General features: G+C 60.2%; 46 protein-coding genes and 1 CRISPR repeat array (2 of these 47 running past the window's edge). Of the genes, 36 read left to right on the top strand and 10 right to left on the bottom strand.

Going from position 1 to position 57,671, the window contains the following annotated elements; genetic code table 11:
• The 10 genes from IDH44_RS07560 to IDH44_RS07515 all read left to right on the top strand — a co-directional run.
• Nucleotides 1-61, top strand: partial view of an ABC transporter permease gene (locus IDH44_RS07560; RefSeq protein ID WP_190916364.1) — the 3' end only. Its footprint begins 887 nt before the window's first position; the window shows 61 of its 948 coding nt (coding positions 888-948); the start codon falls outside the window, past its left edge; the stop codon is at nt 59-61.
• Nucleotides 62-63: 2 nt separating this feature from the next.
• Complete coding sequence (locus IDH44_RS07555) at nt 64-942, top strand: carbohydrate ABC transporter permease (protein WP_190916362.1); 879 nt, start codon at nt 64-66, stop codon at nt 940-942.
• Between the two features lie 50 nt (nt 943-992).
• The gene (locus IDH44_RS07550) at nt 993-2,564 is read left to right on the top strand and encodes an extracellular solute-binding protein (protein WP_190916249.1); all 1,572 of its coding nucleotides are present in this window, start codon (nt 993-995) and stop codon (nt 2,562-2,564) included.
• A 200-nt stretch (nt 2,565-2,764) separates the two neighbouring features.
• A complete protein-coding gene (locus tag IDH44_RS27110; RefSeq protein WP_190916247.1) occupies nt 2,765-4,546 on the top strand; it encodes a cache domain-containing sensor histidine kinase in 1,782 nt (593 codons plus the stop codon).
• Nucleotides 4,543-6,261, top strand: a complete 1,719-nt coding sequence (locus tag IDH44_RS07540) for a response regulator transcription factor (RefSeq protein ID WP_190916245.1) — start codon at nt 4,543-4,545, stop codon at nt 6,259-6,261. Before IDH44_RS27110 ends, IDH44_RS07540 begins: the two co-directional genes overlap by 4 nt.
• Before the next feature lie 112 nt (nt 6,262-6,373).
• Nucleotides 6,374-7,267, top strand: coding sequence for a carbohydrate ABC transporter permease (locus IDH44_RS07535; protein WP_190916243.1), 894 nt, complete (start codon nt 6,374-6,376; stop codon nt 7,265-7,267).
• Complete coding sequence (locus IDH44_RS07530) at nt 7,249-8,133, top strand: carbohydrate ABC transporter permease (protein WP_223869455.1); 885 nt, start codon at nt 7,249-7,251, stop codon at nt 8,131-8,133. Before IDH44_RS07535 ends, IDH44_RS07530 begins: the two co-directional genes overlap by 19 nt.
• Before the next feature lie 125 nt (nt 8,134-8,258).
• Nucleotides 8,259-9,605 carry an ABC transporter substrate-binding protein gene (locus IDH44_RS07525; RefSeq protein WP_190916241.1) on the top strand — a complete coding sequence of 449 codons (1,347 nt, stop codon included), beginning with the start codon at nt 8,259-8,261 and terminating at the stop codon, nt 9,603-9,605.
• 103 nt (nt 9,606-9,708) lie between these two features.
• A complete protein-coding gene (locus tag IDH44_RS07520; protein WP_190916239.1) occupies nt 9,709-11,532 on the top strand; it encodes an FAD-dependent oxidoreductase in 1,824 nt (607 codons plus the stop codon).
• Nucleotides 11,533-11,698: 166 nt separating this feature from the next.
• Nucleotides 11,699-12,613: an Rpn family recombination-promoting nuclease/putative transposase gene (locus IDH44_RS07515; RefSeq protein ID WP_190916237.1), complete on the top strand. Its 915-nt coding sequence runs from the start codon at nt 11,699-11,701 to the stop codon at nt 12,611-12,613.
• A gap of 509 nt (nt 12,614-13,122) precedes the next feature.
• Here IDH44_RS07515 and IDH44_RS07510 read toward each other — a convergent pair.
• The 6 genes from IDH44_RS07510 to IDH44_RS07485 all read right to left on the bottom strand — a co-directional run bounded on the left by IDH44_RS07510 (nt 13,123) and on the right by IDH44_RS07485 (nt 17,141).
• Nucleotides 13,123-13,452: a LytTR family DNA-binding domain-containing protein gene (locus IDH44_RS07510; RefSeq protein ID WP_190916235.1), complete on the bottom strand. Its 330-nt coding sequence runs from the start codon at nt 13,450-13,452 to the stop codon at nt 13,123-13,125.
• Between the two features lie 20 nt (nt 13,453-13,472).
• Entirely contained in the window at nt 13,473-13,601 is a 129-nt protein-coding gene (locus tag IDH44_RS07505) for a cyclic lactone autoinducer peptide (RefSeq protein WP_190916233.1), read from the bottom strand.
• The gene (locus tag IDH44_RS27355; protein ID WP_397326750.1) at nt 13,594-14,049 is read right to left on the bottom strand and encodes an accessory gene regulator B family protein; all 456 of its coding nucleotides are present in this window, start codon (nt 14,047-14,049) and stop codon (nt 13,594-13,596) included. Before IDH44_RS27355 ends, IDH44_RS07505 begins: the two co-directional genes overlap by 8 nt.
• A gap of 55 nt (nt 14,050-14,104) precedes the next feature.
• Entirely contained in the window at nt 14,105-14,803 is a 699-nt protein-coding gene (locus IDH44_RS07495) for a hypothetical protein (protein ID WP_190916229.1), read from the bottom strand.
• 226 nt (nt 14,804-15,029) lie between these two features.
• Nucleotides 15,030-16,310 (bottom strand): mannitol-1-phosphate 5-dehydrogenase, encoded by a 1,281-nt coding sequence (locus tag IDH44_RS07490; RefSeq protein WP_223869454.1) that lies wholly within the window; start codon nt 16,308-16,310, stop codon nt 15,030-15,032.
• A gap of 159 nt (nt 16,311-16,469) precedes the next feature.
• Nucleotides 16,470-17,141, bottom strand: coding sequence for an HAD family hydrolase (locus IDH44_RS07485; protein ID WP_190916227.1), 672 nt, complete (start codon nt 17,139-17,141; stop codon nt 16,470-16,472).
• Nucleotides 17,142-17,412: 271 nt separating this feature from the next.
• Here IDH44_RS07485 and IDH44_RS07480 point away from each other — a divergent pair, with 271 nt between their 5' ends.
• Together IDH44_RS07480 and IDH44_RS07475 are read left to right on the top strand one after the other, a co-directional pair.
• Nucleotides 17,413-18,417: a zinc-dependent alcohol dehydrogenase family protein gene (locus tag IDH44_RS07480; protein ID WP_190916225.1), complete on the top strand. Its 1,005-nt coding sequence runs from the start codon at nt 17,413-17,415 to the stop codon at nt 18,415-18,417.
• 22 nt (nt 18,418-18,439) lie between these two features.
• Entirely contained in the window at nt 18,440-19,000 is a 561-nt protein-coding gene (locus IDH44_RS07475; RefSeq protein WP_190916223.1) for a DUF1273 domain-containing protein, read from the top strand.
• A 56-nt stretch (nt 19,001-19,056) separates the two neighbouring features.
• On the opposite strand, the gene IDH44_RS07470 is transcribed toward IDH44_RS07475, so the two are convergent.
• Nucleotides 19,057-20,106 (bottom strand): cell wall hydrolase, encoded by a 1,050-nt coding sequence (locus IDH44_RS07470; protein WP_190916221.1) that lies wholly within the window; start codon nt 20,104-20,106, stop codon nt 19,057-19,059.
• Nucleotides 20,107-20,439: 333 nt separating this feature from the next.
• Between IDH44_RS07470 and IDH44_RS07465 the strand changes: the two genes are divergently transcribed.
• From IDH44_RS07465 to IDH44_RS07370, 20 genes are all read left to right on the top strand, one after another.
• Complete coding sequence (locus tag IDH44_RS07465; protein ID WP_190916219.1) at nt 20,440-21,270, top strand: helix-turn-helix domain-containing protein; 831 nt, start codon at nt 20,440-20,442, stop codon at nt 21,268-21,270.
• Between the two features lie 62 nt (nt 21,271-21,332).
• A complete protein-coding gene (locus tag IDH44_RS07460; RefSeq protein ID WP_190916217.1) occupies nt 21,333-23,555 on the top strand; it encodes an AraC family transcriptional regulator in 2,223 nt (740 codons plus the stop codon).
• A gap of 189 nt (nt 23,556-23,744) precedes the next feature.
• On the top strand, nt 23,745-24,713 hold the full coding sequence (locus IDH44_RS07455; protein ID WP_190916215.1) for an ABC transporter permease: 969 nt from the start codon (nt 23,745-23,747) through the stop codon (nt 24,711-24,713).
• A complete protein-coding gene (locus IDH44_RS07450; protein WP_190916213.1) occupies nt 24,710-25,603 on the top strand; it encodes a carbohydrate ABC transporter permease in 894 nt (297 codons plus the stop codon). Before IDH44_RS07455 ends, IDH44_RS07450 begins: the two co-directional genes overlap by 4 nt.
• Nucleotides 25,604-25,650: 47 nt before the next feature.
• Nucleotides 25,651-27,258: a type 2 periplasmic-binding domain-containing protein gene (locus IDH44_RS07445; protein ID WP_190916211.1), complete on the top strand. Its 1,608-nt coding sequence runs from the start codon at nt 25,651-25,653 to the stop codon at nt 27,256-27,258.
• 148 nt (nt 27,259-27,406) lie between these two features.
• Complete coding sequence (locus tag IDH44_RS07440) at nt 27,407-29,563, top strand: alpha-galactosidase (protein ID WP_190916209.1); 2,157 nt, start codon at nt 27,407-27,409, stop codon at nt 29,561-29,563.
• Between the two features lie 188 nt (nt 29,564-29,751).
• Nucleotides 29,752-30,577: direct repeats of the CRISPR family, unit length 32 nt; unit sequence GTCGCATCCTATGTGGATGCGTGGATTGAAAC.
• Between the two features lie 120 nt (nt 30,578-30,697).
• Entirely contained in the window at nt 30,698-31,219 is a 522-nt protein-coding gene (locus tag IDH44_RS07435; RefSeq protein ID WP_190916207.1) for a YcxB family protein, read from the top strand.
• Between the two features lie 78 nt (nt 31,220-31,297).
• Nucleotides 31,298-32,110 carry a helix-turn-helix transcriptional regulator gene (locus tag IDH44_RS07430; protein ID WP_190916205.1) on the top strand — a complete coding sequence of 271 codons (813 nt, stop codon included), beginning with the start codon at nt 31,298-31,300 and terminating at the stop codon, nt 32,108-32,110.
• A gap of 103 nt (nt 32,111-32,213) precedes the next feature.
• Nucleotides 32,214-33,521 (top strand): NtaA/DmoA family FMN-dependent monooxygenase, encoded by a 1,308-nt coding sequence (locus IDH44_RS07425; RefSeq protein ID WP_190916203.1) that lies wholly within the window; start codon nt 32,214-32,216, stop codon nt 33,519-33,521.
• Between the two features lie 34 nt (nt 33,522-33,555).
• Entirely contained in the window at nt 33,556-34,605 is a 1,050-nt protein-coding gene (locus IDH44_RS07420; protein ID WP_190916356.1) for an NAD(P)/FAD-dependent oxidoreductase, read from the top strand.
• A gap of 27 nt (nt 34,606-34,632) precedes the next feature.
• Nucleotides 34,633-35,676, top strand: coding sequence for an ABC transporter substrate-binding protein (locus IDH44_RS07415; RefSeq protein ID WP_190916201.1), 1,044 nt, complete (start codon nt 34,633-34,635; stop codon nt 35,674-35,676).
• A 264-nt stretch (nt 35,677-35,940) separates the two neighbouring features.
• The gene (locus IDH44_RS07410) at nt 35,941-38,226 is read left to right on the top strand and encodes a helix-turn-helix domain-containing protein (RefSeq protein ID WP_190916199.1); all 2,286 of its coding nucleotides are present in this window, start codon (nt 35,941-35,943) and stop codon (nt 38,224-38,226) included.
• Between the two features lie 199 nt (nt 38,227-38,425).
• Nucleotides 38,426-39,406: an ABC transporter permease gene (locus IDH44_RS07405; RefSeq protein WP_190916197.1), complete on the top strand. Its 981-nt coding sequence runs from the start codon at nt 38,426-38,428 to the stop codon at nt 39,404-39,406.
• Nucleotides 39,407-39,434: 28 nt separating this feature from the next.
• The gene (locus tag IDH44_RS07400; RefSeq protein ID WP_190916195.1) at nt 39,435-40,316 is read left to right on the top strand and encodes a carbohydrate ABC transporter permease; all 882 of its coding nucleotides are present in this window, start codon (nt 39,435-39,437) and stop codon (nt 40,314-40,316) included.
• Between the two features lie 45 nt (nt 40,317-40,361).
• Nucleotides 40,362-41,927: an extracellular solute-binding protein gene (locus IDH44_RS07395; protein ID WP_190916193.1), complete on the top strand. Its 1,566-nt coding sequence runs from the start codon at nt 40,362-40,364 to the stop codon at nt 41,925-41,927.
• Nucleotides 41,928-41,954: 27 nt separating this feature from the next.
• Complete coding sequence (locus IDH44_RS07390) at nt 41,955-43,115, top strand: oligogalacturonate lyase family protein (protein ID WP_190916191.1); 1,161 nt, start codon at nt 41,955-41,957, stop codon at nt 43,113-43,115.
• 32 nt (nt 43,116-43,147) lie between these two features.
• Complete coding sequence (locus IDH44_RS07385; protein WP_190916189.1) at nt 43,148-45,952, top strand: glycoside hydrolase family 30 protein; 2,805 nt, start codon at nt 43,148-43,150, stop codon at nt 45,950-45,952.
• Between the two features lie 223 nt (nt 45,953-46,175).
• Complete coding sequence (locus IDH44_RS07380; RefSeq protein WP_190916188.1) at nt 46,176-46,802, top strand: fumarylacetoacetate hydrolase family protein; 627 nt, start codon at nt 46,176-46,178, stop codon at nt 46,800-46,802.
• A gap of 52 nt (nt 46,803-46,854) precedes the next feature.
• Nucleotides 46,855-47,565 (top strand): deoxyribose-phosphate aldolase, encoded by a 711-nt coding sequence (deoC, locus tag IDH44_RS07375; RefSeq protein ID WP_190916186.1) that lies wholly within the window; start codon nt 46,855-46,857, stop codon nt 47,563-47,565.
• Between the two features lie 53 nt (nt 47,566-47,618).
• Nucleotides 47,619-49,001 carry an MFS transporter gene (locus tag IDH44_RS07370; protein WP_190916184.1) on the top strand — a complete coding sequence of 461 codons (1,383 nt, stop codon included), beginning with the start codon at nt 47,619-47,621 and terminating at the stop codon, nt 48,999-49,001.
• 54 nt (nt 49,002-49,055) lie between these two features.
• Here the strand turns inward: IDH44_RS07370 and IDH44_RS07365 are convergent, their stop codons facing one another.
• The 3 genes from IDH44_RS07365 to IDH44_RS07355 all read right to left on the bottom strand — a co-directional run bounded on the left by IDH44_RS07365 (nt 49,056) and on the right by IDH44_RS07355 (nt 53,716).
• The gene (locus IDH44_RS07365; protein ID WP_190916182.1) at nt 49,056-49,277 is read right to left on the bottom strand and encodes a hypothetical protein; all 222 of its coding nucleotides are present in this window, start codon (nt 49,275-49,277) and stop codon (nt 49,056-49,058) included.
• A 679-nt stretch (nt 49,278-49,956) separates the two neighbouring features.
• Entirely contained in the window at nt 49,957-51,027 is a 1,071-nt protein-coding gene (locus tag IDH44_RS07360) for a lactonase family protein (RefSeq protein WP_190916180.1), read from the bottom strand.
• A gap of 76 nt (nt 51,028-51,103) precedes the next feature.
• Nucleotides 51,104-53,716: a LuxR C-terminal-related transcriptional regulator gene (locus tag IDH44_RS07355; protein WP_190916178.1), complete on the bottom strand. Its 2,613-nt coding sequence runs from the start codon at nt 53,714-53,716 to the stop codon at nt 51,104-51,106.
• 109 nt (nt 53,717-53,825) lie between these two features.
• Between IDH44_RS07355 and IDH44_RS07350 the strand changes: the two genes are divergently transcribed.
• The 4 genes from IDH44_RS07350 to IDH44_RS07335 all read left to right on the top strand — a co-directional run.
• On the top strand, nt 53,826-54,710 hold the full coding sequence (locus IDH44_RS07350) for a helix-turn-helix transcriptional regulator (protein ID WP_190916176.1): 885 nt from the start codon (nt 53,826-53,828) through the stop codon (nt 54,708-54,710).
• A gap of 123 nt (nt 54,711-54,833) precedes the next feature.
• Nucleotides 54,834-55,601 carry an SDR family oxidoreductase gene (locus IDH44_RS07345; RefSeq protein WP_190916175.1) on the top strand — a complete coding sequence of 256 codons (768 nt, stop codon included), beginning with the start codon at nt 54,834-54,836 and terminating at the stop codon, nt 55,599-55,601.
• On the top strand, nt 55,598-56,875 hold the full coding sequence (locus IDH44_RS07340) for a nickel-dependent lactate racemase family protein (protein ID WP_190916173.1): 1,278 nt from the start codon (nt 55,598-55,600) through the stop codon (nt 56,873-56,875). The genes IDH44_RS07345 and IDH44_RS07340 overlap by 4 nt, the downstream gene beginning before the upstream one ends.
• Nucleotides 56,872-57,671: the 5' portion of a gluconokinase gene (locus tag IDH44_RS07335; RefSeq protein WP_190916171.1), read on the top strand. 760 nt of this gene lie beyond the right edge of the window; the window shows 800 of its 1,560 coding nt (coding positions 1-800); it begins with the start codon at nt 56,872-56,874; its stop codon lies off the right edge, out of view. Before IDH44_RS07340 ends, IDH44_RS07335 begins: the two co-directional genes overlap by 4 nt.

Below are 57,671 nucleotides of genomic sequence, written 5' to 3'. Positions count from 1 at the left end.
CCTTCTGGTCGTCGCAGCCAACCGGCTGGCCAAGTTGTGGGACGAGGAAGGAGTGTATTGAATATGGGAGCCCGGCACCAGACATGGGGGAGCAGAACATTTGATATTTTCAATCATCTCTTCCTGAGTATTATTGCGTTGCTGATGCTTTTGCCGTTGCTCTATGTCATTGCAGGCTCTTTTGCATCGGATGCGGAGTTGTCCGTTAAGCAAATCGTGTTGATTCCGACAGAACCTACGCTGGATTCGTACCGCTATATCTTATCATCGGGCATTATTTTTCGCAGTCTCCTAAACTCGATCTTCATTACGGTTATTGCGACAGCGATCAATATGTTGTCGACGGCGATTATGGCTTACCCGTTATCGCGTGTGACCCTGATGGGCCGAGGCTGGATTATGAAAATGGTTGTGTTTACGCTGTTGTTCCAAGGAGGGTTGATTCCCAACTATTTATTGGTCAGAGAGCTGGGATTGCTTGATTCCTATTGGTCCTTGTGGTTACCCGGAGCAATTGCGGCCTTTAATCTGATCTTGTTGAAAAACTTCTTTCAACAGCTTCCGGACGGGATTGAAGAGGCGGCGAAAATCGACGGTTGCAACGATATGCAAATTTTGATCCGAATTGCGCTGCCCTTATCGATGCCTTCTATCGCGGCGTTGACTTTGTTCTATGCAGTTGGAAACTGGAACAGCTATTTTCCGGCGCTGATGTACATCGGGGATTCGTTGAAATGGCCGATTCAGGTATGGTTGCGTCAAATCGTCATTCTGTCGCAAGCCGGCTTTGACGTAAACGCCAACATGGAGGATTATGTGCAGCCGCCCGAGACGACCAAGCTCGCTGTGATTTGCGTGGCCACGATCCCGATTTTAATGGTCTATCCCTTCCTGCAAAAATATTTTGCCAAAGGGATGCTGCTGGGCTCGGTAAAAGGATGATTGGACATGAAACAAAGACAAAAAGGGGTGTATGGGAGTTGAAGATGTACGTGGGAAAAGCAATGAAGCACAAACGGGTCACGTTAGCGATCGTATTGCTCTTGGTGTTAATGGTATTGGCGGCATGCAGTTCGTCAAATGCTCCCTCTGACGCTGATGGAACAAATGCAACTGTGGATGAGGGCGGTGCACCGGAAAAATCCGCAGGCGAAGATGCCGTGAAAGAAGAGGATCTGGAGCCGCTTCCGATTTCGTTTATGATTCCGCTTTATGACGCACAGCCGCATCGACTGGAAGGCAATCCTGCCGTAGAGAACTACGAGTCGCTATTGAACATCGATTTGAGTATCGATTATGTGCCGAGCGCAAATTACGAAGATAAGCTGAGCCTGACGCTGGCCGGCGGCGAAATGCCGGATGTGTTGATGGTTCCGGCCCGGTCTCTGAAAAGCACCGTCTTCATCAATGCGGCTCGAAATGACGTTTTTTGGGATTTGACGGATGAATGGGAAAAATATCCGAATATGAAAAGCATTTTTAATCAAACGATGCTGGCCAATATTTCGGTGGACGGCCGCCAATACGGCATTGCCATTCCCCGTCCTACCGCTCGCGTAGGCATGCTGTACAGGGAGGACTTATTCGAGAAGCATGCTATCAAAGTGCCGGACACGTTGGAGGAATTCTATGAAGCGGCCAAACTGCTGAAGGAAAAAGAGCCGGATATTATACCGTTCTCTTTCGTTGATCAACTGGGCGAAACGCCTTGGAATGGTATTGATCTGCTGACGGTGTCGGAAGGCGGCTTCAGCATCTGGGGAGAGGTGGACGGAGGTTTACAGCCTTACTATGAGACGGAGCCTCATTTAACAGTGTTGAATACGCTCCGCACGATGTATTCGGAGCAATTAATCAATCGTGATTTTGCCATTGTACAGGGCGCACAGAAGAAAAATCTGATTAAAACCGGAAAAGCGGCCATGTATTTCACAGCCTATGATGATTTGATGGGCATTTCCGATGATCTCGCTCAGGTTATGCCTGACGCAAAGCTTGCGCTCAAGCCGGCTTTTAAAGAATTAACCAATGCAACAAGCGGCCACAACGGCGTATTCGCGCTGCCGAAATCAACGGTGACGACCGAGGAGAAGCGCGATGCGATTCTTTCTTATTTTGAACGTGCATTGGATGATGAGATTCGTCGAGCACGAGGATACGGAATCGAAGGCGAAACCTACGAACTCGTTGACGGCATTCCGACATTCATCAGCGAAGAGATTCGGACCGAATATACCACTCATGTAAGGGCGCTGTCCAACACGTTCATCAATCCGACAGTTACGCGTTTGCCGACGGATACGCCGCTCCAGACTCAAGTAAAGGATGCTTTTGAAAAATATGCCGAACTTGCAGTTCCCAATGCCATTGATCCGTTTGTCTCGGAAACGTATACGGAGCGCGGCGGTGAACTGGATAAAATCTTGTATGATGCGCGCGTGAAGTTTATTATGGGCGAGCTGGATGAAGCGGGATATGCTTCGGAAATCAAAAAATGGCGTTCCCAAGGCGGAGAGCGCATAATTGAGGAATATTCCGAAGCGTTCAGACGGATGAAAAAATGATTTCAAAAAGGGCGTCCTGGCCAAGGCCAGGACGCCCTTTTTATGTTGTACCCCTTATTCTAACCGCCTCCCGACGATTCGAAGAAGGGGGATTTCTCAGCAAAATTCGGCTTATCCTCAGCGATTGCCTCCATTTGGCCGCGTGCTTGCGCCCGGCGCGAAGCGGGGCTATACTCGGTACGTGAAGAGGAGGGCCTCCCGTGACCAACAAGCTCAATCCGTTGCGTTCGATCCGCGGCAAGCTGGTGCTGTCGCTGCTGGTGCTCGTGATCGTGCCGACCTTGCTCATATTCTGGAACTACGCGCATACGTCCCGAAAAGTGGTCGCCGAGGAGGTCAACAGCGCCAATCAGGAGCTGGCAGACCGGGCCGCCGAGGCGATCGACGACGTCGCGACGCGCATGATCAGAGCGCTCTTTTTGCTGGAGACGGACTTCGAGGATTACTACGTCACCGGCCCGGCGGACTGGACGGCGAACTACGCCGACTATGCCAAGGTGCATCTGCTGCAGCGCCGGATGGCCTCGATTCGGGATCTGCTGCTCGACAGCAGCGCCTTCCTGATCTATACCGACCGGCACGGGCTGGCGGTGTCGACGTTCTACTCCTTCGACATGCTGGCCAATTACGCCATTCTCGTGGAGCAGGACTGGTACCGCGAGGGCGAGCGGGGCGGCGGCTTCCCGCAGTGGCAATTCCCGTACCGGCTCGTTCCGGGGATGGGTAGCACCGAGGTCGGGCGCAGCGAAGGGTACCTGGCGCTCTCCCGCTCGCTGCGCGATGAGACCGAGCTCGGGGTGGCGCTGATCGGCATCCCGATCCAGGCGGTGTTCGCGCATCGGACGCCGCCGCAGGACGGGGAGCTGCCGTCGCAGCTGCTCTGGGACGGCGAGCATGCGCTGCTCGATGCGCAGGGCCGCACGGCGCTCGCCCTCAGCGCGTCGGAAGCGGCCGAGCTGCGCAGGCCGGGCGGCGCGATCAAGCGGCTCACCCGGGATGGACAGACCTATATGGCCAATGTCTCGCCGGTCGAGGAGATCGGCGCCTCCGTCGTCAGTCTCGTGCCGGAGGAGCAATTCCTCGAGCAGCTCACGGCCAAGCAGAGCCAGTCGCTGTTGTGGATTGTGGTCGTCTTTCTTGTCAGCGCGCTCGTATTTGCGCTCTTCCTGTTGCGCTTCACGCGGCCCATCTATGCGATGCTGCGTTCGATGCGCAAGGTCGGAGCGGGCGACTTCAAGACGGCGGTTGCGGTCAGCGGCCAGGACGAGATGGCCTTGCTCGGCCGCAACTTCAATCAGATGGTGAGCCGGCTGGACGAGCTGCTGCGCCGGCTGGAGGAGGAGCGGCAGCTCAAGGAAGAGGCGCATTTTCAATCGTTGCAAGCCCAGATCAATCCGCACTTCCTGTTCAATACGCTCAACTCGATCAAGCTGATGGCGATGCTCTCCAATACGAACCGCAACGTCAGCGATATGATCACCGCGCTGGGCAAGCTGCTCGAATTCTCCATGAAGATGCATCAGCGCTTCGTCACGCTCGGGCAGGAGATCGAATATCTGGAGCTGTACATGGCGCTGCAGAAGATCCGTTATCCGGATCAGATCGCACTCGATATCGAGGTCGATCCGGCCTTGCGACGGCTGTATATGCTCAAGTTCACACTGCAGCCGCTCGTAGAGAACAGCATCGTTCACGGTGGCCGTATGCCGCTCGCCATCACGGTGCGCGCCGCCGCGTCGGAAGGCGTGCTGCGCATCGCCATTCGCGATGACGGCGTCGGCGTGCCGGAGGAGCGGCTGCCGGAGATACGCGAGCGACTCGTGCTGGAGCAGACCAAGTACAGCGGGATCGGCCTCTCCAATGTCGACCGCCGCATCAAGCTGTACTTCGGACCGGCGTACGGCATCACACTGTCCAATATTGCGGCGGGCGGGCTGGAGGTGGCGGCCGTCTTTCCGCTATGGGAGGAGCCTCGGGAATGAACGAATCAGAAAAGAACAAATCGGCAAAACACGAAACGGTTGCGAAGGAGACGGTACTGGACGACTCGACGACGAATGTACTCATCGTCGACGACGAAATTTTGGTGCGGCTGTCCTTGAAGACGTTGATTCCCTGGGAGGCGCACGGCTTCCGGATCGCCGGCGAGGCGCAGAATGGCCGCGAGGCGCTGCGCCTCATGGAGAGCGCCCCCTGTCAGATCGTCCTGACCGACATCCGCATGCCGGAGCTGGACGGCCTGTCGCTGATCGCGGAGATTCGCAGCCGCTGGCCGCAGACCAAGTGCGTGATTCTCTCCAATCACAACGACTTCGACTACGTGCAGCAGGCGCTGCGGCTGGGCGCGGTCGATTATGTGCTCAAGCTCGCCTGGGTGCCGGAGGAGCTGCTGGCGATGTGCCGGCGACTGCAAGACGAGGTGCGGCAGGAGGCGCTTCAACTGGCGGCGCAGGACGAGGTGGCCTTCCGCCTCGATCGGCTCGATCGCGAGACCAAGGACCGGCTGCTGCTCAATCTGCTCACCAAGCAGGCGAGCCGCCTCGAGATCGAGCGTGCGGCAGAGGGGGTAGAGCTGGCATTCGATACCCGGCGCTTCAAGGTGGCGCTCGTATCGATCGACGCGTATGAGGCGGTACTGGGGGAGAATCGCTTCAAGAGCGAGCAGTTGCTCAATTACACGGTGGCGAATGTGCTGGGTGAGATTCTGAACGGGCACGGCGGCGGCGAGCTGGTGGAGATCAGCGGCGGCCGCTTCGCGATCGTCGCCTCGCGGATTCTCCCTGAGCTGCTGGAGCAGCTGCGCGAGGCGACGGGCGCGTATGTCCGCATCTCGATCAGCTGCGGCGTCTCGGCGGCCTGCAGCGGCCTCGGTACGCTGCAGGCCGGTTTCGAACAGGCGCAGCGCGCGCTCGAGCGGCGTTTTTTTCGCGGGGAAGGGGCCGTGGTCCGAGCGGACGAAGCCGGGGCGGAGGCGCGCGATCCGGCGCGCCCGGAGCAGGGCGACGACGCAATCGGCGCGCAGTCGCTGCGAGAATTCGGGATTGTCGACGAGACGCGCTGGCAGGCCTTGCTGGCCGCAGGGGAGGAAGCGGCGGTCGTGCGCGAGTGGGCGCGCTGCTGCGATCGCTGGCAGGTGCTGGAGGCTGCGGGGGCAGAGGCGGTGCGCGAGGAGCTGCTGCGTCTGCTCTACCTGTTTGGCGACCGGGTGCTGGAGCCGGCGGGCAAGACGATCTACACCGTGCCGGAGCATGAGGGGCGCTATCCCTTCGACGTGATCCGCAATGCGCAGACGCTGGCGGAGATCCGTGGCTGGCTCGGCCAGTGGCTCGCGCTGGCGCTGCGGTATGCGCAGGAGGCTTCAGGCACGCGGTATCGGCCGGAGATTCAGCGCGTGCTGGAGATGATCCATCAGGAATACGGCAGGCCGCTCAAGGTGTCGGATATGGCCAGGCGCGCCGGCTTTGCGGAGAATTATTTGAGCGTGCTGTTCCGCAAGGAGACCGGCCAAAAAATCGTCGATTACCTGACGGCGGTGCGCATGGAGAAGGCCCGCGAGCTGCTGCGCGACCCCGTCTACAAAATCTACGAAATCGCGGAGCTCGTCGGCTACCGCGACGCCAATCATTTCAGCAAATACTTCAAAAAAATCGAAGGGGTGTTTCCCCTCGAATTCCGTAAAATGGCGCAGCGAAAGTAAGGCAGAGGCAATCGCGCGCTCATTTCTTATAATATGACGGCTTCTCCTTAGTTTTTCACCTTCCGCCCGCTCGCGGCTGCCCGTATACTGGCTCCAAGAGGTGATCAGGGCGATGAAGTGGACCGAAAAAAACCGGGAAAATCTGGCCGGTTATCTGTTTATTATGCCGAGTGTGCTCGGGTTCGCCTTTTTCATTCTGCTGCCGCTGCTCTTCAGCCTGGCGCTGGTGTTCACCGAATGGGATTACCTGCGCGGGCTGGACGGGCTGTCGTTCAGCGGATTGGCGAACCTGCGCGAGGCGCTGCAGGACGAGCTGGTGTACAAGTCGCTCAAAAACAACGTGCTGTTCTCCGTCGTGAGCGTGCCGGCGGCGATGCTGATCGGCCTCGTCTTCGCGACGGCGCTCAACAAATTCGTCTACCTGAAAAGTCTGCTGCGGACGCTGATCTTCCTGCCGTACATGAGCTCGCTGGTCGCGATCTCCGTCGTCTGGCGCGTACTGTACCACTCCTCGGAAGGGCCGATCAATGCCTTCCTGCGCGCGCTCGGCCTCGCCGATCCGCCGGGCTGGCTGGCGAGCCCGGACTGGGCCTTGCCGGCGATCATCATCATGACCGTGTGGACCTACATCGGCTATGCGATGGTGCTGTATCTGGCCGGTCTGCAAGGCATCTCCAGGGACCTGTACGAGGCCGCCGATATCGACGGCGCGACCGGGCTGCAGCGTTTCCGCGCCATTACGGTGCCGCTGCTCAAGCCGACCAGCTTTTTGATCGCAATTACGCTCATTATCGCCTCGTTCCAGGTGTTCGCTTCGGTGCAGGTGATGACTGACGGCGGCCCGATGCAATCGACGACGGTGCTGGCCTTGTATATTTACCGGCAGGCGTTTGAGTTCCGCGATATGAGCTACGGGGCGACGATCTCATGGGTGCTGTTCCTCGTCATCTTTGTCGTCACTATGATTCAATGGAGGACCCAGAAAAAATGGCAAAATCAATTCTGATGCCGCAGCGGGCCGGCGTGTCGCACACCTGGGCCAGGACGCGACGCGAGCGGCTCGTCAAAACCGTCATGACCGCGCTGTTCCTCGGCATCGGGCTGCTGATGGTGCTGCCCTTCCTGTGGATGGCCTCGGCCTCGTTCAAAAATGCCGCCGATATTTTCGTCTACCCGGTGCAATGGATTCCGCAATCCTGGGATCTGTACAACTACAAGAAAGTCTGGCTGGAGCCGGTGTGCTTCGCGGTCTACTACTGGAACTCGATCAAAATCACGTTCCTGCAGGTGCTGGGCACGCTCGTGACGAGCTCGCTCGCGGGCTTCGCCTTCGCCAAGCTGAACTTTCGCTTCAAGGAGCCGCTCTTCCTGCTGTACCTGGCGACAATGATTATTCCGCAGCAGGTGCTGTTCGTGCCGCGCTTCATCATGTTCGACTATATGGGACTGGTGAATACGCATATCGGCATCATCCTGCCGGGCATGTTCACGGTGCTGGGCACGTTCCTGATGCGTCAATTCTTCAGCACGCTGCCGGGCGAGCTGCTGGAGGCGGCCAAGGTAGACGGGGCAGGCTACTGGCGGATGTACTGGCAGATCTCGCTGCCGCTCACCAAGCCGGCCGTCGTCACGCTCCTGATCCTCGCCTTCACCTGGCACTGGAACGAATACGAGAACCCGCTCATCCTGCTGCGCGACCGCGAGCTGTTCACGATCCCGATCGGGCTGTCCAGCTACATGGACGAGAACGGCACGAACTATCCGCTCATCATGGCTGCATCGTGCTCGGCGCTCGCGCCGCTGATCCTGATCGTGGCGATCTGTCAGCGCTGGTTCGTCGAGGGCATCGCCAGCACGGGGCTGAAGGGGTGAAGGCGCGGCTTGCGGAGCTTCTGAGAATATGACGGCAGATTAAAAGAAAAGCACATGGGCAGCGCTCGCGCCGCTTGTTATAACTGTATCGTAGGCAAATTAACTGCTATCAGGGGGTATGGAACATGAAGAAGAAAGCGCTCTACACGATGTCGCTGCTGCTCGCGGTCACGCTGCTCGCAGCGGCCTGCGGGGGCAACGGGGAAGGCCATCCGGCGAGCGAGGGCAACGGCGGAGAAGGAGGCTCCGCCTCCGCTGATGCGGTGCAGCTCCGATTCTGGGGCGGGGTGCCGCCGGAGTCCGGACCGCAGGCGGTCGTCGACACGTGGAATGCGGCCCATCCGGACATCCAGGTGGAATACATTCGCTTCGTCAACGACGAGTCGGGCAACACCAAGCTGGATACCGCGCTGCTCTCCTCCAACGACGTGCCCGATCTGTACGTCACCTATAGCGATGCGAATCTGAACCGCCGCATCGACGCGGGCATGTCGGCGCCGCTGGACGAACTGGCGGCGGGCGCCGACTTCGATATCGATGCGGTGGTCGGCAAGGACAATTTGAATGTCAAGGACGACAGCATTTACTACTTGCCTGCGACCAAGACATACCAGACGATGCTGATCAATATGTCGGCGCTGGAGGCGGCCGGTGCGGACGTGCCGCGCGCGTGGACGTGGGACGAATTCGCCGAGCTGGCGCGGACGTTGAATCAACCGGGACAGTACGGCGCTTATTTCAACCCCGGCTGGGAGCCGATCGCCTACGACATGTCGATCACGGCCGATCCGGTCGACGTATACTACGGCGAGGACGGGATGTCCACCTTCCGATCGCTGCCGAGCTTCCGCGAGGGACTGGAGCTGCAGAAGGCGCTGATCGACGAGCAGGTCACCTATCCGTTCGCCGAGGCGAACATGAACAAGCTGCAGCCGCAGGACGAGCTGCTGAACGAAAAAGCGGCGATGGTGTTCACCGGCACGTACCTGATCCGCTACATCAAGGACGAGCAGGCGTATCCGAACCGCGACTTCCAGGTGGCCTTCGCCCCGGTGCCGCAGTACGAGGCGGGCACGAATGTCAATTCCGGCGGGATGGGCGACTACATCATGATCAATCCGAAAAGCGAAAATAAGGAAGCGGCCATGGCGTTCCTCGCCTGGTACCTGGAGGAGGGCAACATGGAGCTGGTCGCAGGCGGGCGCGTGCCGTCGAGCAAGCAGGCCGACATGGGCGAGGTGGCCGATCTGTTGATCGGAGACTATGCGAAGTACATCGACAAAGAATCACTGACGCATCTGCTGGCGGCGGACGTGACCTTCAAGCAATTCACCCAGACGACGGCGCAGTCCGAGATTCAGAAGGCCTTCAAGGAAGAAGCGGAGAAGTACTTCATGGACGCGCAATCGATTGACGAGACGATCGACAGTCTGACACAGCGCGCGGACGAGGCAATCGCCGCTGCGAAGTAAGGGTTGCCGGTCCGCCGGCCCGCATCCCGGTCTGATGGCCAGCGCCGCGACCGGACGGAATGCGGCGTCGGCGCCGGCAGCTGTACGAAGGGAGGAGTCAAGGATGGCACACAAGTCTGAACGGATGGCAACGGAGGTGCTCGTCGCCGGCGGCGGCATCGCCGGGGTCGCGGCAGCGCTGGCCGCGGCACGGGGCGGCGCGCGCGTCGTGCTGTGCCAGGATCGCTCGGTGCTGGGCGGCAACGCCTCCTCCGAGATCCGGATGCATATCGTCGGCGCGGCCCATTCCAAGCGGGGTGCGCCGCTCGCGACGGAAGCGCGCGAAGGCGGCATCGTCGAGGAGATCCTGCTCGAGTGCGCCTATCGCAATCCGCAGCGCAGCGCCTCGATGCTCGATCTGATCCTGTACGAGAAGTGCAGGGCCGAGACCAATCTGACGCTGCTGCTTAACACCGCCATCACCGGGGCGACGATGGACGGCACGCGCATCGAGGAGGTGCTGGCGGTGCGCGAGAGCACGGAGCAAGCCTTCGCGATCCGCGCCGCCGTCTGCATCGACTGCACGGGCGACGGCCGGCTCGGCAAGGAAGCGGGCGCGCGCTATACGACCGGTCGCGAGGCCGCGAGCCAATACGGCGAGACGCTGGCAGGGGAGGAGGGCGACGCGTATCGGCTCGGCTCCTCGCTCTTGTTCACGACCCGGGACATGGGCCGGCCGATGCGTTTCGTCCCGCCATCGTGGGCCAGGCGCTACAGCGAGGAGGACCTGCGCTATCGCCCGCACGATTCGTGGGAGTACGGCTACTGGTGGGTCGAATTCGGCGGGCTGCTGGACACGATCGCCGACAACGAGGCGATCCGCGACGAGCTGCTGGCAATCATGATGGGGGTGTGGGACCATATCAAGAACAGCGGTCATCATCCGGAATCCGAGAACTGGGCGCTCGATTGGTTCGGCTTCCTGCCGGGCAAGCGCGAGTCGCGTCGCTTCATCGGTCGCCATGTGCTGACCCAGCACGATCTGGAGCAGGCCGTGCATTTCGACGATGTCATCGCCTATGGCGGCTGGCCGATGGACACGCATCCGCCGCAGGGCATCGAGGCCAAGGAAGCCGATCCGTGCCGTCAGCCGGTGACGGAGTACGCCTACGGCATTCCGCTGCGCGCGCTGATCAGCGTCAATGTAGACAACTTGATGTTCGCCGGGCGCAATATCTCGGCGACCCACATCGCCTTCTCCAGCACACGGGTGATGGCGACCTGCGGTGTGATGGGACAGGGCGCCGGCACGTTCGCGGCCGTCGCCACGACGGCGGGTGTCCCGCTACACGAAGCCTGGCGGCGCGCGGAGCTGGTCGGGCGCGCGCAGCAGGAGCTGCTCCGCCAGGATGCCTACTTGCCCGGCATCGCGGCCGCGCCGTCGCTGGCGAGCCGCGCCGCCATTCGCGCTTCGTCCGAACAGCCGGAAGGGCGCGCGGCCCAGGTCATCGACGGCCATACCCGGACAATGCACGGCCCGCGCGGCGTGCGGCCCGAGCTGGCCGTCCCCGGCACGCACCGCTGGATGGCGCGGCCGGACGATCCGGCACCGTGGATCGAGCTCGAATGGCGTTCGCCGGTTGCGCTCCGCGAGGTGACCGTGGTGCTTGATACCGGCATGCATCGCCGGCTGACGCTCACGCACGAGGCGCATTTGCAGCGCCAACTGGAGTGGGGACCGCAGCCGGAGACGCTGGCGGATTTTCGACTCGTGGCGTATACGGCGGACCATCCGGACGAAGGACAGGAGATCACGCGCATCGCTGGCAATTACCAGCGCCGCGTCGTCTGCCCGGTGAATCTGACGCATGTGCGTCGGCTGCGGCTGGAGGCGCTGGGCACCAATGGACTGGACCATGCCCGTGTGATGGAGATCCGATGCGAATAGAGAGAGGCGGTCCTGCTAACGCAGCAGGGGCGTCTTTTTTTCTCGGAACGAAATGGGTTGCGCCCGTTTCGCCTTGCCCGTTTCGCCTTGCCTGCCCGTTCAGGAGCCCATATGGATGGCAGGGAGCTAACATGTTATAATAAAGAGAAAATGGGGCTGATTGAGAATGCGGGAGCTGCTCGATCCGAAAAACGATTTTGTGTTCAAGCGCATATTTGGAAGCGAAGAGAACAAGGACGTGCTGCTGGCGTTTTTGAATCGAACGTTTGCTGACTCCGGTGATGCGCCGCTGACCGAAATTGTAATTATGAATCCCTACACAGATAAGGACGCGCCATTAGATAAGCAATCGATCTTCGATATCTGGGCGCGTACGAACGAAGGCAAATTAATCAACGTCGAAATGCAATTGTTCAACAAATACGATATTGAGAAGCGCACGCTGTATTATTGGAGCCGTCGCTTTTCCAGTCAGCTTCAAGAGGGACAGTCCTATCGGGAGTTAAAGAAATGTGTCACCATTAACATTTTGAATTACGCGTTTATCCCGAATACGCGCTATCATAATGTTTATCATCTTCGCGAGGACGAGACCGGGCTTGAGTTGACCGATGACATTGAGGTTCATTTCATCGAACTGACCAAGCTGAGCGATCAGTCGGTTCCGGTTGAGGGAGGGCTGGTCAATTGGCTGCTGTTCTTGAAGGGCGCAGACAAATCGACATGGGAGGTATTGCAAATGAATGAACCGACCTTGAAAAAAGCAATGACGACCCTGGAATTTTTAAGCATGAACGAGGAAGCGCGAATGCGGTATGAGGCGCGTCAAAAATTCCTGCACGACGAGGCCTCGGCACTGGAGTGGGCCACGGAAAAGGGATTAAAGCAAGGCATGGAGCAGGGTATGGAAAAAGGCATGGAAAAGGGTATGGAAAAGGGTATGGAAAAGGGTATGGAAAAAGGTATGGAGCAAGGCCGGCTGGAAGTAGCCCGGAACATGCTGGCAAAAGGGCTGGAGCTTGGCGTCATTGCAGAATTGACTGGATTCTCAGTGGAGGAGCTTAAAAAACTAAATGCATGAAAAGGCCAAAAGCACCGCGCAGGTAATTTTACAATTACAACGCGGTGCTTTTTTTAATTCTTCGAAAGTAAGGGATCTCGCGTATATTTATCTAAATTTCTCGGAACGAAACGAGGTGGCGCCGCAAAATGACGGCGTCCGACGTTTTACCTTGACTACTACCTTAAGTAAAAGCGCATCTTGAAATCTGACGGACAGAAATGACCGTTACAGCGCTGATTACGATAAATTTAAGCTGTACCGGACAAAAGTGACCGTTAGCGAGCTCTGGTCCCTGCGATAATGCCATAATATTAGTCTAATGGACAAAAGTGTCCGTTAGAGCGAAGGAGACGCTTGAAATTTGATGCTGACGAACAAAAATGTCCGTTAGATGAGGAGAGAATTGGCCGTTGGCAGTCAGCCTCAAGGTCTCCGTCGCCCTACTGCGCCTGAATAATCGTTCTCAAGAAAAACGGCTCTTCGAAATAAAAAAAAGCTGCCTGAGTATCAGGCAGCAAGGGTAACCATCAAGGTGGTGGAGGATGCATGCGCAAATAGCGCTTGAGCCGCCGTTCATTCGCTTCGGAAACGGTCGAGAAGGTATCCTGGCCGGGAAAGAACACAAGCTTGCGATCGGCATCGTAACGGTCAACGTTCCCCAGATTGACAACATTCGAGCGATCGAGCCGTTCAAACCCGAGCGGTTGGTAAGCGACGAGCAAATCGGACAAGGTGGCCGGAAATAAAAATACCCCTTGTTTGGCATGGATGTAAATCGTGCTGCGATGGCTCGTAAAGTAATAGATATCCGGCTCGCTGATATCCCAAGGGTTCCCCTCCAAGTCCAGCACGCGCATCGTTCCACCATCCTAACAGTTTATTGCGGCTTTTTTAATAGTTCTTCGGGAGCTTTTGGGCTGTGCGCCCAAGGCTTAGCAATATTTGCAAAAAGTATTGCAATTGAACCAAGACATACTGAAGCGCTTCTAGCCAGCCATTTACTCATGTTTAGCACTCCTTTCTAAGAGTAATAAAGAAAGTGTCTGAACAAAGACCACAATTTCCAAAGTAGTTGAATTAGTCCAAATTGTGAGTAGAGCAAACAAAATTGCAATCAATTTCAACTTAAGATAATGCTTTTTTGAAATGAAAGTGTTACGGTCAAATCTAGGAGCAATTAGAATTAATAAGAAAAGACTAATAAAATTCATAAAAATTAAGATGTAATTAGGTATCAATTGAGCTAAATGAGGAGCCAAGGAGCAAAGGAGAATTGAACTGAAATTACAAGCTAAAGAGGATTGAAAATGGTATCCACCAGTTAAAAGTCGAAATGAAGCAAAACCCAACAATGCAATTACGGTAGAATAAAATGCTTCAAATATAAAACCAAAACATAAGCTTGTAAAAATAATTATAAAGGAGTTGATTATAATAGTAAGGGCATAATTCATTACTTCAATTGAGTTGGTTTGTTCCGGATTAATATTTTTAATATACCGAGCGATTTTATAGGTCATTTCGATTCGCATCTTCCCAGTCCTTTTTATATGAAACAAATAAAAAGCAAAAGAGAAACAATACATAAATTACTGGTATCGCTAAATAATAGCTTGATAATGTTTCCACCATATGTAAAGTAATAATAAAAATAATTGGAGAAGGAAGAGTTAAGAGAAACAAGTGCAAATCCCTAGATTTTAAGTGCATTGGTATTTTCCGTCTTGGAGAATCAGGCACAAAATCAAAACCAGTTCTTTTCTTTTTTATGTAACTTGCGAGAATAAATACTGAAACTGCAGATATTGTTTGTAAGATGTAAGTAGAAGTTTCTGTTATATAAGGAATGGTTGACTCAAATAAACCAAACTGACTCATGATAATCAAATAAACACTTTGAATTAGCAAATAGCATTGATATGCAACTCCAGTCAAAATGACAGCATAAAGTAAATGAATGCGAATAATTAACCACATAAATAAAAACATCAGTAAAAATTGTAGCAAAATATCAACATAGACAAACCCATAATCATTCCGAAGCACAAACGACACAAATGCCATGATGGCGCCAGCAAATAGTATCTCTTTGAAGAAAATGTCGATTTTAAACATTCGAAAGATGAGGAAGAACATTGCAGTGGTTTCCAAGACAGAGAACACCATAAATAGCGAAAAATCGACCATCTGTATCTCTCCCCAAGCCACGAATTTCACTTCGTTCTCATCTACTATAGCATACGGGACTTATTACCCACAACCTTTATTTGTATCCGGTTGCAATCGAGACTATCGTTTCAGCACTCGCTTCGTCGCTCCAATAGCTTCCTCGTGAGGTGGGAATTCGGGAATGCCTCATACTCCCGACATGCAAAATCGCCGCAGTTGTGCGGCGATTCCAAATTCATTCAAGCTAGCTGATTGTAAATTGGACTCAAGCTTCTGCGTTTTTGGAGAATCCGCTGACGGTTGCGACTTGGCCGGCGGCGAAGGATGACGGCAGGGCATCGACTTTGGCGAGCCTGTATTTCTGGACATATTCGCGGTAGCGCGCGGCGATTTTTTGATGCAGAGGATGGGTAGACGGAATTTCGAAATACGTGCGGATGACGTGCTGCACGCCTTGCTGGCGCAGATCCGCCTGCAGCCGCGAGGCCTCCTGATCCAGCTTCGGATCGAATAGCATGGCTGCTGCGATGGCTGAAATCAGATCGGTCGTTTCCATCCCCATGTCGTAGGCCAGCATCAGTGGTTTGATGAGCCGGTCGCCAGGCGACAGCTTGCGAATCGGCGAACGTCCGACGCGGACCACCTCGTCGATGAGCTGAGGATTGGCAAAGCGCTCCAAAATTTTGTGAATGTACTTTTGGTGGTTGGTCTCATCCAGGTTATGCTTTTTGGCCAGCATCTTGCCGGTCTCCTGCATGACGAGCCGCACGCGACGCAGCAATGCCGGATCGGCCATAGTCTGCTGGATGGTCTTGTGCCCCGCCAAATAGCCGAAGTAGGCCGCGGCGGCGTGACCGGTGTTGACAGTGAAGAGCTTGCGCTCAATAAAGGGGAGCAGCGAGTCGACATACAGGGCACCTTCAATTTCGGGCAGGCTGCCCTCCATAATAATCGCAGAGCGGTCAATGGCCCATTCGTAATAAGGCTCAACGGTGACGGCCAGCGGATCGTCGTGCTTCTTGGTCGGCACAATGCGGTCAATCGCCGAGTCGGGGAAGGCAATCTGGCGATGGGCCTGGTCGTGCAGATCCGCAGGGAGATGCTTGAATACCCATTTTTTGAGCTTGGTGCTTGCGCCCACGGCATTCTCGCAGGCGATAATATGCAGCGGCTCGTCGGTATGCTGCATCCGCAGCACGATGCCTCTTGCGATGGTAGCGGCAATGTCCTTCAGATTGGAAGCGCCGACTGCTGTCGTGACCAATGCGGCCTCCACGATGCGCCGTGCGACGGCGTCCGTATTGCGGGCATGCACGGCAGAGATGTTGTCGACCTCGAGCATCTCCGGATCGCCGCCTGCGATGTAGACCGGATAACCGCCGCGCGATTTCAACATGGCCACCTGCTTTTCGTTGCGCGATACGAAGCACACGTCGTAACCGGAACGAGACAGGCGCAGACCGATGAAGCCACGGCCGATATTCCCGGGTCCGAAGTGGACGGCGCGCGGCCTTCGTTCCTTGATTTCAAAAGGGGTATTCATCATTCATTTCTCCTCCCAGATCCATGGCTTGCTTTTTTTATTTTTGGTCATGTGCGTTGCATACTTATTAGAATGACTTATAAAGCAGAAAATTCAGACGAATGGAGATTGATGAGGGATGCCCCCGCCAAGAATGGAGGGGGCTTATTGACGTTGATTCTGTTACGAGCTGGACGGCGTCGAGAGGCCCGCCAGCATTTCATCAAAATCGTGGCCTTCAAGCGACTCGATCATCGTGTGACCCGTGCCGAAAGGCAGTTGCTTGGTAATGGTATTCGGAATGACCAGTGTATAAATTCCCGCCGCTACGGCGGCTTTGGCTCCATTGGGCGAATCCTCGATGGCAATCGCTTCGCCGGCCTCTACGCCCAGACACTCCAGCGACTGCGTATAGAGCTCGGGGTCAGGCTTCACATGCTTGACGTTATCGGCTGTTCGGTAGCATTCGAAATAATCGGCGATGCCGAGCTGTGCGACAAAACGATCGACCCATTCGCGGTGCGAGCTTGATGCCAATCCGATCTTAAGACCGGCCGCCTTGGCCTTCTCCAAATAATTGAGAATTCCCGGACGCACTTGCTCCTGCATCATGAGCTCGGCATGGCGGGCCTGCATGGCCGCGCGGAAGGCATCCAGATCGAGATCAATGTTGCAATCTGTGCTGAGATACGTGTAAGGGTTGAAGGAATGAAGGCTGGTGCCGAGGCATTCGGAGTATTTCTCCAATGTCAGCTCGACGCCGTGCTCCTTGTAGGCATCGCGAAATGCAACGTACCAAGCTGTCTCGGTGTCAATGATCGTACCATCGAAATCAAAGATGATCGCTTTAATCATGTAGGGTCCCCCTCAGTCTGTATAAGATATACGATATGTCATCATTCACCACTTGGAAGGGCGAATAAACATCAAATTTATAAATTTACGTTATAATAATGGTAACACGGTTATTCCCTCTGGTCAAACGCGTTAATAAAGTTTACATTATTGAAAGGAATGTTTTGAAAACCTGAAAACGCTGTATGTATAGCATATACGGGCGATCGGCGAATCATGTAAAAACGGGCCAAAACATTTCGGCAATGTCCATCAGCAACGGAGGGATAGGGTGCGAGCAGCGATACTGACAGACAAAAAACAAATGGAACTCAAGCAGGCCGCGGAACTGGAGTTGGGCCCTAAGGACGTGAGGCTCGAAGTCAAGGCATGCGGCATATGCGGTACAGACCAACACATCTATCACGGCCAGCCCGGATCGGCGGCTGTCACGCCTCCGATCGTGCTCGGTCATGAATTGTCCGGGATCGTCGCCGCGGTGGGGAGCGAGGTGAAGCTGCATGCCGTCGGAGACCGCGTCTCGGTCGATCCAAATATATATTGCGGCAGCTGCGTATTTTGCCGCAAAGGGATCGTGCAGCTCTGCGACAACTTGCAGGCAATCGGAGTCACGCGCGACGGCGGAATGGGCGAGAGCTGCGTGGTGCCGGAAGCCAACTGTTACCGGATGCCCGATCACATGAGCTATGTGGCCGGCGCCTTGGCCGAGCCGCTCGGCTGTGTGCTGCACGGTCTGAAGAAGCTCACAGTGCGCCCGTCCGACGCGGTGCTCGTCATCGGCGGCGGGTTCATCGGCCAATTGTTCGTCCAGTTGCTGCGCAGTCAGGGCCGGTCGGGCCGGCTCGCGGTCAGCGAGCCGATCGAGACCAAGCACCAGAGTCTGCTCGAGCTGGGCGCCAGTGAAATTATTGGCGATCCATCCAATATAGACGCCGTGCGGGATACCTTCGATATTGTCATTGAGTGCGTCGGTCGTCGTCAGTCGATGGAGACGGCGCTGCAAGCCGCTGCCAAGGGAGGCCAGGTGTTATTGTTCGGGGTGGCTGCCCCGCATACGGAGGTGACCTTGACCCCTTACCACGTATTCGTCAAAGAGCTGCGCATCATGGGCTCCTTCATTAATCCGTATACGCATCTGGACGCGCTCGGGTGCATCGCTGCGGGCGATGTCGATGTCGAGGGACTGGTCAGCCACCGCTTCGCGCTGGACGAGGTGCCGGATATGATGGCGCGTTATCCGCAGCTGGAGGTGACCAAGGGCATCATCGTGTATTAAGAAAAAGCAAGGAGGCATGCAGGTGCGCAACGTATTGGTGACGGGCTATCGCGCGCACGAGCTGAATATTTTTGACGACAAGCACCCCGGAATTGCCTATATTCGGCAGGCTGTGTCAACAAGGCTGATCGCACTTCTGGAGGAAGGGCTGGAGTGGATGGTGACGCCGGGGCAGTACGGAGTCGATCTGTGGGCCTGCGAGGCGGCCTTCGAATTGAGAGCGGAGTACCCGCAGCTCAAGGTGTCGATCATCGCGGCCTGCGCCGACCAAGGCAGCAATTGGAGCGAGACGAAGCAGGCGTACTATCGCACCATCACGGACCGGGTCGACTACTACGCGGCGGTCAGCAATCAGCCCTATCAGGGCGGCTGGCAGCTCGCGGCCCGGGATGAGCTGCTGCTGCGCAAGACCGGCGGCATCATTCTGGTGTACGACGAGGAGGCGGGCGAGGGCTCGCCTCGGCATATCAAAAACAAGGCGCTCCGCAAGGGAGCGCGCGAGGACTACCGCTTCATGCCGATCCGGCTGGAGGATATTCAGCTGCTGGCGGACGAAGCCGCCTGGAACGCCTCTCAGATTTGACACTAACAAAAAATGCCGCGTCACCCTTTCGGTGGCGAGGCATTTTTTTAGTTCGTTTATTTCACATAACGATGATTGCCGATCTCTTTGACGAGCGTCAACGCATCCCAATACTTCCCGCCGGTGACGGCGGGGTTGTAGAAGAACAGCGCTCCGGGCACGTTGTTCTCGCCCTTGAGCACCGCCGCTGCGGCTTTTTTGGCATTGGCGCCGGCCACGCTCGCATCGAGCAAGCCGTTGTGCGCGGGCGGGAATTGGCCGCGCTGGTAGATAACATCCTTGATCGTATTCGGGAAGCGAGAGCTGTTCACCCGATTCATAATGACGCTGCCCACGGCGAGCTGCGACTGGTAGGACTCGTAGCCTGCTTCGACCTGGATGATGCGGGCGAGCAGCGCTTCGTCGGCCTTATGGGCCTGGGCGGCCGCTGCTTCGGCTTCGCGCGCTGCCCTGGCCGCAGCCTCCCGCTCGGCCTGGGCCCGGGCTTCTTCCTCGGCCTTGCGGCGCTGCTCTTCCTCCGCGGCCAGCCGGGCTTGGCGCTCCGCCTCGATGCGCGCCTGCGTGACGGCGGGCGATTCGGCGAGCTTGTCGGACATCAGGTCAGGGACGACCGTGCTGACCGGCACGCCGCCGCCGAGTACGTGCGTATCGGCGGCCCAGCCGTTGCGCTCGATCAGCAGCAGGGGCGTCGTCTCCGCCGCCGCGGCCAGCGACGCGACCGTAGCTCCGGGCTCGGCGCCGAAGCGCGCCACGGGTACGATATTGGCTTGCTTGGTCGCTTCGTTCCATTCCAGCTTCGCATGCAGCAGCTGGGCCGCGTCACGCAGCGGGAAGTACAGGCGATATTCGTGCAGGAACGGCGCGGCTTCCATCCAGTAGTGCGTATCGTTAAGCGTCAAGCCGTAATCGTCTGCCGCAAATGCGAAGCGGTCTCCGGCGGCCGTGACGACCTCTGCTTGCTTGGTGTCCGCATCCCAAATCAAGGCGCCGCTCATTTGCTCGACCAGCGGGCTCAGCGGGACATACAGCCGATTGTCCATCAGCAGGGACGGGGCTTCGCCCGTGTCCAGCACACTTCCCTCGAGCAGTACTGCACTGCTTTCCACGGGTGCAGCGTCGCTGCTTTGGGCGGCTGCAGTCATAGGCAATGCAATAACCATCAGCATGGCGAGCATGCCGAATGTCAGTAGCCGTTTGATGGGTCTTCACTCCTTCGAGCCTCAGATTTTCACGAGAAGATTTTACCACAGCCGATCTCGCGTTCATACCCTCTTAACATTAAAGGTTTTTTATTTGACTTTTTAGCGCTCGTCCATTGTTAGCGCATACATTTTGCGAACAATCGTCCATATGAATACGCGCGCTCTCCATTTACAATTCCTGTTTGGTTGCTATAATTGAAATGATCAGAGCTAGTCGGGGAGGGGGCGATTGCATCTATGCACTCGTTTTTTGAATGTTTTTTTCCCAAGCTTCAAGACGTTTTGATTCGCGACGGCGATTTTTGGGCGCAGTACGGATATGTAGTCGGCCCCATCCAGGCCAAGCTGTACAATTTCTGCTGCGTGGACGGCGGCATCGCGGAGATGGAGTTGAACGGAAAAGTTTATGCCTTAAAAGCGGGTCAGGCGTTTCATTTTGCGCCGGGCGACCAGTTGCATATCAGGAGTGCGCGGCGCGATCCGCTGCGCTATACCAGCGTGCACTTCTATCATTATCCATTGATATGGGAAGGGCTGAAAGTGCAAGTCGCCGAGCGTGTGGAAGCGCTCCCCTTTGACCGTGTAGTTCATCTGCAATCCGTGTATGCGACTGTGCAGATCGAGCTGCAGGCGCTTCACGCGCTCTGGACCTGCAAGCAAGGGGGCTACGAGTGGCGATCGCGGCAGAAGTTCGTGCATGTATTGCAGCACCTGGTCGAGCATCTGGACAGCCGTCTTCGCCGGGAGGACGGGACGGTGCGGTTGGTGCTGGAGACCATGCGGTATATTCAAGAGCACTATGCCGCCGCGCTCGACCGGGATCAGTTGGCGCGGATGGCTTCGCTGTCGGCGAGCTATTATTCGACTTTGTTCAAAAAATACGCAGGCTATCCGCCAATGGAGTACCTGCACAAACTAAGGCTCGACCGGGCCAAGGAATTGCTGCGCGGCACCAACGCGCCTGTCTCCACCATTGCCCGCGAGGTGGGCTACCGCGATCCGCTGTATTTCACGCGATTGTTCGCCAAGGAAATCGGCATGTCGCCGCGCAAATTCCGGAACGGGTAGCGGAAGGTATAATATGTGAATAATAAACAATCAGGAATTAGAACCGCATAGGGGGCAAAGCGATGATCGAGAAGCTGAAGGGGAGTTACTTCGCCAAGCTGGTGCTGTCGCATCTGGCACTTACGCTGGCGCTGGTCACCATCGGCGGCGGGCTGTTATTGAACAAGACGGCGGCGCTGATGACCGAGGAGATGCGGGAGAGCGGCGTCAATCAATTGGTTCAGTTCAAGGAACGGCTGGAGCGGGAAGAACTGGAGAAGTACAATGCCCTGCTGCTGGGAAAAGCGCTCAGTACCATACGCGTAGACGCGGAGAATGAGATTCAGCAGCTGCTGGACGGCGGGGCGACAAATAATTATTACCGAATCAATCGATTAACCCAAGATTTGAAAACGCTATCATTATCCCTCCCCTCGCTGCAGAATCTATCCTTCTACTTTGGCCGAGATCACTTCGTGGTCGATCATTATTTCTATGCGGACGCCTCACAATCGCCACAAGGGAAATTGCTCGCCGATCCGTCCGGGATTCCGCTGCACCGCTGGTTCCTGCGCAGCATGCCGGATCCGGAAGGCGCGATAGTCAGCGGACAGGCGGGCCGGCAAACGCAGGTGCTGAGCTACGTCCACACGCTGCCCTATATGGCGCAGCGGGACAAGATCGAAGGATATATGATCATTGATCTCGACACGGAGCGGATGATGGCCGCGCTGAGCGAGCACTTGGGCGCCAATGGCGAGCGGCTCGCGATTCTTGACGCCGAGGGCGGCGTCATCGGCTCGTCCGCGCCCTGGGATGAGGCGATGCTCGCGCTTGTCCGCGAGCATCGCTCGGGTGCGCAGGACCGGATGATCAAGCAGAGCGGTCAGGTGCTCTCGATTCTGCCCGGCGGCACCTCGATCTTTGGATGGAACTATGCGCTGCTGCGGCCGCAGCATTCCGTATGGTTGGGGACGCAGGAGATGAAGCGGGAGATCTGGCTGGCGGCGCTCGGCGTGCTGCTGCTCGGGGCGCTGCTCTCGCTGATCGGTTCGCGCGGCTGCTACCGCACCTTCCGCTACGTCTCGCAGCGCATTCGCGCTGCCGCCGGACAGCTCAAGGTCGCCGGCGCGGGCTGGCACAATGATGTCGGCTGGATCGATCAGGCGCTGGGCAGCCTCGATCAGCAGCGCGAGCGCTACCTCAGTGACCAGCGCGAACGCCAGTGGCGCCGCCTCGCGGAGGGCGCCGACTGCGGCGGCGAGGAGCTGCTCGTCCCGGACAGTACGGTCTACACGGCAGTATGCGTGCGGGTGCATGGTATTGACGTCCATGCCTATAGGGAGCAACTGGCCGCCGCACTGGCGGAGGAGGCGCTGCGTTGCGAGCATGTGACGCTCGGCGCCCAGGAGCTGCTCCTGGTCTGCCTGGGACGTCTCGACCAGGCGGCCACGACCCGGCTGCGCCGCCGGCTCGACGAGGCGATAGGGAGCGGCAAGGCGGACGCAGAGCGCTATGATGCCGGCGTGGGCAGCGCCGTGGAGACGATCTTCGACCTGCATCAGTCTGTGGCGGAGGCGCAGCTGGCCAGCCGCTACGGCTTCTTGTGCGAGGACAACGCCTGTATGAGCTACGAAGCGATCGAGCATCGCGAAGGCCACTATCCCGAGCTGGCGGCCGAGCGCCTGGAGACTCTGCTGCGCACCGGCGAGACGACCGAGCTGGCGGCCTATATGGGCGAGCTGGAGCGCGAGCTGCACAGCGGGGGTTATGCGATCGAGGGCATCGAGCTGACGCTGATGCAGTTGCACCTGCACTTGTCCCGGACGAGTATGATGGCCGGCGGCAAGGGCAGCGAGCCGCCCGCATACCGCCGCAGCGTCAGCCTGCGCCGGACGATCGAGGGGCTGGCCGCGATTGGGGCAGAGGCGATCAACCGCCGCTGTGAGCCGCGGAGCGACCGCTACGCTCGCATTCTCGGTGGCATCCGCGACTATGTCGACGCCCATATGCACGAGGACCTCTCGCTCGACCAGCTCGTCGAGCTCACCTCCTATTCCAAGCAGTACATCTGCAAGCTGTTCAAGGAAGAGCTGCAGACGACGTTCGTCGATTATTTGACGACGCTGCGGCTAGAACAGGCGGCGCGGCTGCTGCGCGATACGGAGGAGACCGTTGCGCGGGTAGCGGAGCGCAGCGGCTTTCGCAGCGCCCAATATTTCTCCAACAAATTCAAGACCAGATATGGCGTCACGCCCGGCCAATATCGCAAGGCGTACGGCGACGTGCAGATCAGTTACAGCTAATCCGCGCAGATTGCGCAAGTCGCTTTCAGATTTTGCAAGGCGATGCCGTTCAGATCGTGTAAGACAGATTCAGATTGTACAATGGAAGCGGCTCTATCTCCGGTGCTACAGTAAGGCTGAGCAAGCGCATTCAAGCCGCAGCGGGCGGTACGGATGCGCCAGTCGAACCGGAGAGGAGCCGTTATTTTCATGAAGTCATCTTTGAGCGCGTTATCATCATCGTCGTCCCGGCCTGCCGTACCGGAGCCGCGCGTGTCGGTGTGGGAGCAATACAAGAAGTGCAAGTATTTGCTCGTCATGCTGATCCCGCTGTTCCTGTACTATCTGATCTTCGAATACGGGCCGCTGTACGGCGTGCAGATCGCCTTCAAGGATTATCAGATCCGGGCCGGCATCTGGGAGAGTCCGTGGGCGGGCATCAAGCATTTCGATTACATGTTCACCGCGTCGCCGGAGTTTTACCGTATCTTGTGGAATACCGTAGTGATCAGCTTCTACCATCTGATCTTCGGCTTCCCGGCCCCGATCCTGCTGGCGCTGCTGTTCAACGAGCTGCGGATTGGCTGGTTCAAGAAGCTGAGCCAGACGATCTCGTACCTGCCTCACTTCCTGTCCTGGGTCGTGCTGGGCGGCCTGCTGATCACGATCCTATCGCCCACTACGGGCGCGGTCAACGCCGTGCTGGAGTGGCTCGGGTTCGCGCCAATCTACTTCCTTGGCGACCCGGATTACTTCCGCTTCACGCTGGTGGTCTCCTCGATCTGGAAGGAGATCGGCTGGGGGACGATCATCTATCTCGCCGCGCTGACGGGCATCGATCCGCACCTGTACGAGGCGGCGCGCATGGACGGCGCCGGACGCTGGAAGCAGACGCTGCACATCACGCTGCCGGGCATCATGCATGTCATCGCGATTCTGTTCATCTTCCGGACGGGGCAGGTGCTCAATGCGGGCTTCGACCAGATCTTCAATCTGTACAATCCGGCCGTGTACAGCGTCGCGGACATCCTTGACACGTACGTCTACCGCGTCGGACTGACGCAATTGCAGTACAGCTTCACGACCGCGGTCGGCCTGTTCAAGAATGTGATCGCCTTCTCGCTCGTGCTGCTGACCAACTATGTGGTCAAGAAGCTCGGACAGGAGGGGATCCTATGAGCTGGTTCAGCCGGATGACGCGAGGCGAGGCGGCCTTCCAGGTGGTGGCGGTCGTGCTCGTGACACTGCTGGGCGTGACGACGCTGTACCCGTTCATCCATGTGCTGTCGGTATCGCTCAGCTCGCCGAGCGAGGCGATGCGTCCCGGCGTCCATCTGTGGCCCAAGGCGCTGACGCTCGATGCGTATGTGCATGCGGTGCGGCTCAATGGCATCTGGATCGGCTTCGCCAATACGATCTATCGCACAGTGATCGGCACGCTGCTATCCGTGTTCGTGATGTCGCTCGGGGCGTATGCGCTGTCCAAGAAGCATTTGCCGCATCGCAGCGCGTATACGATGCTTGTCGTCGTGACGATGTTTTTCAGTGGCGGACTCATCCCAATGTTCCTGCTGATGAAGGGGATCGGGCTGTACGACACACGCTGGGCGCTGATCATACCCGGGCTGTTCAATACGTTCTACATGCTGATCATGCGCAACTTCTTCATGAGCATCCCCGGCGAGTTGGAGGAGTCGGCCAAGATGGACGGGGCGGGGGACTTCCGCGTGCTCTTCCAGCTCGTGCTGCCGCTCTCCAAGCCGATCCTGGCGACGATCTCGCTGTGGCTCGCGGTGCATCACTGGAACGAGTGGTTCAACGGGCTCATCTACATCCAGGATCAGAGCAAGGTGGTGCTGCAGATCTATCTGCGCCGGCTGATCGTCGAGAACAACGACTCCGACGTGCAGTTCCTGATGGAGCAAGCGACGGGCTCGATGGCGCAGATCGTACCGGAGACGATCAAGGCCGCGGTGCTGATGATCGGCACGATCCCCATCCTGCTGATCTTCCCGTTCATTCAGAAGCACTTCGTGAAGGGTATCATGCTCGGCTCAATCAAGGGCTGATCTACAAGAGGGCTGATATATATAATAGAAAAAGGGAGGCAACACACATGAAAAAAACATCGACGAAATGGCTGCTGCGTCTGCTGACGCTGGCGCTGGCGGTACTCGTCGCGGCCGGCTGCTCCGGCGGCAACACGGGCGGCAGCAAGGCTGCAAACGCAGGAGATAACAGCGGCAATGCGGGGGCGGACGCTTCGGCGCCGCCCGCCGGAGCGGCGGAGGAGGAGCCGATCGAGATCTCCTGGCTCAGCTTCAACTTCCCGCCCGAGGACGGCACGTTCGTCCAGCAGTATCTGGAGGAGACGTTCAATGTCAGGATCACCAATGTACGGATCGACCGCACGAACTGGAAGGATCAGCTCAATGTGCGGCTCGCGTCCGGCGAGCTGCCCGATCTGTGGCTGCTGTGGGGCATCGCCGACGTGAGCACCTACGCCTCGCAGAATCTGCTGGCCGAGCTGCCGGTCGACGAAATCCGCGCACATCTGCCGGAGCTGGCCGCGCTGATCGACGAGAAGGACCCGGGCGCGTGGAACAACGGTCTGATCGACGGCAAAAACTACGGCATCCCGATCACGAATCTCGACGGCGCCTATCCGCTCCTGACGGTCTACAACGAGGAATGGCTGCAAGCGGTCGGCTACGACGAGCCGCCGCAAACGCTGGAGCAATTCGAGGATGTGCTGTACAAATTCCGCAACGACGATCCCGACGGTAATGGCAAAAAGGACACGTACGGCATCACCGGCAAGGCCGCCTCGAATATCGGAGATAGCTTCGTCAGCGTCTTCAATGCCTTCGACGTGCAGCCGACGTATTGGGAGGAGGACGACACCGGCGCACTGGTCTACGGCATGACGACGGATAAGGCGCGCGAGGCATTCAAGCTGCTCAACAAATGGTTCGACGACGGCGTGCTCGATCCGGAATTCATCACCTCCGACGGCAAGAAGGAAGAATTCCTGAACAGTCGCGTCGGCACGACGAATTCGTCATGGATATACTACCGCCCGAGCTACCGCGAGACACTGAAGACGACGGACAGCGCCCGCTACTTCGACGCGGTCGTTGGTCCGCAATTTGCCGCGGATGGCTATACCGGCAAGGCGGCGGCATGGGGGCTGACGGGCAACTACTTCGGCATGAGCGTCGACGTCGACGAGACGCCGGGCAAGCGGGAGAAGATCTACGAAATTCTGAACGCGACGTACACCGACGAGGTCGTCATGAAAAAGGTCTTCTTCGGCGACGAGGGCGTGCACTACGATCTGGTCGACGGACGCCCGGTGATGAAGGAGGCATACGCGGACACAACCACGAAGGTGAGCCTCGGCATGGGCGCCTACTACGGCCTGCTGGCGGGCAAGTCGTTGAAGTTCGAGGCCATCAATAATCCGGCCGAGGACCTGGCCTGGCGTGCAGAGGTGACAGCGGGCATGCCGATGCAGTTCGACAAAGGCAAGTTCTACATGCCCTCGCGTACGAGCTTCCCGGACTTGACCAATCTGGAACGGGAATATTTCATCAAGCTGATCACCGGCGAGGTCGATCTGGAGGGAGGCTTCGACGAGTTCGTCGAACGCTGGAACAAGGCCGGCGGCGCGCAGTTGACGAAGGAGGCCAATGAAATCTATGCGCAATTGAAGGGCGCGTAGACGGATAACGAGCGGCACTGTGCCCGCAACCCAAAGCCGGCGGGCGATTCGCCGGCTTTGGGTTGCGATCGGGGATGTAATCCAGCACAATAGAGTGGGGAAATCAGGAAGCGACGCGAGGCGCGGGAGAGCGAGAATGGGGGACACAATGAGAGAGCAACTCATGCAGTACGAGGATTGCTACGTGCGGCTCGACGGGGGCGGCGCGGTGACGATCGGCAACGCGAAGTTGGAGCGGCGTTACCGTGTAGCAGACGGGCGGCTGCTGACGGTCGGACTGCGCGACAAGCATGCCGGCGGCGGAGAGTGGCTGGCGGAGACGCCGAGCGAGGCGATAGCGCTGCCGTGGCTCGGCTCGGCGGCAGAAACGGCCGCAGTGAGCGCGCGGGTGGACGACGAAGCGGGGCTCACGCGGCCCCGGCTGCTCGTAGCCATTGATCTGGCTTATCCGGAGCAGCAGACGCTCGTGCGCTGGGAGAGCCGGATCTGCCCCGGCTCGCCGTGGATCGGCCAGGAATGTCAGGTGCGGCGCCTGGAGCGAGAGGAGCAGCCGGCCGGACGGCTGGTGTGGACCTCGGAGGCGCTGGCCGAGGATGGCGGAGCGCAGGGCGCGGGGCAGGAAGAGGAGCGCCTGGACAACGAGGAGCATGCAAAGGCGCGCGAGCGGGAGGATCGGATCGACGCGCTGGCGCTGCGAGCCTTGCACTGCCGCTACCGGACGGTAGCGCTTCGCGACGTGACGGACCGTAATAATAATCTGGTCGGCGGCGAAACGGGGCTGCTGTATCCAAACGAGCGGCGCGCGCATCGCGGGAATGTATTGGTACTGGAGCGTACATTGGAGCCTGGCGGGCTGCTCGTAATCAAGGAAGGTCCGACCGCCCTCGCGCATCTGCAGGATACCGGAGCGGACTTCCGCTTCGCCGGGCTGCTGCTGACGGTCTGCGGCAGCGGGCTGTCGGATGCGGCTGGCTTCGCAGAGGAGGAGGGCGACGCCTTCATTCGCGCTTACGGCACGGTCGTCGGCGTCTGCGACGGCAGCCGCTACGGCGCGCTGGCCGTGCTGCGGGATTATGAAGCGCGCAAGCGCGTCTACCGGGCGGAACGGGACTATACGCTCATGAGCAATACTTGGGGCGACCGCTCCCGCGACGGCCGCGTCAACGAAGCCTTCATGACCGGGGAGCTGGCGCAGGCAGGACGGCTGGGGCTGACGCATGTGCAGATCGACGACGGCTGGCAAAAGGGCACGACGGCCAACTCGGTCGTCGCAGGCGGCGTATGGAGCGACGGCTACTATGCGGCCGATCCGCAGTTCTGGGGCGCGCATCCGGAGCGTCTGCCGGGCGGACTTGCGCCGCTCGCCGCGCGTGCGGCGGAAGCGGGCGTCAAGCTCGGGCTCTGGTTCTCGCCGGACGGGACGGATGATTACGCTGCGTGGACGCGCGACGCCGAGACGCTGCTGCGGCTGCACCGCGACTACGCCGTCGAGCACTTCAAGCTAGACGGCATCCGAATCGGCTCCAAGCTGGCGGAGACACGGCTGCATCGCATGATGCGGCGCGTCGCGCGGGAGAGCGACGGCGCGGTCTGCTTCAATCTCGACGCGACCTCGGGCGTGCGGCTCGGCTATTATCGCCATATGGAGCACGGCTGTCTCTTCCTGGAGAATCGCTACACTGACAGCGGCAGCTACTATCCGCACTGGACGCTGCGCAATCTGTGGCAGCTGGCGCCGTACGTGCCGACGCGGCGGCTGCAGGCGGAGCTGCTCAACGTGCAGCGCAACGAAGCGCGCTATGGCGACGATCCGCTCGCTCCCGCAGCCTGCGGGCTGCTGTACGGCTTCATGGTGACGATCATGGCCAATCCGCTCGTATGGATGGAGACGACGGGGCTATCTGCGGAGGAGGCAGAGCGCTTGGCGGCGGCGGTACGGCTCGTGCGTCCGCACCATACGGCGATGCTGGACGGTCACGTGCTGCCGATCGGCGAAGAGCCGTCCGGCGTCTCGTGGACCGGTCTGCAGTCGATCACGGGGCCGGATGAAGGCTATCTGCTTGTCTTCCGCGAGCTGACGGATCGGGCGGAGGGTCGCTTGCGGCTATGGCAGACGGACGGCGCGCCGCTGGCGCTGCGCTGCGTCGCCCGGCTCGAGGCGCGCGAGAGACTTGTGGACGGGGCCGGTGAACCGCCGCTGCGAGCGGAGGCGGACAGTGACGGGCGGTATGCGTTTGTTTTGCCCGGTCCGTTGACATGCGCGCTGTATCGGTATGGGACGGAGGCGCAGGAACTGCTGACGTGACGGCACGGCTGCGCCTTCCGGTGCGAACCCCAGGTGCACATGGAATCCCCGGGAGGTTCGCACCCCGCGCCAGCACTGGCTTTTTTTACAGAAGGCTCGTTTTTTTAGCCTGAAAAATGTATACTGAAAATAGGTTCGCACTTTCGGGCCTGGGAACGCCCGCCCCGTATGGGCTCGCGGGCGCCGCTGTCGCATCCTATGTGGATGCGTGGATTGAAACCTTTTTAGGAACAGTAATCTCAAAAAAAAAGTGGAAGTCGCATCCTATGTGGATGCGTGGATTGAAACCTCCCAGGTCAGATACTCCGGGCGCCATGCCGTGGTCGCATCCTATGTGGATGCGTGGATTGAAACATTAGGCCGCCCGTCATCGCCTCGCCTGCGCCACGTCGCATCCTATGTGGATGCGTGGATTGAAACCGTATCTCGTATCGATCGCCTCGACTGTTGCAATCGTCGCATCCTATGTGGATGCGTGGATTGAAACAGATTCGAACGTTTTAATCGACTGGAAAGACTAGTCGCATCCTATGTGGATGCGTGGATTGAAACTTCGAGGTCATAGCCTTGATTCTGGCGCTCCTGAGTCGCATCCTATGTGGATGCGTGGATTGAAACAGAACGTACAACTTAATGGCACGTTTGTCTTTGGTGTCGCATCCTATGTGGATGCGTGGATTGAAACGTGCCTGTTACGCTGTCAATAGATGCGATTCGCGTCGCATCCTATGTGGATGCGTGGATTGAAACCACGCATCGATCCTTGGCGCGGGTACCCCCAACGTCGCATCCTATGTGGATGCGTGGATTGAAACATCCCGCTGGAGCTGGCAGAGCTGGCCGCAGGGGCGTCGCATCCTATGTGGATGCGTGGATTGAAACTCAGCTAGTGCGCCGCCCGACAGGTTATTCATGGTCGCATCCTATGTGGATGCGTGGATTGAAAGCATCATGTATGAGAAAGTTCATAATGCGTCTACCGGTCGCATCCTATGTGGATGCGTGGGATTGAACCGAATCGCTCGTTGTAAATTTAAGGTCGAAAAATGCGTGACACATGCAGTATAATAGAACCATTACAGTAATGTCGGAGTGGACGCGCCAGCGGCCGGTATTCGGGGAGGTCAAGCATACTTGAGCGAGTCGGTTGAATTTGTGACATCGTATGAAGGGGAAGAATTCAAGGCATTCAAACGGTTTCAGGTCTTTCGAAGGCATCGGGTGCTGGTACGGATGTTTATTTTTGTGCTCATTGCGGCAGGCTTGTACATGGGGATTCGCCGCGCCGATTGGTTGACCGGCGTTCTGCTGATCGGCATCGGCTTGTTCACGCCGATGGCGCTGGGATGGGTGACCAACTGGATGGCCAAGCGGCAGAGCAAGCGGCTGCGGAAGCAAGGCGGCATCACGTGTACGTATCGCGTGGAGCGGGACTGGCTGTTCAACGAGACCGACTTCGAAGGCGTGAAGACGACCTCTGCGACAGGCTGGGGGAATGTGGTTTACGTTTACGAGACGGAGGAAAGCTTTTATCTCTACATTAAGAAGAAAGAACCGGTTATCCTGCCGAAGCAGGCGCTTGTGGCCGGAACGTCGTTCGATGCGCGCTTGCTGCTTTGGGACGTGACGCGTCACAAATACAAAAAGTTGAATTAGCATTTGTCCGCGGTGCGCGCTCCTACGGCAGCCCCCGGACCCAAACAAGAAAAATTGCGGTACAGGAGAAGACTTCCAATGAACGACAGCGAGCGTATTGCGGCGGTATATGCCGGTAGCATCTGCAGGGTGGAGAAGGTGTACCGCGTCATCATTCAACCGAAAAGCACGCTACGCGCGTACCGGACGATTAAGCACGGGTGGGTATTTCCGGTTCGAGGCGAGGCGCACATGCAGGTGAACGGTACCTCCTATGCTCTGGAGCCGGGGCGCGTCCTGCATGCCGCTCCGGAGATGCGCCTGGACTCGCAGGTCCAGGGCGAAGGTGAATTCGAATATTACTTGCTCTTATACCGGCTCGAACAAGCGAGTGATGCGGCGGCGACAGTGTGCGGCACCCATTACGCGCTGCGGCCCGGCGTTCACCCGGGGATCAACGAGCGGCTTGTTCAATTGCACCGGCAGGTGCGCAGGACTGGCGAACTGGCGCGGCTCAAAACCAGTGCGCTGCTCATGGACTTGCTGCATCAGGTGCTGCACGGATGCGGGCAGGCGATAGGCGGCTCCGCACCGTCGGAGCAAGCCGTCACGGCTGCCGCCGCCTATATCGAAGACCATTACATGGAGCCGCTGACGCTGCACGGTCTGGCCGCGCTGCACGGTATGTCGTCGGCGCGGTTTTCCTATTATTTTCATAAATACATGCGATTGCGCCCGATTGAGTATGTCATGCAGTGCCGCATGGAGCGGGCCAGGGAGCTGCTCCAGGCGGGGACCTTCCCGATCAGTGCGGTGTCTGCGAGCGTTGGCTACGACAACCCCCTTTATTTCAGCCGAGTTTTCAAAAAGAAATTCGGTCTCTCGCCATCGAAATATATCAGCCAAGTTTAAATATTTGTGTATGCCGATTTTAGCATTTGTGTATTCGATTTGACCGCTAAAAATGCTATACTTCAATTGATAATGAGAATTGTTATCATTAGGAGTGAGGCCATTGTACAAGAAGCGACCGCTTTGCATCGGGTTGTCGCTATCCGCGACCTGGATGAAAGGAGACGGTTGGCGGCGCCAGGATAGCAAAGCGGAGCAATTAAATTCGAGCGATTTTTATATCGGTCTGGCCCAAAAGGCAGAGCGAGCCAAGCTTGATTTTGTATTTAAGCCGGACGCCTTGTACGTGAACGTCGAGGCACTGGAGCGCTCGCCTGGATTCGGGGGGCTGGACCCGACCTTGCTGTTGACTTCGCTGGCGCACGCGACGTCGCGAATCGGACTGATCACGACGGTGTCGAGCACGTTCCTGCCTCCGTATCTGGTGGCGCGGCAGTTGCAATCCCTGCACTGGATCAGCGACGGGCGCGCGGGCTGGAATGTCGTGACGGCGCTTGGCGGCGCGGAGAATTTTACCGCTGCAGGCATGCCATCTTCGGAGGAGCGGTATGCCCGGGCGGAGGAATTTGCCGAGCTGGTCATGGAGCTGTGGGAGAGCTTCCCGCATGACGCGCTCCGCATAGATCGGGCGACGGGAAGATTTGCCGATTCGCAGCGGGTCAGGCCGGTGTCGCATGAAGGGACGTTCTTTCACGTGAAGGGACCGCTCAACATCCCGGCGCATCCCGCCGGACCGCTCCCTGTGCTGCAGGCTGGCGCATCCGAGAACGGCAGACGATTCGCGGCCGCATACGCGGATGCGGTGTTCGCCGCTGCGCCGGAGGCGGCGGCGGCTATCGAGCTACGCGATGACTTGCGGCGTCGCGCCGTTGCGCTCGGACGAGCCCCGGATGCGGTGCGGGTGCTGCCAGGGCTATATTTTTTTTTGGCCCCGACTCGGGAGGAGGCGCGCGCGCAATACGCCGAAGCGCATACGCATGTGAGCGCCGAGCGTCGTCATGCGGCGATCGAGGCCGCGCTGGGTCTGAATCTGCGCGGCCTCGATCCGGCCGAGCCGGTGACGGCCGAGCTGCTGCCCGATCCGGCGCTTCCGGTGCGCGATCGCACCTACACGGCTGCGCTTCGCGCGCTGATCGTCTCTCGGCAGCCGACAGTGGCGGAGCTGCTGGAGCGACCGGAGGTAATCGGTTCGTTGCATTGGGTGGTGATCGGCACCCCGGCGGACGTGCTTCGACAGATTGTCGACTGGCATGAAGCGGGCGCAATGGATGGGTTCATCGCATTGCCAGGCGGCTCGTTGCAATCGCTGGACTTGTTGCTCGAGGAGCTGGTGCCGATGCTCGCCGAGCTCGGATTGTACCGGCGGGAATATGCGGGCGCCACGCTGCGCGAGCATCTGGGCGTGGAGTAAAAAGGTGACGAAGACAGAGGAGGAAGCGATACGAATGCAGGATCAGGAGCTGTACGACATCACGATAGTTGGCGGGGGGCCGGCGGGCTTGTTCGGCGCCTTCTATAGCGGATTGCGGGAGATGAAGACCAAGATTATCGAATACCAGCCGCGGTTGGGCGGCAAGGTGCATGTGTATCCAGAAAAGATGATCTGGGATATCGGCGGCCTGCCTCCGCTGCCGGGCGCGCAATTGATCGAGCAGATGGTGGAGCAGGCGATGACCTTCGAACCGGAGATCGTGCTCGGGACCAAGATCACCTCCATCGCGCAGGATGAGGCGGGACATTATGTGCTGCACGCTGACTCTGGAGAGCGACACGACTCGCGGACGGTCCTGCTGGCGATCGGCGGCGGAATCCTGAAGCCGATCAAGCTCGAGATCGAGGGCGCAGAACGCTTCGAGGTGACGAATCTGCATTACACGGTCAAATCGCTGGCGCGCTTCAAGGGCAAGACGGTGCTGATCTCGGGAGGGGGTCATTCGGCGGTGGACTGGGCGAACGAGCTGGCGCCGATCGCGGCGCGCGTCTATCTCACTTACCGCAAGGACGCGCTTAAGGGTCACGAGGCGGATATTTCGCGGTTGACCCGCGGCGGTGTTGAAATCCTGCTCAATTCCACGATCGACAAGCTCGTCTCGGCCGCGTCGCAGGATCGCATCGACTCGGTCGTGCTCCGCGAGGCGGGCGAAGGGCGCTCGTACGAGCTGGTCGTCGACGAGATCATCATCAATCACGGCTACGAGCGCGACAAGACGCTGCTGGCGAACAGTGCGATTCCGATCGCGCTGCACGAGCATCGGATTGCCGGCACGGTTGGCAGCGAGACGTCGGTGGAGGGAATCTACGCTGCCGGGGATGTGCTGCATCATGACGGCAAGCTGCATCTGATCGCCGGCGCCTTCCAGGATGCGGCCAACGCAGTGAATCGCGCGAAGCAATATATTGCGCCCGAGGCGGAGGCGCGTGGGATGGTATCCTCGCACAATGAGCTTTTCGCACAGAAAAACCGCGAGCTGATACAGCATTTGTATACCAAATAATACGAACCCTGACACGGAGGAACAATCATGCTTAGACGAGTAAACCTGTTGGCTGCGGTGCTGCTGCTCGCGGCGCTCGCGCTGATCGGCTGCGGGAACAACGCGGAGCAGAAGGCTCCCGGACAAGAAGCCGCTGCGACGAACGGCGCGGAATCGGGTAGTGACGAGGCGGGACAGCAAGCGGTGGACGCGCCGGCGAATTCGGCTGCGGCAAGCGGGGAGGCCGCGCATGAAAGTGGAGACGCCTGGCCGCGCACGATTGTCGATGCGGCCGATCACGAGGTGACGCTGGAGGAGCGGCCCGAGCGGATCGCGGTGCTGCATCCGCTGTATCTCGACTTCTTCTTCGCGCTCGATACGCCGCCGATCGCCTCGGCCGACGCCGCGCGAGCGATGCAGGAATATGCGACGCTGCAGACGTATGACGCTGCAGGCATGATCGATCTCGGCAGCGGACGAGATCTCAACCTGGAGAAGATCATGGAGGCCGCCCCCGATGTCATCGTCACGTTCAAGGGCCAGGTCGACGCGATCTACGAGGAGCTGACCAAGATCGCGCCCGTCGTCCTCATCAATTACAGCGATACGTGGGAGGAAGCCACCCGGCTATGCGCCGCGATCATCGGCAAGGAAGAGGCGGCGGAGCAGTATATCACAGAGACGGAGGCGCGGATTGCAGACACGAAGACGAAGCTGGGCGAGCGGATGAAGGACACGTTCGCGCTGCTGCGGGTCGGGGACAAAAACGCATTCGCTGCGCAAGGATCGAAAAATACGATGTACTACGAGCCGCAATCGGGCTTTGGGCTGCAGGCCCCGGAAGGCTACCCCGAGGACAGCATGGCCCTGTCTATGGAAGCACTCGCGGAGATGGATCCGGATTATATCATCATTCAGCACGACATCGAGCGGGCCAGGGCTGCGGTCAAGGAGAAGGAAGAACTGGAAGTATGGAAGAGCCTGAGGGCTGTTCAGAACGATCATGTGCTGTATTTCGACAATTCGTTGAATACGGGGAGCGTGCTGGCTATTCGCCTTGCCGCGGAGTATCTGTCGGAGCTGGCGGAGTAGCGCGGCTGATTGGACATGTCCGTCGAAGGGGGGTATAGGGATGATCGGGCATGTTATACAAGGCATATGCTGCAATTGCAGAGCAGCGGGGCGTTGTCCTATACTGTGACGATGAGCACCTTGCAGAGAAAAGCGCATTCGCCTTGGCGGATGCGCTTTTTCGGCTTTTTTGCGGCACGATAGCCGCCCTGGATTATTGACGCGCCTTGCGATATCGTCTACGATGATGCGGTATTTACACAGGTCGAGGAGGCGCGCATGCGAATGATCGGATTGTGGCGGCGAAAATTGCGTGTCGGGCGGCTGACCTTTTTCCGCAAGCTGATTGTGTTTGCGATGTGCCTGATTGCGTTCCCCGTAGTGATCGTGGGAGGATTCTCGTACATCAGAGCGTCGCATACGATCCAGGAGAAGGTTAACGGCAGCGCGCTGCAAATCCTGCAGCAGGTGCAGCTGCGGGTGGAGCAGAGCCTGCGCACCGCCGACAACGCGGTGACGCAGCTCACCAGCTCGGGGGCGGTTGCCCGCGTGCTCGGCACGGATGTGAGCGATGTCGGCAAAAGCCGCAATGTGAACGTAATCAACGAACTGCAGGAAGGACTCGGGCGCATCAAAACGTACGATCTGACGATGAGCAACGTCCGATTCGCGCATCTGCGCGATCACTGGCAGATCACGACGGACCAAGGGTTCCGCAAGCTGGCTGCGGACGAAGCGGTGCTGGAGGCAGGAAAGACGCCTCGACTCGGCTACTGGCGGGCAGATGCGGACGCTGTCATCTACACCGCGCTGATCCCGGCCACTGCGCTGGAGCCGACCGCAGTGGTGGAGCTGGAGGTACCGTACGAGGAGATAAGCAAGCATCTGGAGCCGCGGCGGGAGCTCGGTCGGCCGTTCGTCCTGGATCCGCAGGATCGCATCATCGCCGGAGCGGACGTCCTGGACGAGCGCGAGCGCCGAATCGCGGCGGCGCTGGTCCGGGAGAGGTCGGCAAGCGGAGTGCAGCAAGGAATCGCGCCGCTGTGGATCGAAGCGCGGGAATACAATCTGATCTATAGCGGCTCCGACTACAACGGCTGGGTGTACGCCTCGCTGATCTCGGTGTCGGATATGAGTCGGGAATCGACGGCGATCATGGGATTCACGCTGCTCGTCTGCGGCGGCGTGCTGCTGGCGGGAGCGACAGTCTCGCTGGTCGGCACGCGTCGGCTGTACGGGCCGATCAGACGGCTGTACGAGGACGCGTTCGCCGATCGGCGGGAGGAACGCCGCCCCGAACGGGACGAGCTGCAGCAGATCGGGGAGCGGGTGCGGGATTATCGGCGCAGCGAGCAGACGATGACCCGCGAGCTGGAGCGACAGCGCGAGCAACTGGGCGACCTGCAATTGCTCAAGCTGCTGCTCGGCGAAGCGGATGCCCGCGAGCTGGCGGAGCATCCGGCTGCGCGGGAGCGGCGTCCGCTCACCATGCATGTGCTCGTCGTGCAGGTCGATACGTGGGAGGCGACGCGCTATGGCGAGGAGGATCGCGATCTGCTGCTGTTCGCGGTCCACAATATTGTCAGCGAGCTGATTCCGGCGGAGTGCCGCCTGCATAAGCCGCTGCTGATGGAGCGGGCGCTCGTCTGCCTCGTCGGTAATGCAGAGGCAGACGAGGCCGCGCGTGCGCAGCGGCTCGACCGGCTCGCCCGACGAATGCGAGCCGCCGTCAAGCGCTACCTCGAGCTGCCGACGAGCGTGGGCATCAGCCGTCCGTTCGGCGCGCTCTCCGCTGCGAGTCGGGCGTACAAGGAGGCGCTGGAGGCGCTGCGGTACCGGCTCCGGCTCGGAGACGAAGCGATACTCTACATTGCGGACGTGCAGCCGGATCATCGCGTGCTGCCGGAGTATCCGGAACGGATCAAGGACGAGTTGATCGACGCGATCAAGTTGGGCGATGAGGCGCGCGCTGCGGAGGCGCTGCGGCAATTTGCAGACGAGGTGTTCAGTGCGCAACTGTCGCATCGCGAATACCAGATGATGATGATCCGTCTACTCAACGATCTGCTGCGCGTCGTGCAGGAGGCCGGGGGGCTGCACACGCTCTATGAGGAAGAGAAAACACTGTTCGACACGCTATTCGAACTGCAGACTTCCACAGCGATGATCGACTGGTTCCGCCAATCGGTCATCGAGCCGGCGATCCGACTGCTGGAAGAGCAGAAGCGTCGCCAGTACCGCCGCATCTCGGACGAGCTGATCGCAATGATCGAAGGCGAATACGACCGCGGATTGACGATCGAGAGCTGCGCCTCGCGCATTAATTACCATCCCGACTACGTGCGCCATGTGTTCCGTCGGGAGTGTGGCGTGCCGTTCGGAGAATATTTGGCCCGCTATCGACTGGACATGGCCAAGCAGTGGCTGCGAGAGACCGACATGAAGATCGCGACGATCGCGGAACGGCTGCAATATACGAACTCCCAGAATTTCATCCGGTACTTCCGCAAGTGCGAGGGCATGACACCGGGACAATACCGCAGCGCACAGCATAGCGCGGCCGAGAAGTAGCGGCCGCGCTATGCTGTGCGCCTGTCTGCTGCGGGTCATCCGCCTGGCAGCCGTCCCGGATTATCCGTCAGCCGCCGCTGATCATCTCGCCGCCGCTGGTGTCGCCGCGAAGGATATGCCCGGATCGGATTATAGACGGCACCGCGCGGCCGGGGCTATGCTGAACGAGCCGGCAGCAAGATAGATTGGAGGCAAGGACATGACAGGCAGAACGTTTCGAGCGTCCGGGCGGGCGGCGCGTCTCCCAGCGGAGGCCGATTCGCGCAAGGCGCGCAGACGGCGCCGTCTGCGTCAGATCAGATTGGATTATTGGCTGTATGTCATGCTGATCCCGGGCGTGTTGTATTTCGTCATCTTCAAGTATTTACCGATGTGGGGGGTGCTGCTTGCATTCAAGGACTACCAGCCGTTTATCGGCTTTGCGGGTAGTCCCTGGGTCGGCTTCAAGCATTTCGAGCGCTTTTTTACCGATCCGTCGTTTGGACTGCTGTTTCGCAACACCTTCATCATAGCGGCGATGAACCTGGCCTTTTTCTTTCCCGTGCCGATCGTCGTAGCGCTGATGCTCAACGAGATGCGCTTGGCGTTGTTCAAGCGGATCGCCCAGACGTTCATCTACGTCCCGCACTTCTTCTCCTGGGTCGTCATTGCCGGGATTACCTACATCATGTTGACGACCGAGGGCGGCATTGTCAACGAAGCGATTGCCGGAGCGGGAGGGGACAAGGTCAACTTCCTGATGAGCGAGAGCTGGTTTCGGCCGCTTATCGTGCTGCAGATGATCTGGAAGGAAGCGGGCTGGGGCACGATCATTTTCCTGGCGGCACTGTCCGGCGTCGACCCTTCGTTGTACGAGGCGGCGAGGATCGACGGCGCCAACCGTTGGCGGCAGATGATGCACGTTACGCTGCCGGCGATTCGCAGCACGATCGTCATCCTGCTCATCCTGCGGCTCGGCAATTTCCTCGACCTCGGCTTCGAGCAGATCTATCTGATGCTCAATGCGATGAATCGCGATGTCGGCGAGATTTTCGACACGTACATCTACACCAACGGCATCCAGCGCGGCTTGTTCAGCTACACGACCGCAGTCGGCTTGTTCAATGCCGCGATCGGCCTCCTTTTGATCGTCGCGGCCAACAAGATTGCCAAGCGCTTCGGCGAGGAGGGCGTATTTTGATGAAGATTCGGAAGGGGGGCGGCGCCTGATGGTTCAAGACCGCAGTTGGGGAAGCCGGTTGTTCTCGCTTGTCAATTATACGGTCGTCGGATTGCTGGCGCTGATCGCCATCATCCCGTTCGTCCATCTGATCGCCGCTTCCTTGACGACGGCGCAGGAGCTGCGGGAGCAGACGTTCCTGCTGTTTCCGACGGTGCTGTCCCTGGATTCGTACCGGTACATCTTGAGCACCGACACGATTGTGCGGAGCATGGGCGTTACAATTTTTATTACCGTTGCGGGCACGTCGATCAACATTGCGATGACGACGCTCATGGCCTACCCGCTGGCGCGCCGCACATTGATCGCGCGGGAGCAGTTGCTGCTGATGGTGCTGTTTACGATGATGTTCAACGGCGGGATGATCCCGACGTTTCTCGTCGTCAAAGAGCTGGGGCTGCTCAATTCGTATTGGGCGCTGCTGCTGCCGGGCGCAATCAGCGCCTTCAATCTGATCGTTATGAAAAATTTCTTCCAACAGCTTCCCGACGGGCTGGAGGAGTCGGCCAAGATCGACGGCGCCAACGATCTGATCATATTGATTCGACTGGTCATTCCGCTCTCGATGCCGGCCATTGCCACCTTTTCGTTGTTTTACGCGGTCAGTCACTGGAATTCCTTCCTGGCGCCGATTCTGTACATCAACGATTCCGACAAGTGGCCCGTGCAAATTTTGATGCGGCAAATTATCATTTTGTCGCAGGGGGGCGTAGGCGATTCGGAGGAGATGGCGCCCGATTTCGTCGTTCCGCCGGAGCAGACGCTCAAGGCAGCGGTCATCGTTTTCTCCAATTTGCCGATTTTGATCGTCTATCCGTTTTTGCAGAAGTACTTCGCAAAGGGTATCCTGCTCGGCTCGGTCAAGGGCTGAGCGGGCCAAGTAAACTATCGAACAAAAAAGGGGAGAACCACAGACATGAATAATGGTGCGATTCGGAAAAAAGGGCAAGGGCGGACGGCTTCCGGCACGCGCAGGCGGACCGGTGCGGGGCTGCTGGCGCTTGCCGTCGGCGCGGGGCTGCTGGCCGGCTGCGCCGCAGAGAGCGAGAGCGGCGGCGCGCGGCAGGAAGAAGGACCGACGAAAATCACGATGCTCTTGCCGTATTTCTCCACCGAGGCGCCGAAGGAAAATCCGATTATCGAAGAATTGGAAGCGCTAACCGACACGGAGCTGGATATTACCTGGGTGCCGAATGCGGCCTACAAGGATAAGCTGTCGGTCAGCCTGTCGTCGAACGACCTGAAGCAGGTGTCTGTCATTAACAATCTCGACGGCGGCATTTATGCGCCCGCGATTACGAGCGGGGTGCAGGCCGGAGCATTCTGGGAGATCGGTCCTTACCTGGCAGATTATCCGAATTTGAGCACGCGGCTCAACAAGGACGTCCTGCAAAACGCGACCCACGACGGCAAAAACTACGCGCTCTACCGTCCGCGGGTGCTGGCGCGCGGCGGCGTGCTGTTCCGCAAGGATTGGCTGGAGGCGGTCGGACTTGAGGAGCCCAAGACGATTGACGATCTGTACCAGGTCATTCGCGCATTTGCCGAGGAAGACCCCGACGGCAACGGCAAGCGGGATACGTACGGTCTGATCTCGCGCAAAGGGATGGCCGATCTGGATATGCTGGCGGGCTTCTACGGCGCGGGCAACGGCTATAGCGAAGAAGACGGCAAGCTGGTACCGAGCTTCATGAGCGAGGCCTATCTGGACGCGCTGCGCTTCTACAAGCGTCTGTACGACGAGCAATTGATGAATCCCGACTTTGCCGTCACCGAGGGCAATCAATCCAAAGAATTGCTGGCAGGCGGCAAGGGCGGACTCGTCATCTCGACGGCGATCGACGATGTCGTCGCCGGGGACGCCTCCGCCAAGGAGACGAACCCGGACGCCGCACTGGACGTCGTCTCGCGCATTCAGGGGCCGGCCGGCGAACGCATCATGGCCTCGCCGGGCTACAACGGCATATTCATGTTCCCCAAGACGGCAATTAAGAGCGAGGAGCAGTTGCGAGACATTCTCGCCTTCTTCGACAAGATGTTCGAGCCGGAGTCGGCGAATCTGCTCATCTGGGGCATCGAGGGCGAGCATTACCACCTCGAGGACGGGAAGGTCGCGTTCACCGAGGAGGAGCAGGAGCGGAGACTGAAGGATAAGGACCCGATCCCGCAGCTGAGCATCATTCAGGAGCAGGATTCGGAACTCAAGGCCGAGTACGCGCCGCTGCTGCAAAAGGTGAAGACGATGTTCGCGGACAACGAGCCGATCGCGGTGTCCAACCCGGCGCTGTCGATTCAATCACCGACTCTGTCGGAAAAAAGCGGCGAGCTGGAGAAAATCGTCGCCGACGCCAAAGTGAAATTCATCCTCGGCGAAATCGACGAAGAGGGCTGGCGGGCAGAGCTGGAGAAATGGGAGCAGGCCGGCGGCGCGCAGGCGCTGGAGGAAATCAACGCGGAATACGCCCGCCGTCAGCAGCAGTAACGGACGCCCGGAAAGGAGCTGGTCCTCATGAAGGGAGATTGCTATCGCTCGACGATTGCCAGGACGGTCGATCCGTTGACCGGCGTCGAAGTCGAGCGGCTTAGCGACGACAGCGGCGACACGTATCACGCGTATTTCACCAAGCCGCTGCTTGCGCTGGACGATTCGTATATCGTGCTGGTGTCCAATCGCACCGGGCGGCCGCAGCTCTATACGCTTCGCTTTGCGGACGGCTGGATGGTGCAGATTACGGACGAGGAGGAGCTGGTGCCCTTTAGCTCGGTGCTGGACGCGAGGCGTCATGCGGTCTACTACTTCGCCGGTCGGACGCTGTACCGCGTCCGGCTGGACAATCTCGAGACGACCGAGCTGATGGCGATCCCGGACGGCTATCAGGTCAACGATCTGTCGATCGACGACGCGGGCGACTACCTCGTGTTCGCTTATATGGAAAAGCTGAATCTCTGCACGAGCACCGGCGTGTTGTACTCGGGCATGCGCGAGGCCTTCTATCGTCGTCCGCTCAGCGTCATCATTCGTTACGATATCCGGCAGGGGCAGCCGCTCGCGGTATGGGGCGAGCACCGCGTCATCTCGCACATCAATCTGCATCCGCATGATCCGGACCGGATTCTGTTCTGCCACGAGGGACCGTGGGAGCTGGTGCATCGGCTCTGGACGATTGACGTGCCGCGCAACGAAGTGGCGCCCTTGCTGGAGCAGCGGGTCGGAATGGAGAAGGTCGGGCACGAATTCTTCACCGCGAGCGGTCGGATCGGCGCGCAGTATTCCGTGCGCGACCGCAAGGGCGAGCCGTTCTATCGGCACGGCGAGCTGTTCGTGCGGATCGACGGCTCGGACGAACAGCGCTACGACTACCCGTACGCACGGCCGACGCACTTCCAGCTCAGCTATGACGAGCGGCTCGGCGTCGGCGACCATGCGCAGATTCGCGCGAATATGGACGACGCCCGCCACTATATCTCATTGATGCGTTATGCGGACCACCGTGTTCATGCCGGGCTGCTGTGTCGGCACGGCACGTCATGGAAGACGCAGATGTCGCACCCGCACCCGATCTTCACCCGGGACGATCGCTACGTGATCTTCTCGTCCGACGAGGGCGGGCAGGCCAATGTATACCGGGTCCGGGCGGACTGGGAGCGTACGATTAAGGCCGACCGCTAGCGGTCGGCCCAACCCAAAGGAGATGAGGAATCATGCGCAAGTCAGGAATCCTGCAGCAATGGAAGCGTGCGCTCGCCATGCTGGCCGTCTGCGCGCTGCTGGCGCAACTGTCGCCCGCCGCGCCGCTGGCGGCGCAAGGCAATGGCGCAGGTGCAGTGACAGCGAAGGCGATCGGATTCGACGATTATACATCCGCTGATGCCGGCACCGCGCTCACGCGGCTCGGCCACGGCGGAGGTCTGGACGCCTCCCGGTACGGCGTGACGAGTGCGGTCTACCGCGGCGGCGAAGGCAAGAGCGTACACGTCCGGGCGTCCGAGGATAAGTCATATGTCCGTCTGAAAATGCGTGATGTCTTCGCGAGCGCGCAGTGGCCGGACGGCGTGGACTGGGCGCCGGGAGACACCTTCCATGTTTCGGTGTGGGTGCGTGTGAGCGCAGGCAGCGTGGCATCCGACGGGCATTTTTTCCTGTCTGCCATGTACAATTCCGAGACCGCTTTCATTAACAATCAAGCGTGGTATACCTATCCTGCCGACGATGCGGGCTGGTCGCAGGTGGCATTGACCTTCACTGTTCCGGAGGATGCGACGGCGCTGCCCGGCATTGCGCTGCAGCAGAAGGGCAGCGAGGTCGGGGCAGAGCTGATCACCAGCTATTATGTGGACGACCTGCACATTGTCAAGGACGGCGCGGCCGGACCGGAGCTGCTGGCGGGAGGCACGGCGAGCCGCTATCGCTTCGATTCGGACGGGTCTGCGCTGCCGTCTCGCGCCGAGGCGGCGGGCGGCCTGGAGCGAAGCGGCGTGACGGTAGCCGACGAAGACTACGCGAGCGCCGGCAGCAGCTTGGCAATCGTCGAATCGCCGGGCAGCGGGGCGCAAGTCCGCTTCCTGCGGCCCTTCGACGGTCTGGTCGGCTACCTGGACAGCCAATACGAGCTGCGCGTGCAGGCCAAGCTGCCCGACGGTGCGGCCGGCGTCGGCGAGCTGCGGCCGTTCCTCCAGTATGAGGAGGACAGCTATCAGTACGGCGAGCCTGTCGCCGTGAGCGCCGGCGGCTGGAGTGAGCTGACGCTACGTACGACACTGTCGTCGACGCCGATCGCCGTCGGAGTCGAGCAGACGGACGGCACGGCGGCTTGGCTGCTCGACGAGCTGACGCTGCGTCCGGTGGAGACGGGCGGCATCAGCGCGGCGATGACCTATGCGGACGCAGCCGGGAGCGTCGCTGCGCTGACGGGCGAGGTAGATGGCTTGTCCGGCACGGCGGTGCTGACCGACTGGCCGAGCGCGCTCGAGGGGCGCGCCGTCCGACTCGTACTGGAGCATTACGATGCCGCGCATCGCTTGCAAGCGACGGTGCGCTCCCCGTCCGCCGTGTTGTGCGGCCCGGCGGCGCCGCTGGCACTGACGGCAGCCTGGAGCGCGTTGATGCCGGAGCCCGGCGACCGGATCGTGGCCTATGTACGCGAGGACGACGCGGCGGGCCCGCGCTTCTGGCAGCCTGTGGGGGGGCTGAACGCCGCATACGGAGAGGCCGGGGCGACGATCACGCTCGACCGTGCGACGGTGGCGCAGCAGGTGTACGGATTCGGCGCGACGGCGAACGATCCAGCCAATGGCCTGATGAACCTGGCCAATCCCGTCACCAGGTCGGAGGTGATGGACATCCTCTTCGGAGCGGACGGCGCAGCGCTCTCGATCCTGCGGATGGAGATCAATCCGTTCGCGCCGGGCGATCCGGCGTACGACGCGGTGCAGGCGACGGCCTATCCGGTAGAGGGCCAGCCGTACGACTGGTCGACGGATGCGCATCAGCGCTGGTTCGCGGACGAGGCGCTGAAGCGGGACGCGGACCTGCAACTCTACGCGCTGCCGTGGAGTCCGCCCTCCTGGATGAAGACCGACGGCACGGCGGTCGGCGGTACGTTGGACGAGGCGTACGATGAAGCATTCATCGATTACCTGGTGGATTGGACGCGGCACTACCGCGAGGTGAATGGCTTCGACATCCGCTGGCTGAGCCTGCAGAATGAGCCGACCAATCCGTCGCCGTACGCTTCGTCGGCCTATACCAACGAACGGCTCAGCGAGCTCTCTGAACTGCTGGCGGATGCGGTCCATGGCTCGGATCTGAGCGGCGACGTGCTCGTCGGCGCCCCGGAGGCGAGCCAGCTCAATCGGACGTGGAATCATCTGGCGGGCATGACATCCTCTTCGATCGCGAAGCTGGATTATATCCCGACCCACTTCTACGGCCTGCAGCCGACGCAACTGGACACATACGACCTGCGCAGCTACGACAAGCCGCTCATGATGACGGAGGTCAGCGCCGACGGCGCCGCGCCCAACGATCCGACGATGACGGACGGGCTGCGGTGGGCCGGTCAGATCGCGGATGCGCTCGAGCACGGCTACGGGGCCTATCTGTACTGGTGGCTGGTATCGCCGCGCGGCGGCTCGTTGAACGGGCAATCGCTCATCCAGATCAAGTCGGACGGCAGCTACACGGTCAACAAGCGATTGTATACGCTGGGTCAGTATAGCCGGTTCCTGCGACCCGGCGATCGGATCATCGACGCGGCCAGCACGGACGAGGAACTGATCGTCACCGCGTCCGTCGATCCGCAGTCGGGCAAGGCCGCGCTGGTGGTCATCAATTCGGCGGACGAGGAGATCATCGCCGATATCGGCGGTCTGACGGACGGGCCGCTCGCGGTCTATCGCACGAGCGATAGCGAGTCGATCTCGCCGGCGACCGGGGCAGCGGCGAGCGGCGGGCAGACGACGTACCGCTTCCGGGCGCGCAGCGTGACGACGCTGCGCGAGATGTAGCCGGGGGCGCCGAATAGGCGCGAGCCGGACACGCGCACGGCACACTGTATTTACTCGCTTCCGCATTCGCAGCGGCGCATTCCACAGTCGGCATCAGCCTGCTGTCGGAATGCGCCGCTTTGTCACGCCGGGACAAGCTGGTATACTGAGAATGACGAACCGACGAGCTGCCTTGCATGACGAGCTGCCTTGTCCTACATAACGAAGGAGACGTGATCTCACGATGAATGCGATTCGCAATGTATACGGTGTCGGTCGGAACTATCGGATGCATGCCGCAGAGCTGGGCAACGCCGTGCCGGACAGCCCGATGCTCTTCATGAAGCCGACGCATGCGCTCAAGCCGATGGACGGGCGCGTCGTGGAGCTGCCTGGAGACGAAGGGGCGGTTCACTATGAAGCAGAGCTGGTCGTCCGCATCGGCGCCCCGTACGAGGCGGGGGCGCCCGCCGACGCGCTGATCGACGGCTTCGCGCTCGGCCTCGACCTGACGCTGCGGGAGGTGCAGGAGCAGCTCAAGCAGCAGCGCCATCCGTGGCTGCGGGCCAAGGGCTTTGCCGGATCGGCCCCGCTCACCGCTTTTCGTCCGATCCAGGGGACGGCGGCGCTGTCGGCGGAGATGTTCAGCCTGCGGATCAACGGCGAGGAGCGGCAGCGCGGTCATATCAGCGAGATGATCTTCAATCTGCAGACACTGCTCGATCATATCGGCGCGCACTACGGCCTGGGGCCGGGGGATGTCGTCTATACCGGCACGCCGGCGGGCGTCGGAGAGCTGCGGGACGGCGACGAGCCGGCGCTGTATTGGGGCGAGGAGCTGCTCGGCAGTTGTAAGATCGCATGGCGCTAGCGCGTGCGTGCAAAGATCGCGAATGTACAAGATACGGAAGGGAAGCGTTCAGATGAGTGGACAAGATAAGAGCCGCGGCGGCTCGGAAGGGCCGGCGCTGGCGCGCTATATCGACCATACGCTGCTGAAGCCGGATGCGACGGCGGATGCGATCGCGGGGCTGTGCGAGGAGGCGATGCGGTACGGCTTCGCCACGGTCTGCGTCAATCCGTACTGGGTCGCCGACGCACATGCGCGGTTGAAGAGCAGCGAGGTCGGCATTACGACGGTGGTGGGCTTCCCGCTCGGCGCTTCGACGACGGCAGTGAAGGCGACCGAGGCGGCCGCCGCAATCGCGGACGGCGCGACGGAGATCGACATGGTGATGAATATCGGCGCGCTCAAGTCGGGCCGTCCGGACGAAGTGGGCCGCGATATCGCGGCAGTCGTCGCGGCCTGCGCCGGCCGCGCGCCGGTCAAGGTCATCCTGGAGACCGGCCTGCTCAGCGACGAAGAGAAGATCGAGTCGTGCCGACTCGCGCAAGCCGCGGGCGCGGCCTTCGTCAAGACCTCGACCGGCTTTGGCCCCGGCGCCGCGACGGTCGAGGACATCGCGCTGATGCGGCGCACAGTCGGACCTGAGATGGGCGTCAAGGCGTCGGGCGGCGTGCGCGATCTGGCGGCCGCGCGCAGCATGATCGCGGCCGGCGCGACACGCATCGGCGCCAGCGCGAGCGTGGCGATCGTCAGCGACGCCGGGGGCGCCAGCGGGAGCGGCTACTAGAGCAGGGGGCTTCACGCCTTACGGACGACGTCATAGAAAGGCGGACACAAGGGATGCAGCATGCGCAAAAAGAAGCGCCGCCGAAGGGACTGGTGGCGGCGCTCTGCTTTGTTCTTTTTTTCTCGGTCATGAATGCGACGATGTTTAATGTGGCGCTGCCCGCAATCGCGACCGATTTTCGGCTCGGCTCGTCCACGGTGAGCTGGGTCGTCACGGGCTATTCCGTGCTCTACGCGCTTGGCTCGCTCTTATTCGGCAAGCTGGCGGACAAGTATCCGCTGAAGCGCCTCATCACGACGGGACTGCTGCTGTTTGCGGCAGCGTCCGCGTTTGGTTTTTTTGCCGACTCCTTTGCCTGGCTGCTGGTCGCCCGCTTCGCGCAGGCGGCGGGCGCGTCGTGCGTGCCGGCGCTGGTCATGCTGATTCCGATTCGCTTTTTTCCGGCGGAGCGGCGCGGCCGGGTGATGGGGGTGATCGCCTCGACAATTGCCTTTTCCTCCGGCGTCGGTCCGATTTTGGGCGGCTTTGTCGCAGGACAGTTTCATTGGAATGGTTTGTTTCTCATTTCCCTAGCGGCGCTCGCCGCGCTGCCCTTCATTCGCCGCGCTCTGCCGGCTGAGACCGCGCGCAGCGGAGAGAAGGTCGACCTGCTCGGCGCCGGATTGCTCGGCGCGGGCGTCGCTTCTCTGATGCTGGCAGTCACGCAGTTCAGCTTATTATGGCTGCTGGCAGCCGTCTTATTGACCGGCTTGTTCGTTCTGCGTGCGTCGCGTGCGCCCAATCCGTTCATCCGGCTCAGCCTGCTGCGCAATTCGGCATTTGTGAATGGCCTGATCGCCAGCTTTGCGGCGTTGTTTTGTGTGTTCGGCATCTTCATCCTTACGCCGTTGATGTTAGGTCAGCTCTACGATCTCGACGCGCGCATGATCGGGTTCGTGCTGTTCCCGGCAGCGATGCTGGCGGCGCTCATCGGACGCGCAGGCGGATCGCTCGTCGATCGCAGAGGCAGCCGGTACACCTTGATGGCGGCGCTCCTCGCGATGGGGGCGGGGCTGTTGGCGCTCTCCGCGGTGACGGGTACCCGGGTGTGGCTGATCGCGCTCGTGCTGCCGCTGATCAACGTGCCCTTTACATTCGTGCAGACCGCACTGGCCAAGGCGGTCTCGGCTGTGCTGCCGCAGGAGCAGACGGGGATCGGGATGGGCATTTACAATCTGGTCAATTTTTTGTCGGGGGCGATCAGCGGCGCGATCGTGAGCAAGGCGGCTGAATTCGACGGAGGCCATCTGAATATCACTGCGCTCGGCGACAGGTCGATGTACGGCTTCATCTACTTCGCGCTGATGCTGATCGTTTTAGCGACGATGATCTGGGTGTACGCCCGCATCGAACGGACGGCATCGCATGCGAAGGCCGGCAGGCAGGCGGAGCGGTGAGGGGAAGCGGCCCGGCGGTGCGGGCAGTCTCATGCAGCCCAGGGGGGCCCAGGGCTACTTGCCGCGCGGGTCGCCCTGACCGCCCTGACCGTTGCGACGTTGGCGCGTCATGCGCGTATACAGCACGAGCGCGGCCACGATCATCGCGATGATGCCGATGTTGGCGGCGGCATCCTGCGAGGCTCCGAGCAGCAGACTGACGTTGCTGGCAAGGTTGTTGACGAGATAGGCGACGATGAGGATCATCAAGGGACGGATAAAATTATACTTGCGCATGTCGGTTCGCGACACTCCTTTTTCGCTAAAGCAGAATAAACGCTTACAATTCATTATACATGAGGGACTCGCCCGTGACCATGCATTGGGACACAAATTCGGCTGGCCTGCGCAAGAAAACAAGATGAGCTCTGGCGGAAATAAGCGCAAAATGTGAGCTTACACGGCGGAATGGGCTCCGAAGGCGGAAATAAGCGTAAAAAGTGAGGCTACAGGAGTGAAATTGCTCGGGTGGCGGAAATAAGCGCAAAATGTGAGGCTACACGGCGGAATGGGCTCCAGTAGTGGAAATAAGCGTAAAATACGAGGCTACACGGTGAAATTGGCTCCAATGGTGGAAATAAGCGCAAAAAGTGAGGCTGGAGCGACCGAGATTGGTAGTGTGTTACAGACGGAGCGTAGCTCTCGGCTTCTAAACTCAAACGAGGCGGGTTCTCATGTGGAGAACCCGCCTCGTTCGCGTGGATTCGGATCGACGCGCATGCTATCGGATGCGGCCATCCTCCCTGAAGTTGTCCAATCGGCGCCGAATAATGGCACCGTAAACGGCGAGCAGCTTCAAGCAGGCGCGGTCCGGCGGCATAACGGAGGTTGATCGACCACGCATAGCCTGATTCAGCGGTATTGCATGGCTTGGTCCAACGTTATGAATGGCCTGGTCCAGCGTTGTTCAGCGTTATTAGATATAAGCGAACTTGACGCAGACGGGCTTGGACACCTGCAGCTCATGTCCGGTCGGGGTCAGCTTGCCGCTCTCGGCGTCGCGGGCGAAGGTGACGACATGGTTGCCGTCGCGGTTGGCGACGAGCAGGTAGCGGCCGTCGGGCGACAGCGCAAAATTGCGCGGGTGACCGCCGAGCGTCGGCGCGTGCTGGACGAGGGTCAGCATGCCCGAGTCGGAATCGATCGCGTAGACGGCGATACTGTCGTGTCCGCGATTGCTGCCGTACAGGAAGCGGCCGTCGGGCGAGATGTGAATATCCGCGCAGGCATTGTCCCCATCGTAGCCGTCCGGCAGCGTCGGGAACGTGCCGATCGCCTCCAGCGCGCCCAGGGCTTCATCATAGCGGAATGCGGTGATCGTGGCATTGAGCTCGTTGATCACATAGCCGTAGGGCAGCGTCGGATGGAAAGCGAAATGCCGCGGCCCCGAGCCGGGCGCGACCGCCGCTTCGCCGTGCGGCTGCAGCTGCATGGCGTCGAGGTCGAGGCGATACACGAATACCCGATCCAGGCCGAGGTCGCAGACGATCGCGTAGCGGTTCGCCTGATCCATGAACACGGAATGGACGCGGGCCTGGCTCTGCACCGGCAGCACGCTCGTTCCCTCGTGCCGGTGCATGTCGGCGCACGGCGCGACGCGGCCGTCCGGCAGCAGCGGCGACAAGCCGACCAGGCCGCCGTGATAGCTGCTGGTCAGCAGCGCGCGTCGCTCGCGGTCCAGCGCGATGTGACAGGTCGGCGCCGGCACGGTCGACTCGCGGCCCAGCGGCGTCAGACGGCCGCTGTCCGGCGCGATCTCCATCGCCACGGCTGCGCCTGCGCGGCCGCCCTGCTCGTCGGGCTGCTCCGTCAGCGCGTACAAGATGCGGCGCTTGGCATCGATATCGAGGAAGGTCGGATTCTGCAGGCCGCTCACCTCGTCGATCAGGGTCAGCGCCCCCGTCGTCTCATCGAAGGCGCAGGCATACACGCCCGGACCTTCCGCATCGGCGTAAGAGCCGAGAAATACACGCAAAGAGGTGGTCATTTCGCAATCACTCCTTCTTATAGAATAATTAGTCCTGCTAGAATAATTCGTCTTGCATGATCAGTGCTGCTGGAAATTACAACGGCGGATCTCCCGATTCAAGCAGTCCCAGCTCGGCGGCGGCGACGAGTGCCCGCGTGCGAGAGGAGACGCCCAGCTTGTCGTACATGCGCGAGAGGTACACCTTGACCGTGCCCTCGGACAGCAACAGCGTGGCGGCGATGTCGCGATTGGAGGCGCCCTGCCGGATCAGACGCAGCATCCGCAGCTCCGCCGGGGAGAGCGCTTCGATCAGCTCGACTGAGGCAGCCGACGCGGCCGGCGCGTTCCGGGCCCGGTTCGGCCAGATGCCGAGCAGTCGCCGCGCATAGCGGGCTGCCTCCTCGCTCGCCCCGTCGGCTGCGCGTCCGCTCGCGGCCTGGGCCGCGTACGCCTGCAGCAGCTCGCGCATCGGGCCGCCTTCGTCGACGAAGCTGCGGACGTACCCGTGCGCAGCTCCGCCGAGGAGCGCCTCCTGCAGGGCGGCCAGCGCTTCGCGGCTATGCGACTGCTGCCAGGCGCACAGCGTCAGCAGGACCTGCATCTCCACCAGACAGACGATGCTGCGGCGCCGCGCCGCTTGGGGGAGCAGCCGCTCGAGCAGCCGTCTCGCCTGCTCCGGTCTCCCGGAGGCGAGCTGCACGCGCGCCCAGGCCAAGTGCTCGTATTCCCGGCTCAGGGAGGGGCGGTCGGCGGCGTCCGTCTCGAGGGTAGCGGCGCTGGCCCTGGCTGCGTCGAGCCGTCCGGCACGCAGCAGCACGCGCACTGTGCACGCTGTCAGCTGCCGGCGCCAGTGCGGCGCATGCTCGGGGGTCAGAAACCGCACGGCCTCCTCGAGCGTGTCGAGCGCGAGGTCCCATCGCGCCTGCGCCGCGTAGAGCCGCGCCGACGCAATGGCATGCGGGACGAGCAGGCCGGGGATCTCCCCGAGCCGCGGAGAAGCGCCGACGCGCGCCAGCAGCTCGCGGCTCTCCGCGAGCCGGTTCCATTCGTAGTAGCCCTCGCTCAGCGATTGCAGCACATACAGATGAATCAGCGCGTCTGTCCAGCCGTGCATCGCGAGCGTGCGGCTGAACAGGTGGGCGATCTGCTCCATCTCCGGCGACAGCGCGCCGCGATGCGAGAGATCCGTGCGCAGGACGGTAGGCTCGCTCAAGTTGTAGTTGAAGTTATAAAAAATCGGATCCTGCGGCAGCTCCTCGTCCAGCAAGCCGCCGATATAAGCAATCCATTCCTCGAAACGGCCGGTGTGGAAAACGACATTGGACTTGACAAAGAGCAGTCCGCTCTGGAGTGTCCGCTTGCGCGCGCCGCCGGTCAGCTCGGCGCTAACTCGCTCCAGCCGGGCCAGAATCTGCTCGGCCGCCTCCGCATGGCCCGTCATCAACAGCACGAAGGCATGCAGCAGCGACAGGCGCTCGCCCAGCGTCTCGGGCTGCGGAAAGCAGCTCAGCCAACGCTGCAAGGTAAGCAGCTCGCCGCGCTGCAGCACGGCCGCGATGTGGGCCTGCAGCAGCTGCTCGGCCAGCGCATAATCCGCCCCGGCCAGCGCATGATCGATCGCTTCGTCGAGCAGGCTGCGCGCGGCGAAGCTGACAGCTGCGCGACGGTGGCTCTCCCGCCACAGCGCAGGATCATACAGCCGGAGCCGGTCGCGCAAGTATTCGCCCAGCAGCTGATGAACCCGATACCAGCCGGGCTCGGGGCCGCAAGGCAGGATGTACACCCCCCGCTCCAGCAGCTGCTGGAGCGGACGCGCGCTATCGGATCGGCCTGCGACGGCATCGCAGGCAGCCGCGTCGAAGCGGAGCAGCACACAGGTGCGCGAGAGAAAATCCGCCAGCGCTGCGGGCAGCGAAGCCATCACCTCATGCAGCATATAGTCGGCGACGTCGCGATGCGAGCCGGAGAAGCCTGCGACCAGCCGCTCTGCGTCCTCCGCGTCGCGCATCGCCTCCGCGGCGAGCCGCAGACCGGCGGCCCAGCCCTCGGTCTTGTCCAGCAGCAGGCGCAGCTGATGCGGCGGCAGCCCGCCATTGAGCCGGTAGAAGGCGGCCGCCTCCGGCTCCGTGAAGCGCAGCGATGCCGGATCGATCCGCGCGCACTCGCCCAGCACGCGCCACCTGGAGGCGGAAAAGGGCGGCTCGCCCCGGCCGGCCAGTACCAGACGGACGGTCTCCGGCAGATGACCGATCAGATACGTCACGGCCTCCACGACAGGAGGCGCCGTCAGCGCATGTCCGTCGTCGACCACAAAAAGCAGCGGCTGGTCCAGCAGGCCAAGCTCGTGCAGCAGCGCGTCGATTGCGCTCGTCATCTCCATGCGAGGAAGCAAGGCAGCCAGTGCGCCGATGCGTTCGCCGGCACGGCCCGGCAGCGCGCGCACGAGCGCGGCGGCTGCATAGCGCGCGAGTCGGGCGGGGTCGTTGTCCATCGGATCGAGCGTCAGCCAGGCTATGGCTTCGCGGCGTCCGCCCGTCCACTGCGCCAGCAGCGTCGACTTGCCTGCGCCGGCCGGCGCAAAGAGCAGCGTCAGTCGGTGCGCGGCGGCGCGATCGAGCGCCTCGAGCAGGCGCGGACGGGCTACCTCGCCGGACTTGACGACCGGCACGGCGATTTTCGTTTGCAATACGGGTGGGTCGGGCAGCATCACACACCTCCGGCGGACCGCCATCGTTCCATACGCCTATTATAGCCCAACCCGCCTGTGTCGTCATATAGCAGGAAGCATTGTGCGCGAAGCGGGGATTCTTGTTATAATGAATGAAGCCGTATTGAGAGGAGCCGTGATCGTGCTAGCCTCCCGTTCTGTCATTCACACCAATCGCATCAATTACCGGTTTCGAGATGATCAGCCGATTCATGCGTTGTTTCACTCGCACCCGGAGTACGAAATCTATTATTTCCACGAAGGAAGCTGCAGCTACCTGATCGGCGACAAGCTTTTCGAGCTGGCGCCAGGCGACCTCATCCTGATGCACGGCATGACCTTGCACTGTGCCAATATCGACAAGAGCCGCTCCTATGTGCGCAGCGTCTGTCACTTCAACCCGGCCTATATCACGGAGACGGTGCAGATTCCCGGCACGGCGGAGCTGATCGAGCCGTTCCGTCAGTTGCAGAATGTACGGCTTCGCCTCAATGCGCAACAGCGCGAAGAGGCCGAAGCGCTGCTGCGCAGGATGAGCGACTGCAACGTCCCGCAGGACAAGCTGGCGTATTTCCGCTTTCATCTCGCATTTTACGAGCTGCTGGCGTTTGTGTACCGGCTCTGCGAGGAGATGGTGGAGCGCAGCGACGGGCAGTCGAGCGAGAAGCTGCAGCACGTGCAGGACATCATCACCTTCGTGGAGCATCGCTATATGGAAGATATCCACCTGGACGACCTGGAAAGCGCGCTTCACCTGAACCGGCACTATTTGGCCAAGCTGTTCAAAAGCGTGACGGGCGTGACGATTTTTAATTACCTGTTTGAGCGTCGTATTAATCAATCGCGCATTCTGATGACGATGCAGCCGGACGTGTCGTTGACCGACATTTCCTACCAGGTGGGCTTCAAGCATCCGGCCCACTTCAGCCGCGTATTCAAAAAATACGTAGGCGAGACGCCGGAGAAATACCGACGGCTGCTGATGCAGACATAGAAGCGCTGTCAAGAGTGCAACCACAGTTAAATGGAGTCGCGCTTAGGAAACTGGCAGCCAAGCCGAGCCCGAAGCGATTCGATATGCTTAGCGATATTTTGATCCCCAAGGAGGATATTTACAATGAAATTATTTGATCTTAGCGGAACAACGTCCATCGTGCTGGGCGGCAACGGCGTGCTGGGCGGCGCGATGTCCGTCGCGCTCGGCGCGCACGGCGCGCGCGTCGCCATCGTCGGACGCAACATGGACAAAGCGGAAGAGGTAAAAAAGCAGGTCGAGGAAGCCGGCGGCGAGGCGCTCTGCATTCAGGCTGATGTGACGAGCGAGTCCGATCTGCAGGAGACGCTGCGTCAGGTCGTCGCATGGGGCGGCGGCGTGGACACGGTCGTCAATTGCTCCGGCACGAACAGCGCGACGCCGTTCTTCGAGCTGAAGATGGACGAATGGGACCGCATCATGGACGTCAATCTCAAGAGCGTCGTCGTCTCCAGCCAGATTTTCGGCAAGCATATGATCGATCAGGGCCGGGGCGGCTCGATCATCAACATTTCCTCCGTGTCGTCGGAGCCGCCGCTCTCGCGCGTATTTACGTATTCGGCGTCCAAGGCCGGCGTCAACAGCGTCACCAAGTTCCTCGCGCGCGAATTCGCGCCGCATGACATTCGCGTCAATGCGATCATCCCGGGCTTCTTCCCGGCCGAGCAGAACCGCAAGATCCTCTCCGAGGACCGGATCAACTCGATCATGACGCATACGCCGATGAACCGCTTCGGCAATCCGGAGGAGCTGCAGGGCGCGGTCGTGTATCTGGCAGCCAAGCAGGCGTCGTCCTTCGTGACCGGCACGCTGCTGCGGGTGGACGGCGGATTCGGGGCGATGACGATATGAGCGACCTGCTGAGCAATCTGCTCAAGGATATCCCGCTGCCGCGGATGGTCCGCATCAAGCAGAAGTTCGACGGTACGGAGCTGCCCGACCCGATCGCCGACCTGCGCGCCGCGCTCGGCGGTCCTGGCTGCATCGAGCGCATCAAGCCGGGCATGAAGGTCGCGGTCGCCGTCGGCAGCCGCGGCGTCTCGCGCATCGACGAGCTGACGCGCTGCCTCGTCGAGGCAATCAAGGCCGCGGGCGGCGAGCCGTTCATCGTGCCGTGCATGGGCAGCCACGGCGGCGCGACGGCCGAGGGCCAGGCCGAGGTGCTGGCGCATCTGGGCATCGACGAGGCGCGCACGGGCGCGCCGGTACGCTCCTCGATGGAGGTCGTGCTGCTGGACCGGCTGGACAACGGCCTGCCGGTATACGCCGACAAGATCTCGGCGGAGGAAGCCGATGCGATCGTCGTCATCAACCGGGTCAAGCCGCATACGGCGTTCCGCGGACGCATCGAGAGCGGCATGCTCAAGATGATCTCCATCGGCCTCGGCAAGCAGAAGGGCGCGGAGGCGTGCCATCAGCTCGGGTTCAAGTATATGGCGGAGAACGTGCCGGCCATGGCCAAGGTCATGCTGGAGAAGCTGCCGATCGTATTCGGCGTGGCCGTCGTGGAGAATGCGTACGACCGCATCTGCCTCGTCGAAGCGCTGCCGGCGGAGGGCATCGAGGCGCGCGAAGAGGTGCTGCTCGAGGAAGCCAAGGCGCGGCTGCCGAAGTTCCTGTTCCCCGAATTCGACGTGCTCGTCATGGACTACATCGGCAAGAACATCAGCGGCGACGGCGCCGATCCGAACGTCACCGGACGCTACCCGACGCCGTACGCGCACGGCGGGCCGCAGGTGAACAAGATGGTCGTGCTCGACCTCACCAAGGAATCCAAGGGCAACGCCAACGGCGTCGGCACCGCCGACTTCACGACGCAGCGGCTCGTGGACAAGGCCGATTGGCCGGGCACTTATGCCAATGGCCTCACCTCGACCGTCTGCGCGCCGACCAAGCAGGCGACCACGCTGGCGAGTGACCGCGACGCCATTCGCGCGGCCGTCAAGACATGCAACATCCTGGATTACACGCAGGTGAAGCTGATCCGCATCCGCGATACGCTGCATCTGGGCGAGATCGAGATCTCCGAATCGATGCTGGAGGAGGCGCGGCGGCACCCGGACATCGAGATCGTCAGCGAGCCTTACGAATGGCAATTCGACAAGGAAGGAACCTTGAGCAAATGAATGAACAAGCAAGCAAGCTGGTACTGGCGCTGGATATTGGCACGACCAGCGTGAAGGCGCTGCTGATCGACCGACTCGGCCAGATGAAGGGCCGGGTGTCGATCGGCTACCCGCTGAATATTCCCCGGCCGGATATGGCCGAGCAGGACCCGGATACGATATACGAAGCTGTCGCGACGGCTGTGCACCGCCTGCTGCAGGAGACCGGCACGCCTGCGACGGACCTGCTGTGCGTCTCGCTCAGCAGCGCGATGCACAGCCTGATCGTCGTCGATGCGGAGCATCGTCCGCTCACCGGCAGCATCATCTGGGCCGATCAGCGCGCCGTGGAGCAGGCCGATCGGCTGAATGCGGACGGCACCGGCCTGGCGATCTACCGCCGCACCGGCGTGCCGATCCACCCGATGACACCGCTGACCAAGCTGCTGTGGCTGCGCGAGCACCGGCCAGACCTGATGCTGCCGGGCTACAGCTACGTCGATATCAAGGCCTATGTGCTGCAGCGCCTGTTCGGACGGAGCGTCATGGACTACTCGATCGCGGGCTCGACCGGGCTGTTCAATCTGCACGAGCTGGACTGGGACGGCGGCGTGCTGGAGCTGCTCGGCCTGAGCGCGGCCCAGTTGCCCGAGCTGGTGCCGACCGATCATGTGATGGTCGGCCTGCAGCCGGGCGAGGCGACCAAGCTCGGCCTGCTGCCGGACACGCCCTTCGTCGTCGGCGCCTCCGACGGCGTGCTGGCCAACCTCGGCGCAGGCGTCATGAATACCGATCGCGTCGCCGTCTCGATCGGCAC

The sequence above is a fragment of the Paenibacillus sabuli genome, assembly GCF_014705605.1.
Taxonomy (GTDB): Bacteria; Bacillota; Bacilli; order Paenibacillales; family Paenibacillaceae; genus Paenibacillus_D; species Paenibacillus_D sabuli.
Note: the sequence above shows the minus strand (reverse complement) of the source record. Positions and strands in the feature narration are given on the sequence as shown.

What these genes read in the sequence shown, in the direction of transcription:
- IDH44_RS07360 (WP_190916180.1), bottom strand. Translation starts at nt 51,027, where the DNA reads ATGACCACCTCTTTGCGTGTATTTCTCGGCTCTTACGCCGATGCGGAA.
- deoC (WP_190916186.1), top strand. Translation starts at nt 46,855, where the DNA reads ATGAGTGGACAAGATAAGAGCCGCGGCGGCTCGGAAGGGCCGGCGCTG.
- IDH44_RS07465 (WP_190916219.1), top strand. Translation starts at nt 20,440, where the DNA reads ATGCACTCGTTTTTTGAATGTTTTTTTCCCAAGCTTCAAGACGTTTTG.
- IDH44_RS07380 (WP_190916188.1), top strand. Translation starts at nt 46,176, where the DNA reads ATGAATGCGATTCGCAATGTATACGGTGTCGGTCGGAACTATCGGATG.
- IDH44_RS07420 (WP_190916356.1), top strand. Translation starts at nt 33,556, where the DNA reads ATGCAGGATCAGGAGCTGTACGACATCACGATAGTTGGCGGGGGGCCG.
- IDH44_RS07365 (WP_190916182.1), bottom strand. Translation starts at nt 49,277, where the DNA reads ATGCGCAAGTATAATTTTATCCGTCCCTTGATGATCCTCATCGTCGCC.
- IDH44_RS07340 (WP_190916173.1), top strand. Translation starts at nt 55,598, where the DNA reads ATGAGCGACCTGCTGAGCAATCTGCTCAAGGATATCCCGCTGCCGCGG.
- IDH44_RS07505 (WP_190916233.1), bottom strand. Translation starts at nt 13,601, where the DNA reads ATGAGTAAATGGCTGGCTAGAAGCGCTTCAGTATGTCTTGGTTCAATT.
- IDH44_RS07445 (WP_190916211.1), top strand. Translation starts at nt 25,651, where the DNA reads ATGAAAAAAACATCGACGAAATGGCTGCTGCGTCTGCTGACGCTGGCG.
- IDH44_RS07490 (WP_223869454.1), bottom strand. Translation starts at nt 16,310, where the DNA reads ATGATGAATACCCCTTTTGAAATCAAGGAACGAAGGCCGCGCGCCGTC.
- IDH44_RS27355 (WP_397326750.1), bottom strand. Translation starts at nt 14,049, where the DNA reads ATGAATTATGCCCTTACTATTATAATCAACTCCTTTATAATTATTTTT.
- IDH44_RS07530 (WP_223869455.1), top strand. Translation starts at nt 7,249, where the DNA reads ATGGCAAAATCAATTCTGATGCCGCAGCGGGCCGGCGTGTCGCACACC.
- IDH44_RS07455 (WP_190916215.1), top strand. Translation starts at nt 23,745, where the DNA reads ATGAAGTCATCTTTGAGCGCGTTATCATCATCGTCGTCCCGGCCTGCC.
- IDH44_RS07370 (WP_190916184.1), top strand. Translation starts at nt 47,619, where the DNA reads ATGCAGCATGCGCAAAAAGAAGCGCCGCCGAAGGGACTGGTGGCGGCG.
- IDH44_RS07400 (WP_190916195.1), top strand. Translation starts at nt 39,435, where the DNA reads ATGGTTCAAGACCGCAGTTGGGGAAGCCGGTTGTTCTCGCTTGTCAAT.
- IDH44_RS07350 (WP_190916176.1), top strand. Translation starts at nt 53,826, where the DNA reads ATGAATGAAGCCGTATTGAGAGGAGCCGTGATCGTGCTAGCCTCCCGT.
- IDH44_RS07510 (WP_190916235.1), bottom strand. Translation starts at nt 13,452, where the DNA reads ATGCGCGTGCTGGACTTGGAGGGGAACCCTTGGGATATCAGCGAGCCG.
- IDH44_RS07385 (WP_190916189.1), top strand. Translation starts at nt 43,148, where the DNA reads ATGCGCAAGTCAGGAATCCTGCAGCAATGGAAGCGTGCGCTCGCCATG.
- IDH44_RS07525 (WP_190916241.1), top strand. Translation starts at nt 8,259, where the DNA reads ATGAAGAAGAAAGCGCTCTACACGATGTCGCTGCTGCTCGCGGTCACG.
- IDH44_RS07520 (WP_190916239.1), top strand. Translation starts at nt 9,709, where the DNA reads ATGGCACACAAGTCTGAACGGATGGCAACGGAGGTGCTCGTCGCCGGC.
- IDH44_RS07405 (WP_190916197.1), top strand. Translation starts at nt 38,426, where the DNA reads ATGACAGGCAGAACGTTTCGAGCGTCCGGGCGGGCGGCGCGTCTCCCA.
- IDH44_RS07460 (WP_190916217.1), top strand. Translation starts at nt 21,333, where the DNA reads ATGATCGAGAAGCTGAAGGGGAGTTACTTCGCCAAGCTGGTGCTGTCG.
- IDH44_RS07535 (WP_190916243.1), top strand. Translation starts at nt 6,374, where the DNA reads ATGAAGTGGACCGAAAAAAACCGGGAAAATCTGGCCGGTTATCTGTTT.
- IDH44_RS07395 (WP_190916193.1), top strand. Translation starts at nt 40,362, where the DNA reads ATGAATAATGGTGCGATTCGGAAAAAAGGGCAAGGGCGGACGGCTTCC.
- IDH44_RS07430 (WP_190916205.1), top strand. Translation starts at nt 31,298, where the DNA reads ATGAACGACAGCGAGCGTATTGCGGCGGTATATGCCGGTAGCATCTGC.
- IDH44_RS07515 (WP_190916237.1), top strand. Translation starts at nt 11,699, where the DNA reads ATGCGGGAGCTGCTCGATCCGAAAAACGATTTTGTGTTCAAGCGCATA.
- IDH44_RS07355 (WP_190916178.1), bottom strand. Translation starts at nt 53,716, where the DNA reads ATGCTGCCCGACCCACCCGTATTGCAAACGAAAATCGCCGTGCCGGTC.
- IDH44_RS07540 (WP_190916245.1), top strand. Translation starts at nt 4,543, where the DNA reads ATGAACGAATCAGAAAAGAACAAATCGGCAAAACACGAAACGGTTGCG.
- IDH44_RS07390 (WP_190916191.1), top strand. Translation starts at nt 41,955, where the DNA reads ATGAAGGGAGATTGCTATCGCTCGACGATTGCCAGGACGGTCGATCCG.
- IDH44_RS07485 (WP_190916227.1), bottom strand. Translation starts at nt 17,141, where the DNA reads ATGATTAAAGCGATCATCTTTGATTTCGATGGTACGATCATTGACACC.
- IDH44_RS07410 (WP_190916199.1), top strand. Translation starts at nt 35,941, where the DNA reads ATGATCGGATTGTGGCGGCGAAAATTGCGTGTCGGGCGGCTGACCTTT.
- IDH44_RS07555 (WP_190916362.1), top strand. Translation starts at nt 64, where the DNA reads ATGGGAGCCCGGCACCAGACATGGGGGAGCAGAACATTTGATATTTTC.
- IDH44_RS07345 (WP_190916175.1), top strand. Translation starts at nt 54,834, where the DNA reads ATGAAATTATTTGATCTTAGCGGAACAACGTCCATCGTGCTGGGCGGC.
- IDH44_RS07450 (WP_190916213.1), top strand. Translation starts at nt 24,710, where the DNA reads ATGAGCTGGTTCAGCCGGATGACGCGAGGCGAGGCGGCCTTCCAGGTG.
- IDH44_RS07440 (WP_190916209.1), top strand. Translation starts at nt 27,407, where the DNA reads ATGAGAGAGCAACTCATGCAGTACGAGGATTGCTACGTGCGGCTCGAC.
- IDH44_RS07415 (WP_190916201.1), top strand. Translation starts at nt 34,633, where the DNA reads ATGCTTAGACGAGTAAACCTGTTGGCTGCGGTGCTGCTGCTCGCGGCG.